Consider the following 51,361-nt stretch of genomic DNA (forward strand, 5'->3'; position numbering starts at 1 on the left):
GTATTTTTAGGGTACTTTAATGAAAATAGCATAAGAGATAAACAAGTATCAATTAGACTAAGTCAGAATCTAGTGTAAAGCATGTGACTTTAACTTTGTAAACTATGTGCCTTAACGAACAGCTGAAAAAAAATTGTGAATGAATGAAAAATACTACAATTGATATAAACGAATCGACTATAAAAAATTACGTGGAATCATTACGTCCAGAAGATCCAGATATTCGTGCGAAACTGGACTTTGGTTACACTTATGATGGAAAAGTTGTTGTGCTTTATGAAATTCGTCCTGTTTGGAACAATCCAAAAGAAATTCAACATATCGAATTCGCAAAAATTAGATTTTATAAATCAAGGCAAGAATGGAATTTATATTGGATGCGTGCAAGTGGAAAATGGCAACTTTATGAACCATTTCCTAAATCAACACATTTAGATAACATTATCGATATTATCAAAAAAGATAAACACGGTTGTTTTTATGGATAATTCAAGACAAAATATAATTAAAGAAATTGCGCAGGAATTAGATTGCGGAAACGACTGTTATTACAATCCTAAAATGAACGAATTAATAACAATTCCTAATTTTGGGGAAATGATGGATGAAGATGAATTTCGTGAATCTTTTGGATCGGAATTGAAAAAAGTAACGAAAAACAAAGCGGAATTTATAAAAATAGAGGTTTTAGAAAGTTTTGAGTCTCTTAAAATTATGAAACGTTTTATTACCCAAATTGCGGACAAACAGTTTCAATCAGAATTGGAAAATATTTTGGAACGGAAAAAACCATTTCAGAACTTTAAAAACAGAATTGACAACTCGGATTATAGACAAAACTGGTTTGACTTTAAGCAAAACGAAGTGGAAAAAATAGTAGAAACACAATTAAACCGATGAAAAGCCAGCGCACAACAATGTGTATAAGCAATGGCTTGTTCTCACCTACTTGGAAATTCCTGCGGAATTTCCAATGGTTCGGTTCATTTTTATTAAGTTAGTTGCTTAAACACGCAACTATCCTTACACAAAACCGTTAGCAGCAAGCTAAAACAAAAATTACGATACAAAATAAATTGTAGATTAAAAATTTAAAATTACATTTGCATTAGAAAATGAAAAGATTGAATAACATATTACGCCTTCCTTATTTCAGCACTTATTATAACAAAATAATATCTGCTCGGAATGTCTATGTATATACTTCAAATAATAACTGATAATTATAAATTATAACATAACTAAAAAGCCCGAGCATTTGCTCGGGCTTTTTTTATTTAAAAAAATATGGAAACAATAAATAGATTAAAAGAAAATGTAGAAATCATTCTTCCTGAAAATGGTTTGGAGGAAAAGCTAGAACAAGCTAAAAAAGAGAATCGAAAGCTCATTATAAAACTTGGTTTTGACCCAACTGCACCAGATTTACACTTAGGACACGCAGTTGTACTAAAAAAACTCAGAAAGTTTCAAGATTTAGGGCATCAAGTTATAATTTTAGTTGGAGATTTTACGGCAAGAATTGGCGACCCTACAGGAAAGAACAAAAGCAGAAAACCATTATCAGTAGAAGCTGTTAAACATAATGCTGAAACATACATCAATCAATTATCTAAAATAATAGACATTGATAAAGTTAAAATAGTTTTTAATTCTGAATGGTTAGACAAATTATCATTTACAGAAGTGATTCAAGTTTTATCAAAAGTGACCGTTGCTCAGCTTATGCATAGAAATGATTTTAATAAACGATTTACTGAAAACACACCAATTGCAATGCACGAAATGGTCTACCCTATTTTACAAGGTTTTGACTCGGTAGAAATTAAAGCAGACATTGAAATGGGAGGCACAGACCAACTTTTTAACTGTACAATGGGGAGAAAACTTCAAGAAACTTTTGAGATGAATCCACAAATTGTAATGTGTATGCCATTATTAAAAGGACTTGATGGAATAGAAAAAATGAGCAAGTCGTTAAACAATACAATAGGTTTAACAGATAAGGCAAAAGATATGTTTGGAAAAACGATGTCTATTCCTGATAATTTGATTGAGGAATTCCTTCATTTAACAACCGATTTCTCTTTAAACGAAAAGCAAGCAATTAAAACCAGATTAAACAATGGAGAAAACCCAATGGAAATTAAAAAAATAATTGCTAAAAATATTATTACTCAATACCATAATAGCAGCCTAGCTAAACAAGCAGAAGAACATTTTAAAAACCAATTTCAGAACAAGAAATTTGAAGAAAAAGAATTTGAACCAGTATTGATTAATAATATCCAACAAGAAAAAAAGACAATTAAATTAATAGATTTATGTGTTCAACTAAAAAAAGGGGTATCAAAATCCGCCATCCGGAGATTAATTGAAAGTGGTGCTGTGCAAGTTAATTTGAAAAAAGACAAAGATATAAATACAGAAATAACCATAAAATCAGGTACAAAAATAAAAATAGGAAAAAGAGATTTTTACGAATTAATAGAATAAAGCCGGCTGCTAACACTGTGTCCTATGAAAAGCACTAATCCCGTTCTTCAAATATAATATTCAATTTCTAATTAACTCATAATGATTATTTTGGGGTGTTGGAATGTTGATAATTCCGAAGGATTATCAATATTTCAATACCATATAACTTGCTCCGCATCCTATATGTGATCCATCGTCAAGCGCGGTCACCAGCATCTGTATGATTATTAGTTATAATAAACCTGGCCACTTGCTATAAATGTGTGGTCCAACTCTGGAGCGGCCACCTACGGTGTTTTGTGATACAGGCTTTTAATACTTCTTTGTGAGCTTTGTTATCTATTTATTATTCTATGACCCCTATTGCATAAGGAGTTTCTGTTTTTATGACTGCCAAGGTCCTGCTCAATAATTTACGAGCGACCTTGATGATAATTGACTTGACGTTTTTTCCTAAATGCTTGCGGTAATAGGTTTGCATTATAGGGTCTGTCCTAATGGCCTGCCACGATGCTTCTATAAAGTAACTTCGCATTAATCTATGGGCGCGCATCGTGATTCCCGTGCTCTTCTGATTGCCCCCACTTTGGTGAATGCCCGGTGCCAGACCAACATAGCCCGCCAGATGTTTTATGCTGTTAAAGCGTCGCAGGTCGCCAAGCTCGCAGATGATACCGCAGGCCACGATCCCGCCTATTCCCGGAATACTTTTTAAAAGATAATAATCCTTCTTGTAATGCTTGCGGCAATAGGCGCGCATCTTTGTGGAGACATCGCGCAGTTCCTGATCTATGAACCTGAAGCTTCGCATTCTGCTATCCAGTGTCTCACGTGCCGAAGGATATGCAAAAGTTATCTCGTCAACCCAATAGCGGAACTTGTGGCTCCAGTGGTCGTTGTCAAATTCTTCGGGAACAGCAATGCCAAAATACAACAGCTGCATTTTTATAAAACTCTTTACGCGCCTGTAATCCTTAACCAGGTCGTTTCTCCTTCTGAAAAGACTGCGCAATTGCTCCCGCTCCACATCTGGAACGTGGATGCCCTCAAGCCTGCCATCTTTAAGCTCTCTGCTTATCAGCTGGGCATCTATTTTATCTGTCTTGGTAAAACGTTCCTTTCCCTTGCGATGGATGTCTGCAGGGTTTACCACTAGGGAAGTCCAGCCGTATTGCTCAAAACTGCGATGGGCGTAATAGCCGCAACAGCCAGCTTCATAGGCAGTAAAAACCTCGTGTTCTGGGAAATGTTTGGCTACATATTGTTGCAGCACTTCAGGTATTGGGGGCATCGCGAAAGACTTTCCTCCAAACAGATCGGTGGCGCAATGAACTTTCCAGCTCCGCTTGTGAATGTCGATGCCAATGTATAACTTTGGTTGGGCAGTGGGTTCTAATTTCATATCTTATTGTTTTGGTGAACTTTAAAGATACGAGACTCGCTGCTTTTTCATAGATGCTATAATTTATTGCTAGCCCTCGCCTACTCACGAATCCCGAAGCGTCGGTACTCACGGATTCTCTATTCGGTTTTTATTTGCTAAATTAGATGCATAACCACGCAACGATTTCATACCCAAATTCATTAGCGGTAATTATACACCAACACTCCCCGACTGACTGAAAAAATAAAATTTGTAATAACTTGATAACTAATTTTAAATAAAATGGCAAAACAAGTATTTATCAATTTAGCGGTAAAAGACCTGCAAAAATCAATGAGCTTTTATACAGCATTGGGGTTTACAAATAATCCGCAATTTTCTGACGACATCTCGAAATGTATGGTTTGGAGTGAGAACATTTTTGTGATGTTAATGACACACGAAAAGTTTACAACTTTTGCCACTAAACCTCTTGCTGATACAAAATCAAAATTAGCAGGACTTTTTTCTTTAACAGTAAACAATGTTGATGAAGTTAACAGAATTTTAAAAAATGGACTAAATGCAGGTGGAACTGAACCCAACGAAATGAAGGACTATGGCTTTATGCAACAGCGAACTATTGAAGATTTTGATGGTCACACTTGGGAGATTTTCTATATGGACATTTCGAAGTTTCCAACTGAGCAAACAAACGAATAAGGTGAATCAATTTTAAGAACTTGACACTATCATATAATGGCACAAATAAATCCTTACATTATTAGAAATGATTGAGGTTGGTGGATTTGTTGATATGTACGAAATGAACAGAGCTTTATATCTGGACTACAAACTGAAAGCAGAATAAATAGTAAAAGCATAGTTTTGAAAAGTAAACCTATAATTATGGAATTAACTACCGATTTTTTGAACAGCGAAAAAACCTTATACTTTTTCGCAGGGATAATCGGTGTTGTTTCGGTAGTAGTTGGTTTGCTTTTTTTATTATTTTCCAATCACAAGAGTTTTGCCACAACTATGATTGTAATTGGCATTTTAGAAATGGCAGTAATGCTTCCTACATATCTAAAATACCAGCAGAAAATTGATAGCAAGATTTCGGTTTATGAGAACAATAAAACGGATTTCGCAAAAACAGAGACTATAGCTGCCGAAAAGGCAATGAAGTCATTCTTTTGGCTCAAGTTGACTTATGGAATTTTGATTGTTGCTCTTATTCTGGCAATGTCGTTTTTAAGCCCCAAGTCTATACTTTTCGGAATATTTACAGCACTTATTTTACATTTCGCCTTTGCTATTACGATTGACAATTTTGGAGAAAAATACACCAAAAAATATCTGACCGAATTAGCAATAATGACAAAAAATGTGGCATAATACTACTTGTTTTTAGTAGATTGACTCTAAACTATTTTCGAACCCCGAAGCGTCGGGGCTCTCAAATCTTCTATTTGGCATATATTTGTAAATTACGTACTTAAACCACGCAACAAGCCATATATAAACAGGTTAGGCAACATTATGAAAAAAAATTATCTGCTTTATAGCCTACTATTTACGTTACTTATCAATACTTCCTGTAGCGTCTTGCAATGGCGGAAAACTGACGAAGAAATTCAAGAGAAATTTAAGAGTTCAAAAATTAATAGTGAAATTTACTATTTTGAAGTTGATAGCCTTGATTTAAACATTCGTATTCAAGAAATTAAGTCTGATAGTAAAAATATCAATTTGGTTTTCTTTCACGGAGCACCAAGTTCACTTTCTACTTGGGAAGGATATCTAACAGATAAAACTCTTTTAGCAACTGCAAATATGTATGCTATAGACAGGCCTGGTTATGGGTATACAAATTTTGGAAATGAGATAGCATCAATTGATGAACAAGCAAGAATATTTAGTTCCATTTTAACTAAAAAAGGATTGGACAACATCATTGCAGTTGGTTCATCTTATGGGGGTCCAATTGCAGCAAGAGTTGCAGTCTTAAATCCAAATGTCAAAGTTGTTATAATGATTTCACCCGCAATAGACCCAAATATTGAAAAAGATTTTTGGGCATCTCGATTTACCCAATGGAAATTAACGAGATGGATAGTACCAACTGCATATCGTGTAGCAGGAGATGAAAAAAAAATCCACGCTAAAGAACTTTCATTGATTGAAAACGATTGGAAAAAACTTACTATTCCAATAATTCATATACACGGAGAAAATGACAATATCGTTCCCTACGACAATATTTATTTCAGTAAAAAGAATTTTCAGAATGTAGAAATAATTTCAATTCCAGAGAAAGGACACGAGATTTCTTATAAAAATACTGATCTTGTCATTCCACATATAATTAAATTCATCAATCAAATTGAAGTGGTAGAATAAAAGCAATAAAAAATATGAAAATTGCAGTAACATCCGTCAATGGACAATTAGGGTCGGCAATTGTCAAGAAATTGATACAAGAAAATGGAAAAGAAAATGTTGTTGGCATAGCACGTACACCTGAAAAAGCAACACATCTCGGAATAGAAATTCGAAAAGGAGATTACAACAATCGCCAAGATTTTGAACAAGCACTACAGGGTATCAATACCGTTCTTTTGGTTTCGGGTATGGACGAACCTCAAAAGAGAATTCAACAACATAGAAACGTGATTGACGCAGCCAAGGAAAATGGTGTATCGAAAATAGTGTACACCAGCATAGTTGGAGACGAAAATAATTCGGCTTTCAGTCCTGTAGTTCAAAGTAATCGGAAAACTGAAAAAGATATTCAAGATTCTGGTTTGAAATGGGTCATCGGGAGAAATGGAATATATGTTGAGCCAGACCTTGAATATATTGACAACTATATAAAAGAAGGTGAGATAAGAAATTGCGCAGCTAATGGAAAATGTGCATATACAAGTAGATCTGAATTGGCAAATGCGTACCAAAAAATGATACTTGAAGACTCACATAACACCAAAATGTACAATTTGGTGGGAGAACCAATATCTCAAAAAAAATTAGCCGAACTTATTAATCAAGTTTATGATACACAACTTGATTTTAATGCTATATCTGTCCAAGAGTACACCAAAGAAAGGAAAAAGGAATTAGGAGAATTTATTGGTGGCGTTATTTCTGGGATTTATGAAGGAATTAGAAATGGGGTATATAATATCTCTTCAGATTACGAAAAAGCAGCAGGAAGGCCTCACAAATTAGCAGTAGAATTATTACAGGAATATAAAAATGGTGGGAAATAACGCTGCCTAAAAAGAATAAATCCTGACAACGCCTTCTTCCAAAATTTTGGAGGAGGGCGTTTTTCATATTTTAATAATAAATTCATATTAAACGCAACCTTTTTAAAATCGACAGACTATAGGGAAACAACTTAATCATAAATCTCATGAAAATATTATGCTACAGCCTGCTACTTTTAGTACCGTTTCTATTTTCTTGTGAAGATGAACCCATTAGCAAAGCAGATCCTTCAAAAGTTATTCAGGTGAATTCTGAACTTTATGAGCTTATTGAAAAAGCCGCAGGAAACGATTTTGAAAACGAACTAACCTGTATTGATTTCAACTACTCCTTCACATTAGTGATTTACGATGAAAACATGGATATTTTTGGATACCAAGTTATAAATAGTGATATTGAATTCAGCGAGTTTTTAGCCACCTTGGAAGAAGGAAAATCCATCAGTTTAAGTTACCCCATAACCAGCATTTTAGATAACGGAGAGCCATACGTAATAAATAATAATGAAGAATTAAAAGAAGCTATTGATATGTGTTTGGAAGCAGACACAATTACTACTTGCAATAATATTCTCACCGAGTTCACATGCATTTGGAGGATAAACCATTTGGACGGACCAAATAGTGATTACGACGGAGCTTATTTTGAAGTGAGCAATACCGGAAATGTAGGTTTGTATTTTAAAGACAATTCATACGGTGGAACTTGGGTCACCTATTTTATTGAAGACGATTTACATTTAAACATATTTATAATTGGCGATGAAAACGTAAGTGATCATTGGAATTTTGATTGGAAAGTGGTCAGTTTTGACGAAACCCAAATGGAAATCACCAATGGTAATGACCGTTTTTTACTCACCAAAGAATGCCTCGCCCCTTGCAAAAAATTTCTATTTGAAGAATGTGAAACACGGCCAGGTTCCCGAAGAGCCGTGTTTGATTTAGAAAGTTATTTTGAATGCTTTTTCCCACTTACTGGAATTTCTAATCCCGCAACCGTAGCAACAAGCTATTATGAAAACTACGAAGATATGATGGCGGGCACCAACCCTATTGAAAATTTACTTTACGAAAACTCCATAAACCCTCAAGTTATTTATATTAGATTTGACAATGTGAATACAGGAGAGATGGTTGCATTTTTACCAATAATTTTAAAAGCTATTAACTGTTAACACCTACAATTATGAAAATCAATTTCTTTAGTATTTTAATGATTTCGACACTATTATTTTTCTCCTGTTCAAACGATGATGATAGTTCTCCGAATGAAGAAATTCTTCAAAATTCTTGCGAATTGAATCACGGGAATTCAAAATTTACAGAATGTTGCCTGGAAGGACCAATAAAAGTTAAACCGGGAAATACATTTTATGCATCCTTCACTTCAACCTATATAAATCCAGAATTTAGTTGGGAGGTCCTAGGCGGTTCACTTGAAATTATTGAAGGAGGAAGTTCTGCAAGAGCAAAATTTAAGGCAAAGCCAGATTTTGTACGTGATACTCTTCTTGGCATTTCACAGCTTAATACGCCAAATGGAATCATGATATGTTCCGATTTGATAGTTATAACCTCTGAATAATCAATAGATAATTTGACCACTTTTACCTAATATTGGTGTATTTGAAAACCGAAGAATTAATAAAACTGTGCATTAAAAACGACCGGATGGCTCAAAACGAACTATTCCGGAAGTATAAGGATACCCTTTTCTTTATTTCGCTGAAATACTGTAGAAACGAGGTTGATGCCGAAGACAATTTACACGATGCTTTTATAGCCATTTTTCAAAAGATAAAAACATATAAAAACAAAGGTTCTTTTGAAGGTTGGATGAAGCGGATTACCATTTATAAAGCAATTGATAAATACAAATTCAAAAAGCCTGTAAATATTGAAATAAACAACGACTTACTTGAGGAAACGGTTGAAACTGAGGAAGATTTAGATATTTCATTAAACGAAATTTTAAAACTTATTCAAGCCCTGCCCGACCAATACAGGCTTGTCTTTAACCTGTATCAAATGGATGGTTTTTCGCATAAAGAAATTGCTTCATTATTGAATATTTCCGAAGGCACATCAAAATCGAACTACCACCGCGCAAAGATGCTATTACGCGATAAAATTACCGACTATAATAAATCTCTTAATCCAATAGCTCATTAAAGATGAAACATAAGAAAGACATAGGAACGCTTTTTGAAAATAAGCTGAAGGAAGGAGAAAAAGTACCAAACGACAGCCTTTGGGAAAAAATAAACACTTCCTTAGACGAGGAAAATCGCAAAAGAAAAAAAGCCATTTTCTATTGGCTCTTGAGCGGTGGAATATACGCTCTTTTAGGATTTTTGCTAATAATTAGCAATGGAATGCTGTCAACCACAGCAACGACGATTGATGAAAACGACACTAATTTAAGCGCAAAACCAAGCACTATTCTCAACAAAGAAAGTAATACATCTACTTTTGAAGTTTCAAAAGTAGATTCAATTTCAAATAAAAATGACGAACAGCTTTCCAGACTTAATACAACAAAAGAAGATTCTATAAAGCAGTCGAAAATAATTTCAGCAGAAAACGCTAAAAGCAATACTAATAGTACTTCTTCAAAAAATAAAATTACAGATAATACAGTTCGCGTTTCAGAGAAATATTACTATTACAATAGCCGCGACGGAAAACAAATCGTTACCGAAGACAAAGCGGTAATAGATAGTTTAATTTCAGAAACAAATAAAACATTAGATTCCACAACTATTAAAAAGAACGACAGTTTGAAATAATAAATATGTATTCTTGTAGGATAAAACAGTACGGTTTTAAAAAATTTAAATCTTTTGTAACCTTTTCCGTATTTGTTACGTATAACCTTATACACAAGTTTAAAACTTAATCTACAGGACATACCTTAAATGAGACAACTTAAAATTACAAAGCAGGTTACTAATAGGGAAACTGCTTCATTAGACAAGTATCTTCAAGAAATTGGTAAAGTTGACTTAATCACCGCAGACGAGGAAGTAGAATTGGCACAGCGCATTAAAGCGGGTGACCATCTTGCTTTGGAAAAATTAACCAAAGCAAACTTACGTTTCGTAGTGTCGGTGGCAAAGCAATACCAAAACCAAGGCCTAACCCTTCCAGATCTTATAAACGAAGGAAACCTTGGCCTTATTAAAGCCGCGCAACGTTTTGATGAAACTCGTGGTTTTAAATTTATATCGTACGCAGTTTGGTGGATTCGTCAATCTATTTTGCAAGCTTTGGCAGAACAGTCTCGTATTGTTCGTTTGCCATTGAACAAGATTGGTAGCATCAACAAAATTAATAAAATGTACGCGTATCTTGAGCAATCTAACGAGCGCCCTCCTTCTGCTGAAGAAATTGCAAAGGAACTAGATATGACCATCAACGATGTAAAAGAGTCGATGAAAAACTCTGGCCGTCATGTATCCATGGATGCGCCACTTGTTGAAGGAGAAGACAGTAACTTATACGACGTTTTACGTAGTGGCGAAAGTCCGAATCCAGATCGCGCTTTGTTGCACGAATCACTTAGAACTGAAATTGAACGCGCGTTGGAAACCCTAACTCCACGTGAAGCAGATGTTATTCGTTTGTACTTTGGTTTAGGCGATCAGCACCCAATGACTTTGGAAGAAATAGGTGAAACTTTCGATCTTACTCGCGAACGCGTTCGTCAGATTAAAGAAAAAGCTATTAGAAGATTGAAGCACACTTCACGCAGTAAAATATTAATGACATATTTGGGATAGCTTGAGCTACCTAAAACGCTAACGACAGTATAAAATTCCCTCGGGAATAAAATCTGTTCGTTTTTTGATTGATGAATGAACCCTGGGCTGATTACCTAGGGTTTTTCATTTTATTTACCTGCATTCCACCTTAATAATTCATATTTTTGCAAAAACATTTAAAAAATGAGCCACACAATTATAGCCCCATCAATCCTCGCCGCAGATTTCGCTAACCTTCAGCGCGATATTGAAATGATAAACAATAGTGAAGCAGATTGGTTTCACCTCGATGTAATGGATGGTGTTTTTGTACCGAATATTTCTTTTGGAATGCCCGTAATAAAAAGCATTGCAGCGCACGCCAAGAAAACTTTGGACATACACTTAATGATTATTGATCCGGACAGGTATATAAAAACATTTGCAGATTTGGGAGCGAATATACTTTCAGTTCATTTTGAAGCTTGCCCACATCTTCACCGTACGCTTCAAGGCATAAAAGCTGAAGGCATGCAAGCTGGCGTAGCCATAAACCCACATACAAATGTTTCGCTCTTAGAAGACACTATTAACGATATTGATTTAGTGTGTATCATGAGCGTGAACCCAGGTTTTGGCGGACAAAGTTTTATTGAAAACACTTACAAGAAAGTAAAGCAACTTCGAAAAATTATTGAAGCCAATGGTGCTTCCACTAAAATTGAAATAGATGGAGGTGTAACCAATAAAAACGCAAAACAACTTGTTGACGCGGGTGCCGATGTTTTGGTAGCTGGTAGTTATGTCTTTAGCGCGAACAATCCTACCCAAACAATTTCAGATTTAAAAAAACTTCTAAAATAATTCTTGAATGTCAATTGACAAAAAGCTCAAAGACGTTCTAATTATAGGCGCAGGACCCATTGGCATTGCGTGTGCGTTAGAATGCAAAAAGAATGGATTGGATTATGTAGTTATTGAAAAAGGTGCACTTACCAATTCCATCTACAACTATCCATTAAATATGACCTTTTTCTCTACTTCGGAAAAATTAGAGATTGACGATATTCCCTTTATAAGTAACAATCCCAAACCTACTCGCAACGAAGCGCTGGAATACTATCGAAGGGTTGCTACTTCAAATAAACTTCAAATTAATTTATACGAAGAAATTTTCTCGGTTGTAAACACTGAGAATGGTTTCGTAATTACTTCAGATAAAAACACCTATTCAGCAAAAAATATAATTGTAAGCACTGGGTTTTACGACATTCCAAAACTGCTAAATGTTCCGGGGGAAGATTTACCGAAGGTTATGCATTACTACAAAGAAGCACATCCTTTTGTTATGCAAAAAGTAGTAGTTGTTGGCGCAAGCAATTCGTCTGTAGATGCAGCTTTAGAAATATGGCGAAAAGGTGGCGAAGTAACGATGGTAGTTCGAGGTTCAGAACTAGGCGATCGCGTAAAATATTGGGTAAAACCTGATATTGAAAACCGAATTAAAGAAGGAAGTATTAAAGCTTTTTTTAATTCTGAAATAACCGAAATAACTGATAAATCTATAGTTATTAAAACTCCCGAAGGCACGAAAACTCTTGAAAACGATTTTGTAGTTGCACTTACTGGTTACAAACCAAATTTTGAGTTTTTAAAACAACTAGGAGTTACGCTTAGTAACGATAAAAATCAATTGCCTACATACAATCCCGAAACGATGCAAAGCAACGTAAAAGGGCTCTATTTGGCAGGGGTTATCTGTGGAGGTATGGAAACTCACAAATGGTTTATAGAAAACTCAAGAGTACACGCAAAGATTATAGTTGAAAATATTAAAAAGTAGCAGTATTCAGTTGCAGTTTGCAGTGAAATTCTTTTGAAAGTATTCTTCCAATATATAATACCTAATTAACAAATTCGATTTAAAAATCTGCAAAATTGAAATTCAGCAACTTTTTTGTGTGGTTATAAATAACAGGGAAATTGCTTTTAAAGTCTTAGGGAGATTCAAAGAAATATTCAGCCAATACAGCCATAAATTCATATTGATTGGTGAATGCGTAGGCACGAAAAAATTCTGTTCTATGCAACTTCTCTTGCACTTCTTTAAGCGACAATTGCTTTAAAATATTTTTGAACTGTTTCGAGAATCGCACTGAATCTAAATCTCGCCCTCTTCTGGCTTCAAGCTGCATTGCGTGCATAAATTCATGGATTCCCACATTCAGATTGTCGTTACTTATTCTAAAACCTTCTTCAAAATCCTTCCACGACAGCACTAAGGCTTTTTCCTTTGGATTAAATTCACCTTTGTGGTAGTTTTTATTTATGGTGCTGAAAAACTCCTCAGGATATATAAGTATAAAATTAATTAGTGAGTACGAGTAATTTTTTCTTCCGAAACTGAGCATACATCCTATAGCAGCAATCAACACGATCATTTGTTCGGTAACAACTAGATTTTCTCTGTCTATAAATTCCTTTTCAGAAATAAAATGGGCAACTCTGTGTTCAAATTGTTTTTTATGTTTTTCTGAAAGCTTTTTATAAAAACCGAATTCATTTTTAAGTATCACTAATTGCGAATCCGAAAGCTTTTTATAAGTAAAGTAATGTCTAAATGGAGGTTTGCTATAAATTGAAGCATACCAATATTCCAAAAGGGTTAAAAAGAAGTATACAAACCCAATCAAAACTATTGCAGTTACATAGGGAGCAAGCCAAGGAGCATAGGCTTCAGAAAGGAAAAAAAACAGCATAGGTTCAGGGTATTTCGTAAATATAACGTTTTTATAGTTTCAATATTTTCTGGAATTAAAGCAAAAAAAATCCCCGGCTAAAAGCCGAGGATTCTTATATAATTGAAATTGCTTTGTTAGCTATTTCTTAAAAATCGAATGTATAAAACTTATCCCAAAACAACTGAGTTTCGGCAGCGTCACCACCAATAGCGGCTGAAGCAGCATCGTAATTTGCACGATTCAAAGTTTGCTCTCCAACAGGATATAAATAACGAACTGGGAAACCAGAATCAGCACCAGTTGGCTCATCCAAAATTGGATAATCCAAACGACGTATAGAAAGGTAGTTAGCAAAAGTTCTGTTGTAAAGACCTAAGTAAGCTTGTGTACCAATAACTTGTTTCCAAGCTGGAGTAGATGTACTTGCAGCTAATGCGCTAGTATAATCTACTGCTGGATTTGCAAGGTAACCTGCTACATCATCCGCATTCCAAAAGTCGAAAGAAGCAGTAATAGCAGCTGTATAATGCGTTGCAGCGTCACCGCCAACAGCGAATCCTCTTGCAGCACCTTCAGCCAATAAAAATCTAACTTCAACATATGAAAGAAGAACACCAGGCTCAGATGGATCTACTAAACGATCAGCAACGTGAGAGAAGTTTGGGTAAGCAGAAATCTCACCTATTTGACCACCAATATACTCACCATCAACATCTGTAAAATAAGAAGGTCTTCTTGGATCTTCCAAACCATTCATTATATCGATAATAGTAACCGCAGCAACATAGTCATTACGACCACTTAAAACCAAGTTATTATTCATTGGGTTGTTGTTTGGTGCAGATGGAGAATACATATAACTTCCGTTATCTGCATTGCTTGTAAATACACCACCTGTAACAGCAGATGCTACAGTTGAAGCAGCTAAACCACTATCAACATCAGAAAGCATAATACCCATTCTTAATTTTAAAGAATTAGCAAATTTTTTCCAATGTGCAACATCACCACTGTACATAAGATCTTCACCACCACTAAAGCTAGCAACACCAGTATTCATTCCACCGATGGCTGCACTTAAACGAGCAATTAAATCTTTGTAAACAGTTAGACCGTCATCATAAACTGGCAAAAGATTATCAATATCTAAAGCTTCGCTATAAGGAACATCTCCGTAAGTTTCTACCAAGTTACTGTAAGCATAAACCGTAAGAACTTCAATAATAGCAAGTTTGTTAGGTTTAAGTGCATTAGTAAGATCGTTGTCAGTCTCAGAAATAATTCTAGCAGATTCGTCTAAATCTTTTAGAACGTCTCTGTACATTTCTCTCCAGTGAATATCAGGAATACCACGGGTAATTTGATCGTATCGACTTTCATCTGTATACGTCGTTTCCTGCAGTTGTTGCGTCCACAATCTTAAGTTGTTATTGTTTACGTTGGGAGTCACAATTTGATCAGCCAACTGCTTTTGAGCAGCGGCAAATAAACTTTCACCACTAACCGCAGTAGGATCCTTTATATTTTGGTTCAGGTCCTCAAGACTGTCTGAACACGACACGGCCATAACTGCCGCAGTTAAAATTAAAAATATTTTTTTCATTTGTCTATATATTAAAATTGTGCTTTAATGTTAAACCCGTAATCTTGGGTAGTTGGCAATGAACCAGTAACATATCCTTGAAGGTTACCAGAGCTCAAACCTGCTTCTGGATCAGCATATGGCAAGTTTTTGTCGATTATCCAAAGGTTAGAACCTGAAACGCTAAAAGACAAACCAGTCATAAATGTGTTATCAAGATATTTTGATGGCATAGTGTAAGTAAGTGATACTTGACGAAGTTTTATGTAACTCGCATCGTATACAAACTCTGCAGCTGGTAAAGCAGCATATCCAAAACCACTAAATCCGTTAGCATCAGTTCTAGTTGTATTTGTAGAACCATCAGGGTTAACACCTGCGTTGATGTAACCACCACCATTCTCTAAAGTATTTCTAACAGGATTTCCTAAATCATTAGTAAATGCTGTGTTTGCATAAATACCAGTCGCTTGACCGTAATACTGGTCAAGAGAGAAAAGGCTTCCGCCTTCTTGAATATCGATAAGGAAACTAAAAGAAAGGTCTTTGTAAGTAAAGGTGTTTGTAATACCTGCTAACCATTCTGGGTTAGTATCTCCAAGAATGTTGTTTGAAGCAGGAGTTTTAAGGTAACGTCCACTTTCTGGATCAACAACTCTTTGACCATCTAAGTATACATAATCTTGACCGTAAATAACACCGTAAGGCTGACCTAACTCTGCGTTAATAGAAACACCACCTTGGAAACTACCTAATTGTAGGTTTGTAATTCCATCAGGCAAAGCAATTACTTCACTCTTGTTTTCAGTCCAGTTTGCATTGATCGACCAAGAAAAATTATCATTTTTAATTGGCATAGCATTTAAGGAAACCTCAATACCTTTGTTTTGAATTTCTCCTGCGTTAAGCAATTTACCAGTATAACCAGTAGATGCAGAAATTGGCACAGTAACAATTTGGTTAATAGAGTTAGATTTGTAGTAAGATACATCAAAACCTAATCTGTTATTTGCAAATCTCATTTCTAAACCTGCTTCGTAACTTTTAGTACGCTCTGGCTCTAGATTAGCATTATTTGCTGTGTTAGGAATAGAATTTCCTACATCACCATTAATTACATAAGTATCTTTCAATCTATCAAAAGGAGCTCCGTTACCTACTTCAGCGTAGTTTACACGAAGTTTACCAAAACTAATAGCATTAACATCTAACAATTTACTGAATACAAAACTTGTTGAAACAGATGGATAGTAGAATGAACTATTTTCCTTAGGTAAAGTAGAGAAACGGTCTCTTCTTATTGTACCATCTAAATATACAACGTTAGCGAATCCGAAAGATGCACTAGCGTAAACACCATCAACTCCAATTTGTTCAGCTTGTTCAGCTGGGTTTGGAAGTGCTGAAGCACTATTCTGTAATGAATAAAGTCCTGGAATCACCAATCCACCAGCGGTAGATGTTGTTAAAGAATTGAATTCAGTTCTTCTAATGTTTGATCCTAAAATACCTGCAAAACTTAAGTTTTCAGTAATGTCTGTATTGAAGTTAAACATTAAATCGTAGTTTGTTTCAGTAGCTGTAATGTCTCTTCTTAAGTAACCAGAATCAACGTTTCCACGAGCAACACCAAATGTAGTTGCAACAGAACCAACAGCTCTACGCTCTTCTTGACTTTCGTTATATGTATCAGTAGAAACTCTACCAGTAATATTAACCCAATCAGCTAGTTCGTAGTTAAGTTCGAAGTTACCAATAAAACGACTTCTATTGTCATTCTGGTAGTTTTCGTAACGTGTCCAGTATGGGTTATCCCAATAAATTGGAGCAGCACCTGGCTCAGAACTTCCTGGGTTCCAGCTTACGTTTCTACGTGTAGCGAAATAAATATCTTTTTGAGCTTGTAAATCTGTACTAACTGCCCACCATTGTTTCATGTTACCTACTACGTTATCATTATAACCAGTAGAGTTACGACCCAATGCATCAGTCTTAATATAGTTAACAAAACCGCTTGCTTTTAGTTTTTCACTAACATCATACGTTCCACTAAAGATAAAGTTATGTCTATCTAAAGTACTATTAGGCATTAAACCTGATTGGTCAATTTTAGTATAAGACATACGGTAAGAACCATTCTCCATACCATTTGAAATGGAAATAGAGTTAGTAAGTGTAACCGGAGTTTCAAAGAAAGTTAATGGACCATTCTCTGCAGCAGTGTATGCCGTTTTCTTCAAGTAGTTAGGTGAAGAAGGATCAAATGAATCCCATTGGTAAATAAACAAGTTTGGATCAAAAGCAGGACCGTAAGATGCATCATCAACATAGTTTTCTACTTGATCGTCTGTACCGTCACCGTTGATATCTTCAAAAGTAAAGTAATCGCCGTAACCAGGACCGTATTGGTTTTGGTATTCAGCAAAAGTACTTTTGTCGATAAAACCAACAGTAGCATTTGAGTTAATAGTAACTCCCATGCCTTTAGATTTAGTACCTTTTTTAGTTGTAATGATAATTACACCGTTAGCAGCACGTGAACCATAAAGAGCAGAAGCCGCCGCACCTTTAAGTACGTTAATAGACTCAATGTCGTCTGGGTTAATGTCCGCCGCAGCGTTACCATAATCATAATAGTTACCAGAAGCCTGAGTCTGACCAGCAGAGTTGGTGTTTCTGTTACTAATTGGCACTCCATCAATTACAAACAACGCTTGGTTATCACCAGTTAAAGAAGCATTACCTCTAATAACTACGTTGGTAGAACCACCAAAGTTGTTGTTTCTTCTAATTTGAAGACCAGATACTTTTCCAGAAAGGGCGTTTGTAAAGTTGTTCCCTTTAACTGCAGCGATATCTTCTCCTTCAACTTGTTGCGTTGAATACCCCAATGATTGTTTCTCACGAGATACACCAAGCGCAGTTACTACAACCTCGTCCAACATAGAACCAGCTTGCATAGTAACGTTCATTTTATTTGAAGCCCCAATAGCAATCTCTTGGGTTTCAAAACCTACATAGCTATAAACAAGCGTCTGTCCAGCGGCAGCATCAATGGTATAGTTACCATCAAAATCAGACTGCGTTCCGGTACTAGTACCCTGTATAATTATGTTAACTCCTGGAAGTGGTAAACCTGTGTCATCGGTAACCGTTCCGGAAATTGTTTTTTCCTGTGCAAATGATAGCTGCACAATCAACACTACTAATAGTGTTAAAATTCCACTAAACTTTGTTTTCATTTTTTTGTTTGTTTGAATTAGCCCACCAAAAGTGCCAATAAAATCTTACAATTCCAACTTTTATGCAAAGTAGATTATGAAAATTTTATCAAAAAGTTATTTTAAAAAACTCGTATTTCTCCAAAATCTATCCCAAATTTTCGCAAAGGCTTGGTTTTCTTGCATCTGTGAACGAATTCAAAAATTAACAAATACAAACAACTACCCCAAAAATAATTTAAATTATTTACTAACACTGTACTCAAAATTGCCTCAACAACGCATACCATGGTGTTTTGGAGCATTTTAACATATTTCAAGAACCTCTTTAAAAACTGTTAATTATCTTCAGATTATTCAATAAAATCCTGTTTTAAAAAGCAAGTTAATTCAGAATATAAAGAATAATTCTACTTGCTAGAACCCTCCCCTTTAAACTGCTGCGAAACACTTTTAAAAAGCACATTAAACGTTGTTAAACTACCATAACACCTAGTTATATATTGCTGAAGATCTATCTTGTCCTGATCGTCCATTTCTTTACTCGCGTTAATTTTTTGCTCCATTACACGAAGCCGATCGCGAAGCATAACTATTTTGTGGAAAAAAGTATCAATCGGAATTTCTTTTGAACTCAAATTTGAATCGGCTGGTTTCAGAATAATTGTTCCACCCTTCCACTTGTCGGCTATCGGAACTATTTCGCTGAAACCATTCCACTTTTTAAGAATGTCGCGAAGGCTTTTTTCAACATCGTAAAAACTTACGGTGTCTACTTCATCTTCGGCTGCTTCAATAATTTCAAAATCATCGTCTGTTGCAATTGTTTCTAAACCATCAGCTATAAAAGTTACCCAATACATTTTTGAAGTAACATTGGTAACAACTCCCTTTCCATATTTGGGATGATCTATTCGAGAACCTATTCCTAATATTTGTTTCATTTATTTTGATTTGTAATTTGTGAAGTAAAAATATGAAATAGGGTTGAAACCACACATTAATTTTAGAAGTTGCCACCATGAAAAAACCATCCGTCTTTCGAGGGATGGTTTCTTATGGTTTGCAAATAAACCAATCGCAGACTACTTCTTCTTAGGAGCAGTTGGCGAAGCCTTTTTGTTATCCTGTTTAGCTGGTGTAGCTTTCGCAGGTTGCGGCTTTTTGTTACCTTGTTGTTGTGACATAACAGTTACTTTTTTTAATTAACAATATAAAGGTAAAAAGAGGCGCTGTTAAATTATTCTCTCCTTGGCTAAAGTTTAACAATAGCTTTTTGTTGAAGAAAAACTAATCATTTTTATGATCGTCAATCACTTGCTGATCGCGATACTTACAACAAGGATCTATTTGATTATACACCTCATCTTTGGCTTTAATTTCTTGAGTGTCGTGGCCGCTATCGGCTATGCTTTGCTGAATTGTAGCTAAATCGGTTTTTCCCTCATTATATATAAGGTTTAGCTCGTGCGTGTCTACATTCCAAACTGCAGACTTTACGCCTTTCGCCTGTATGGACGCTTTCTCAATTCTGTCTTTACACATATTACACACGCCATCTACCTCAATAGTGGCTTTGGCATTTTTGTCTTGGGCAAAACCTGTTGCACCAATAAACATTAAACTGAAAATTAAAATTGCTTTTTTCATATTCAAAATATTAGTTGTTGTTATTACTGATTATCGATTACTTTATTATTGATGTATTTGAGATGAATTTCATTATTTCAGAAATCTAGCATATTAATTAATTCTATAGCGAATCCCCGCATAATACGAACTTCCAAAAACTGGACCATAAACGTACGTGGTGTCAAAAGTTGATCCAAATGGATTATCGCTTCCTGCTATTGGATTATTCTGTTTTACATTCGTTATGTTTTCCCCGCCCACATAGACTTCAAAATTAGGCGAAAAAACTTTAGTTACCTGTGCATTCACGGTGGATACACTTGGCGAAAATTCGGACAGCCCAATGGTGTTTAAATAAGTTTCGTTTGAAGCAAATCGCTGCTCACCCAAATAGTTGAAAGTTGCATCAAACTTCCAGTTTGACCCATTAGTTTTTTGATGTGTTTGAAACGAAGCATTTGCAAAAAACCGATGGTTTGGCGTTAATGGGTTTTGCTTCTTCCCGCTTAAATAAGTGGTCTCCACATCGTAATATTTATAAGCCAATCGCATATCGAAATGTTTAAACGGATTATAATTAAACTCCACTTGATAGTTGTTTGAATAACTGTCTCCTTCCAGATTATAAAAATTTATCTCTGTAGGATTTTCCCAATCCACAACTATTTGGTTTACAAAATCTGTTCTGTAAAAATCGAAAGTGATATCGCCTTGTTGTCCAAAAAGGTTAAAACCCTGCATAAAGGAAACTCCATAATTCCAAGCAATTTCAGGATCCAAACCGTAAATAGCTCCACCATTGCCCAAAATATTTAAGCTTCGCGAAGTAGCAAAAAGGTTTTGATTTTCGGTAAAAATATTAGCACTACGCTTTCCTCTTCCCGCAGAAACTCTAAAAGCCGACTTTTCCCAAGGCGTGTAACGCAAGTGAAAACGAGGTGTTAAGAATGCTCCCAATCTATTGTGAACATCGGCACGTATTCCGGCAGTAAAGTTTAAATCGCCCAAATTGTCAAAATTGTACTCAAAAAACGCACCAACAGAATTTTCAATTCTATTATAATTTTCAGTTAAAACTAATTCGTCGTAACCATCGTAAGTTGCGCTAACGCCTGTTTTTATTTTATGTCGCGAATCGCTTATTATAGAATTGTACAGAAAATTAGCGTACAAACTATTGTGCTGAATATTGTAATCGTTTAATCCAAAATAAGACTCTTGATTGTGATGGCTATACGCAAGTTGCAAACCACCAGTTTGCCACGGAATATCTGGATTTACGAAACCAAATTTACCCGAAAGATCAATGCGTTCTGTTTTAATCTCACTTCCCCAAGCGTTTGTGGTACCGCGATCTGTTTCTTCATCATAAAGAATTTGTCCCGTCTGTTTTTCATCATTCAAATAACGAATATTAAAAAAGCCCACATAACCATTTTCTTGATCTACGTATTGCCAACGGTTCATTACATTAACTTGACGCATCAATGGAGCGTCGAGAAAGGAATCGTCATTGCCATCAAATTCGGTATCTCGCATATTTCCGTGAATATATAAACCAGTGCTCCATCGCTCGCTCACTTTTGTATTAAGGTGCGTATTCAACTCAAAACGCCCGTTTCCTGCGCCATAAGCATTAACAAAAAGTTTATCGTCTGTGGAAGGTTTTTGTAATTCGGCATTAATTTGTCCCGCAATACTTTCGTAGCCGTTCGTAACACTTCCGGCACCTTTGGTAATTTGAATACTTTCCACCCAAGTGCCAGGAATAAAACTTAAACCGTAAGCTTGTGAAGCTCCACGAATACTCGGTACATTTTCAGTAGTAATTAAAATGTATGGGCTTGTTAAACCCAGCATTTTAATTTGTCGTGTTCCCGAAATAGCGTCGGCAAAATTTACATCAATAGACGGATTTGTTTCGAAACTTTCAGCCAGATTACAACACGCTGCTTTTAAAAGTTCTGCACTACTTACATTCAAAACATTTGCAGATTGAATAAAAGAACGCGCAGTTGCTTTCTGCCTAGCCGTAACCGTAACCTCATCAAGATTGGCCGTAGAAACTAAAGAATGTGAAATCTTTTTTCGTGAATTTACCGATATAGTATCTGTTTTATAACCCACATAACTAATGACGAGTTTTTTGTATTCAGGTTTATACGAAATTTCAAAATTACCGTCAAAATCAGTAACCGATCCCACCGATGTATTTAACCAGTAAACATTTGCACCACCAAGCGGAACTTCTTCGTTGTTTACATTTTCAGTAATGGATCCCGTTATTTTTTCCTGTGAAAAAACAAAAAGTGGGAGTATAAATAGTATGTATAGTATATTTTTCATTTAATCAATTTTTGCTGTGCGCAAACGAAGCGCATTAGTAATTACAGAAACCGAGCTGAAACTCATTGCCAGCGCGGCAATCATTGGTGATAATAATATTCCGAAAACTGGAAAGAGCACTCCCGCGGCAATTGGCACCCCGATTGTGTTATAGATTAAAGCAAAAAATAAGTTTTGCTTGATATTGCCCATTACTTTTTCACTTAAATGAAAAGCTTTTACAATCCCGTGCAAATCACCTTTTACTAAGGTAATTCCGGCACTTTCAATGGCTACATCAGTTCCGGTTCCCATCGCAATTCCCACATCGCTTTTTGCCAAAGCTGGAGCATCGTTTATTCCGTCGCCAGCCATTGCCACTTTTTTGCCTTCGGCTTGCAATTTTTCAACAACTTCCATTTTGTTCTGCGGAAGCATTTCAGCTTTAAAATCTGTGAGATTTAATTCGGAAGCCACTGCTTTTGCGGTATCGTGATTATCGCCAGTTAGCATTATAACCTGAATTCCTTTTTCCTGAAGTTCGGCGATTGCTTTTTTACTGGTTTCTTTAATTTTATCAGCGATTACAACATAACCCACTACTTTTCCGTCAATAGAAAGCATCGGCACAGTTTTACCTTTTTGCTGCTCTTCTGTAATTTTCTTTTGAAGCTCTTCGGAAATAGCTGCGCCAGCTTCTTCCATCATTTTATCGTTCCCGAGCGCTACTTTTTTTCCGTTGATAATTCCTGTAACACCTTTTCCCGTTACCGAATCGAAATCTGTAGTTTTTAAAACTTCGGAATTTTTTTCCTTTCCGTATTTTACAGTAGCATCAGCCAATGGGTGCTCACTATTTTGATTCAGCGAAACAATATATTTAAGCACTTCTTCTTCTGAAATATCTCCAGAAGTCCCCACTTTTTCAACTGACGGTTTTCCCTCTGTAATTGTTCCGGTTTTGTCAATAATCAAAACGTCAATTTTGTTAAGTATTTCGAGCGCTTCGGCATTCTTTATAAGCACACCGTTTTGGGCGCCCTTCCCTACTCCAACCATAACAGACATTGGTGTTGCTAGACCTAGCGCGCACGGACAAGCGATTATCAAAACCGCAATTGCGTTAACTAGGGCATAAACATAAGCTGGCTCAGGCCCGTAAATAGCCCAAACAACAAAAGTGATAACCGAAATTAAAACCACTATTGGCACAAAATAGCCCGAAATTTTATCTGCCAACTTCTGAATTGGCGCACGGCTTCGGCTGGCTTTATTTACCATTTCAATGATTTGTGAAAGCAAAGTGTCGCTTCCTACTTTTTCGGCTTTCATTACAAAAGTCTGTTTACCATTAATGGTTCCCGAACTCACTTTATCGCCCACACCTTTAGAAACTGGAACTGGCTCACCGGTAATCATTGCCTCGTCAATGGAGCTTTCGCCTTCGAGAATGCTTCCATCCACTGGGATTTTTTCGCCTGGTTTTACACGAAGTTTATCGCCGACCACAATTTTATCGATCGCAATTGTTTCTTCTTTTCCATCAACAATTCTAACTGCTTTATTTGGTGCTAATTTCAACAACTCTTTCACTGCCGAATTAGTGCGATTGTGTGCACGAGCCTCCAAAACTTGTCCCATTAAAACTAGGGTAAGAATCACCGTCGCTGCTTCAAAATAAACGTGCACGGTGCCCATTTCTGTTTTAAATTGTGCGGGAAAAAAGTCTGGAAATAGCATCCCGAAAACACTAAAAATCCAAGCAACACCTGCACCAATCCCGATGAGGGTAAACATATTCAAATTCCAAGTTTTTATGGAGCGATACGCACGTTCAAAAAACATCCACGTGGCATAAAAAACCACTGGAATTGAAAGTCCGAATTGTAACCAATTCCAATTACCCATTGGCATCAAATCGTACAATGGATTGTTTGGAATCATTTCAGACATTGCTATCAAAAAGATAGGAACCGTGAAAGCTACCGCGATCCAAAACTTTCTCAATAAGGTTTTATACGATTTGTTTTCGGCAGATTCGTCCACTTCTTTTGGCACTAAATCCATCCCACAAATTGGGCACGAACCCGGTTCGTCGCGAACTATCTCGGGATGCATTGGGCACGTATATTCTGTTGCCGTATTTGCTGTAATTTTTACTTCTTCTACTAAATCCATTCCGCAAACAGGGCAGTCGCCAGGCTTGTTGTATGTTTTTTCGCCTTCGCAGTGCATTGGGCAGTAGAAAGTTCCGGAGCTACTTTGCTTGTCTTTTTTTTCTTCCTTTTTATCTTGATGCTTTTGCAATGCTTCTGCATCATCGGGAAGAGAAATACTATAGCTTCCGCCATCGTCTTCCAAAGCTTTTTCAAAAACTTGTAATGGAATATGCTTTTCCATTTCAATGACGGCTTCGGCTTTTTCGAGGTTAACCGATGCTTTGGAAACGCCTTCAATTTTGTTCAGCGTTTCTTCCACATGACCTCGGCAGCCATTGCAAGTCATTCCGTGTATTTTATATGTATGTTTCATTTTTATTTTTATTTAAAAGCGAATTGATAATCCTCCACCCGCACCAAAGCGGTTGTCATAGCTAGCCATCAAAGAAAAATTCTTCGATAGAAAATATTCAAGACCTGCGTTCCAGGTTAATTCGTCACCGTAATCAATACCCATTGGAAAATCATCAACAAGTCCAAAATCTGCTTGATATTCAATCATTCCAAAGGCAGCTGTTCGGGGAAAGATCATTATTTCTCGTTGCAGCCCAATTTGAGGACGAAGTTTATTGTCTATGCGCACATCCAAATTAAACAAATAGGGAGTTAAATAACGTATACCAAGAATGGCAGTGGTTTCAATTTCGTCCAGGCTATCTTCCGTTCCATTTTCCACATTTACCCCTCCAAAAACACGCAAATAATCGTGCAGATACCGCTCATAAGTAACCTCAGCTTCAATATTCTCGTTCCAGCCATATTCTGCCATTACATTGAATTGATTTCTCAAATTTGAGGCGGTCAGGTTCAATTCAGCCATATGCGAAGCCACATCTGCGGTACTCCAAGTATAAAAATGGTTGGCCTCGTTTATAATTTTGGAAACAGGAAACTCTTGCAAACGTTCATCCCGTGGAGTTTCGTAACTAAAAACGCGCGCCATTCCTCCCATCATGTGGTAAAGCACGTGACAATGGAAAAACCAATCGCCATAAGTATCACCGTAAAATTCAATTGTAATTTGCTCCATTGGAGGCACGTTTACAGTGTGTTTTAAGGGAGAATATTCGCCATTTTCATTAATAACTCTAAAAAAATGTCCGTGCAAATGCATTGGGTGATGCATCATTGTGAGATTATTCAAAGTAATTCGCGTTACCTCATTGCCTTTAATTTTAATATTATCCGTTTCAGAAAGCGGCACACCATTCATACTCCAAATATAGCGGCTCATATTTCCGGTAAGATTCAAGAGAATTTCTGTAACGGGAACGTCTGCAGAATAATTAGTCTTTTCAGGAGATTTCAGATAATCATAATTGTAATCTGAATTCATATCCATCCCCTCCATTTTCATTGGCTCTTCATCCATTTTCATTTTGGAATGGTCTTCTTTTTCTGATTCTTTCGGCATTTCCATCTTAGAATGATCCATTTTAGAATGATCAACTTTTGTTGAATCTTTCGGCATTTTCATCTTAGAATGATCCATTTTAGAATGGTCCATATCCATATCTTTCATGTCATCCATTACCATTCGGTATTCTTCTTTCATTTCAAAACGCTCATCTTTTTTGGGTTGAAATTTAATTGCGTGGGCGCCCATTTTCATCTTCATTTTAGCCATTTCCTGCATCATTGCAATCTTATCTGGCTTTGCTACTATCGGGGCTGAAACAATTTCACCTTTTCCAAAATACGCGAAAGCTGTACCAGAACCATCTTGTGCCATTGCCCTAAACTCAAGCTTTCCATTTGCTGGAATTGTTACAATAAAGTCGTAGGTTTCAGCTATTGCGATAAAGGTTTTGTTTCTTTTTACAGGCACAACATCAAGCCCATCGGCAGCAACCAACAAGGGGGTTTCTCCACCAAAAGTCATCCAGAATTGTGAAGAAGCAGATCCATCTATAATTCGTAATCTAACTTTTTCGCCCGGCTCAAATTCAGGATATTCTGCTATCTGTTTTCCATTAATCAAAAAAGCGGGATAGTAAATATCGGCAATGTCTGCGCCTTCCATCCGTTGTCGCCAAAAATCGATTTGAGCACCCAATGCACCGCGTCCAATTACTTGATTTAAAGGGGTAGATGTGCCTTTTTTCATTCCATACCATTCATTGCCACGTTTTAAATTACGCATTACGTTGTGAGGATTTTCATTGGTCCAGTCGGAAAGCATAAGCACCAATTCTTTATTATAATCCAAGGTCTTTTCTTTGGGCTGAATAACAATAGAACCAAACACGCCGCTCTGCTCTTGAAGCATTGTATGCGAATGATACCAATACGTACCAGATTGTTCTATAGGAAATTTATAGGTAAATGTTGTGCCCGGAAGTATGGGAGGTGTAGTTAAATAGGGTACTCCATCTTGGAAATTTGGCAGAATTATTCCGTGCCAATGGACTGAAGTTTCCACGTCCATTTTATTTATAACGTGAATTACGGCTTGTTCGCCTTCTGTAAATTCAAGGGTGGGCCCAGGAATACTGCCGTTAACCGTCATTCCCACAACTTCTTTTCCTGTGAAGTTTACAGTTTCTTTTTCAATGGTCAATGTGTATTCTCTGATAGGCCCTTCCTCCTTTTCCTGCGAATAGGAAAATTGAAGAAAAACCAGATTCAAGAATAAGGCTAATATAATTTTATGTTTCATCTTTTTAGATTTGATTTATATGAAAACTTGCTCCATAGAAGAATGGAGTTTTAATCATTAGTTACCTGCAATCGCAGGTATTAATCAAATCAAGAAGGTCTCGTACAGAATATTTAAGTTCTGTTCGAGCGGTGGCGGACTGTAATCCGCGAAGAAGGTTTTTTCAATGGAAGCTATTTCAACTTCCTGTAATATAAATACAGAGACAAAAGTTGCGACAAAGGATTTACTGAATTTTAAATCAAAAGAAGCTTTTGCAAAATTGTCGTCGGTGTGTATTTTGGTTACGTGATTTTTGCAACAATCGTGAGCATCGGCTAACGCAGTTTGGGACCCACAATCTGAATTTGGGCCGTCTGATTCCATGCCACAAGAAAGATGTTTTTCGCCCAAAGTAATTTCAGCCATCATTTCCATCCCACTGCAGAAATGCTGGGCATACGCAATCCCCGAACTGCTGGCTAGCATCAGTATAGAAAGGAATATGGAAATGGATTTTTTCATTATAATACAAAAGTACAAAAAAAAGCCCTCCTTAAAATCGGAAGGCTTTGTTAAAATTATTTTAGTTCAGCATCTACTCTACCACATTTCAGCATTTTATCGCCAAAATAAGGATTTAAAATATCTCTACTGCTGCTTATCCAATATGCGCCTTTGTTATTAAAAGCCATTGGGCAGTATTGCTTGTAAAGTGTTCCAGATTTCAGTGAACCTTTCAACATAGTTTCAACACCACTGCTTAAAGCCTCAAAGTTTTGACGCTGCACTTTTATATCTTCAGAACTTGCCATTGCGGAAACTGCTGTTTGGGTAGCTTCTTCGGCATTCATTTCTTTTAGCAGTATTTCAAGTTTTGTAGATTCCGAAGCTGTTTTAGCAGCATCCGTATTTACTAAAGCCGCTTCCACGTTCAAGTATTGTTCAAAAATAGCTTCAACCTTTGGGTCGTTGAATTCTGCTTCTGTTTCTGCTATTTCGTAAGCTTCAATTTCAGTGTTATCTACAGTTACTACTTCGGGCTCGCTTTGTTTTGCGTTGTCCTTGCAGGAAACTATTGTTAATGAAATAACAGCAAAGAGTATAAGTGATATATTTTTCATTTTTCTTAAAATTTAGATTACAAAGGTATTAAAATATCAAAGTGATTTGTACTTCTGAAAATAAAAAGCAGGTAATAAAATAAGTAAAAACAACGGCTGAATTAAGAACCGCCGAACATAGAATAATACGAAGTGCCCGCTGGTATCTTCCGATGTGAAAATGATAAAACTGAAAACTAAAAAAAGCAGCGCAAAGAGCAGACCGTAAAGAATAAGGGATAGTTTTATAATTTCCATATCCTTAAAAATTAACCAAATAATTAATAATGAAATAATTGTATTCATCAAAAAACGTAGTGCGAGTCCAGTTTGAAGTGCAAAAATGTCCATTTCTGGTAATGGCAAACTTTTGTAGTCCGTTTCAAAGAAATGTAAAAGTGGATCGTAAAATAACACGTCTTCATATCCACGAATAAACACCAGCAAACCAGCGAGTCCTATAACGCCCAATATTTTTAAAATCTTGCTCATGTTGTGGTATTTGGTTTCAACATCCGCACCCAAACCATCCATAAAATAAAAACCATTCCATAGATAATCCCTGGAAAAACAACGGAATGCAGCATATTTTCGAACTGTGGGAATTTGTACAACGCAACAATTAAAATAACAATACGCAGCAAGTTAACGATGTAAATTAGAACAGCTCCCGCAAAAAGAAATAGAAAGGTTTTTTTAAAATTCTCTGCAAAGGCGATAATAAAGGATATAAACAAAATGATAACACTTATAGAATTACAACCTTCCACAATGCTTACTGTGTAATCATTATTTATGGTCAATAACATTCCTTGCTGCAGAATACTTGGTGATAAATTAGAAACATAACCAAAAGCTGCCAGCACCGACTTACACTGTTGGGCAACGAGATTTGTAATATAATCTGGGAAAAAAGCGCCGTCGGCAGATGCTTTTAAATAGAAGGAATACAAAATACTGAACAGCAAATATGCGCCCATAAAAAGTAGGATGAAACGAACTACAACCCAGTATTTTTTAAAAAGTTCTTTCAAAAACTTGATTCTTTTTTATAATGCTTCAAACATGCTCAGCAAATATTTAAAGTATAAATATGAAACTGTCATATTTAACAAAAATACAGTATTTGTATTTGGCGTTTGTAACCGTTTTGAAATACTTTTGCCAACTTAATTTAGATTTATAAACCTATGTCTTTTTCAAATTTAAAACCACAACTTAACACGATTTTATCCAACAATAGCGAAAGTGCCGAACAACGCTTAACAGCTGTCTGCGAGCTTTTGCAAAGTTCCATTGCCTATTACGATTGGGTTGGGTTCTACTTTGCAAATGAAGCTGAAAAAACACTTCACTTAAAAGCGTTTGCAGGCGAACCAACAGACCACATAGTAATTCCTTTCGGAAAAGGGATTTGCGGTCAAGTAGCGGTAAGCAACAAAAATTTTGTTGTGGCAGATGTGGCTGCGCAAGACAACTACATTGCGTGTAGTATTACAGTGAAATCTGAAATTGTAATTCCGCTTTTTAAAGACGGAAAAAACATTGGGCAAATAGATATTGACTCGCACGTTGCAGATCCATTTTCTGAAGAAGATGAGCGCTTTTTGGAATGGGTAAACGAAGAAGTTGCGAAAATTCTGAATTAAGAATTCTGAATTCAGAATTCTTAATTATTTTACATTCCCGTTCTAATTGCCTCCACCGGATCTAATTTTGAAGCTGAAATGGCTGGTATAATTCCAGCGATTAAACCAATTGCTGCAGAAATTGCGGTCCCAATAAACATATTCCACGGAGAAAGTACAAACTCGAAATCGCCCGTGAATTGGGAGGCTATAATTGAAACGATAAACACTAAAAACAAGCCGATTAAACCGCCAATTATTGCAAGAATTACAGCTTCAAACAAGAATTGAAAAAGAATAAATTTATTCTTCGCACCCAACGATTTTTGAATCCCAATTAAATTGGTTCGTTCTTTTACGCTCACAAACATAATGTTTGCAATTCCGAAACCGCCCACAAGCAGTGAAAAGCCGCTTATTACGAGTCCGATAATATTCATTGTACCTGTTATTTTATCAATAACATCTGCAAAACCTTGTAATTGATTCACAAAAAAGGTGTCAATATCGTCTGGTTTCATTCCACGTGAAATACGCATTTTTTGTTTTAAGGTCGCAATAAATTCGGCCTCGTCTATTCCTTTTTCGGGTTTTATAATGATAAAGGGAAATGTATTTTTGTTTGAATCGCCAAAAACTCTTCGTGCTAAATTAACTGGAAGATAAACTGAAGTATCTTTACTATTTCCGCCAAAAATATTGCTTCCCTCCTTTTTCAGCACTCCAATTACAGTAAATTTTCTGCCGTATAATCGCAACTTTTTACCAATTGCTACTTGCGGTGAGCCATAAAGCGTATTCGCAATTTCATCGCCCAAAACAATTACTGGCGAACCACTGATAGATTCAGATTCATTAAAAAACCTGCCTTCAGCTATTTTAAGCGCTTCAATTTCGTAATATTCGTCGGTAACTGCGCCAATTGCAACATTTTCAACAGATTTGTCATCACTCTTAATATTTTCGCTACCAACGTTTAATGTGTAAGACGCCGCCAATAAGTTAGGCACCGATTTTTTTAGATATTGGTATTCATCGTAAGTTACGTCGGGAAACTGCTCACGTTTCCAAGAAGGAATATCGGTTGGGCCAAAAGAATATTTCCCCAAAAATATTGTGCTATTATCTAAACCGCTAATACTTCCCTGAATTTCGCGTTTTAAAGAATCTACTGCTGCAAGTACCGCTATAATAGAAAAGATTCCAATAGTAACTCCAACTAACGACAAAAATGTTCGAAGCTTATTATTTTTAAGCGCGTTGAGCGCAAAATTGAAACTTTCCTTTAATACGCGGAGGTATATTAGCATCTATGATTTTAGATTTACGATTGTAGAATTACGATTTTTGATTATGTACTCCTCAAAATACCCTTCTGCTTCAATTTCAATTACACTTTCAAAAGAGGGTTGATAAATTTATTAAAAGTAAGACGTTTTCTCTTGGCTTATGTTACAAATTTACTACGCAATTATGTACTTTTGCACCTTAATTTTCAAGAATGAACAATTCCAAAAAAATCTCATCCGCTTTAATTTCCGTTTTTAGCAAAGAAGGCCTTGCCCCAATCGTTAAAAAACTACACGAACAAAATGTAAAAATATACTCCACAGGAGGCACTGAAAAATTCATAAACGATCTTGGAATCGACGTGATTGCAGTGGAAGATGTAACAGATTATCCTTCAATTTTAGGTGGTCGCGTAAAAACACTTCACCCAAAAGTTTTTGGCGGTATTTTAAATCGTCAAGATCACGAAGGCGATGTTGCCGAAATGGCACAATACAACATTCCGCAGTTAGACGCTGTGATTGTAGATTTGTATCCTTTTGAAAAAACAGTTGCTTCGGGTGCTTCGGAAGATGATATTATTGAAAAAATTGACATCGGCGGAATTTCATTGATTCGCGCTGCGGCAAAGAATTTTAAAGACACCATTTGCGTTTCTTCGGTTGATGATTATGCGGAATTTTTAGAATTGATTTCAGCAAATAACGGTGAAGTTTCTTTGAAAGATCGCAAGCGATTTGCAGCAAAATCATTCAACGTATCTTCAAATTACGACACGGCGATTTTTAATTATTTCAACAAGGAAGAAAAATTGCCAGTTTTCAAAATAAGTGAAACCAACGGACAGGAACTTCGCTACGGCGAAAACCCACACCAAAAAGGATTTTTCTTTGGAAATTTTGACGAAATGTTTACCAAACTTCACGGTAAAGAATTGAGCTACAACAACCTTTTAGATGTTGACGCAGCCGTAAATTTGATGAACGAATTTAAAGGGGAAGCACCAACTTTCGCAATATTAAAACACAACAACGCCTGCGGAATTGCACAACGCGACACCGTGCAACAAGCATATTTAGCTGCATTAGCTGGTGATTCTGTTTCAGCATTTGGCGGAATTTTAATTAGCAATGTAGAGATTGACGAAGCTACCGCAAACGAAATTCACGATCTTTTCTGCGAAGTGGTTATTGCCCCTTCTTTCTCATCGAAAGCAGAAGAAATTTTAAAAGGAAAGAAAAACCGAATTTTATTAATTCAAAAAGAATCTGAATTACCTTCAAATACTGTAAGAACTTGTTTGAATGGCGTTTTGGTTCAACAAAAAGATAGCATTACCGATACTGTTTCAATTTTAAGCAATGCAACAAACAATAAACCCAATTCGCAAGAGTTAGAAGATTTGTTATTTGCGTCTAAAATTTGCAAACACACAAAATCAAACACAATTGTTTTGGCAAAAGGAAAACAACTTTGTGCCAGCGGTACCGGCCAAACCAGCCGCGTTGACGCATTGCGACAAGCAATAGATAAAGCTAAAGCCTTTAATTTTAATCTTGAAGGTGCCGTAATGGCAAGTGATGCTTTTTTCCCGTTTCCAGATTGTGTGGAAATTGCAGATAATGCTGGAATAACCGCTGTAATTCAGCCTGGAGGTTCTATAAAAGATCAATTGAGCATCGATTATTGCAATGCAAATAAAATGGCAATGGTATTTACTGGAACCCGCCATTTTAAGCATTAAATTTTATTACATTTGTTAAAACCAAACATATCACGTTAACCTTCAACTTCAACGATATAAAATATGGGATTTTTTGATTTCCTGACTGAAGAAATAGCTATTGACTTGGGTACCGCAAATACCCTTATAATCCACAATGATAAAGTTGTTGTGGACGCTCCGTCTATTGTTGCGCGAGATCGCACTACCGGTAAAATAATTGCCGTGGGGCGAGAAGCTGCAATGATGCAAGGTAAAACCCACGAAAACATTAAAACAATTAGACCGTTGAAAGATGGAGTAATTGCAGATTTTGACGCGAGTGAAAAAATGATAAACATGTTTATCAGCGATATTCCTGCATTAAAAAAGAGATGGCTTAAACCTTCGTTAAGAATGGTTATTTGTATTCCAAGTGGAATTACTGAAGTTGAAATGCGCGCGGTAAAAGAAAGTGCAGAACGCGTTAATGGTAAGGAAGTTTACCTTATCCACGAACCAATGGCAGCCGCTATCGGGATTGGTGTTGATATTATGCAACCAAAAGGAAATATGGTTGTGGACATAGGAGGTGGAACTACTGAAATAGCAGTAATTGCACTTGGTGGCATTGTTTGCGATAAATCGATAAAAATTGCCGGTGACGTTTTTACAAACGACATTGTATATTATATGCGTACCCAACATAACCTTTATGTGGGCGAGCGCACTGCTGAAAAAATTAAAATTCAAATTGGTGCAGCTACCGAAGATCTTGAACTTCCTCCAGATGAAATGGACGTACAAGGGCGTGATTTGCTTACCGGTAAACCAAAGCAAGTACAAACTTCGTACAGAGAAATAGCAAAAGCACTCGATAAATCTATTCTTCGAATTGAAGATGCCGTGATGGAAACACTTTCACAAACACCGCCAGAACTTGCCGCAGATATTTACAACACCGGAATTTATCTTGCCGGTGGTGGTTCAATGCTTCGCGGATTAGATAAAAGGCTTTCGCAAAAAACCGATCTTCCAGTGTATATTGCTGAAGATCCGTTACGCGCAGTTGTTCGCGGTACAGGTATTTGTCTAAAAAACTTAAACAAATATAAAAGTGTGTTGATTAAATAATTTTTCGATAGAAGTAATTTTATTGAAAAATTATAATAAGAATAATTGTCCATTTATGGCGTTGCTCCCATCAGAAAACAGAATATTTTAACCCCACAAAGCAATGCAGCAGATTATATTTTTCTTCATTCGGAATAAAAATTTCCTGTTGTTTGCTGTGCTCTTTATTATTTCTGTAGCACTAACAATTCAGACTCATAACTACCACAACAATAAATTTGTTAGCTCTGCTAATTTTATTTCTGGCGGCGTTTATACCTTCAGAAATAATATTACCGATTATTTTAATCTTGCAGAAGAAAACGAACAATTGCTGTACGAAAATTTAAAACTTCGGAAAAAGATTGACCAATATAAAGACGTCGTTGTATTCGAAAAGCTTGACAGTACGGTTCTTCCCAGTAAATATAAATATTTTACTTCGCGAGTAATCAACAATAATTATACTAAAAGTAAAAACCAACTCACTTTAGATAAAGGCCGTAGGGATAGTATAAAAATTGATTTGGGGGTTATTTCTTCCAAAGGAATTGTGGGTATTGTGAGCGATGTTTCCGAAAATTACGCAACCGTGCAATCTATTTTGAATACTAAAAGTAGAATTAATGCCAAGCATAAAAACTCGGGGCATTTCGGTTCGCTAAAATGGAACACCGAAGACCCCAACGTTGTTCAGTTAATTGATATTCCAAGACTTGCACCTCTTAAAAAAGGTGATACGATTATTACCGGCGGGCGTTCTACTATTTTTCCCGAAGGAATATTAATTGGCACTGTAAAAGATTTTCGCTTAGATAATGACGATAATTATTATTACGTAAACGTTGACCTCTTTAACGATATGACGAGTCTTGAAAACGTGTACCTAATAGAAAATACCGAAGCCAAAGAAATTATAGAATTAGAAAAAGGAGTGGAAGATGTCGAACAGTGATATACTAATAAATATTGTTCGTTTTATAGCGCTGGTGTTTCTGCAGGTGCTTTTGCTTAACAATGTTAATCTTGGCGGATATATTAATCCGTATTTATATATACTATTTATAGTGCTTTTCCCGCTAGACGGAAATAAGGGGCTACTAATTTTTTTAAGTTTCCTATTAGGACTTTCAATCGATATTTTTGAAGATTCAGGCGGAGTACACGCTGCGGCTTGTGCATTTATAGCATATATTAGGCCTGTTGTGCTAAAATATTCTTTTGGCGTAAGTTATGAATACAATAGCATAAAAATTAGAAAAGCAGATCCAATGGAACGGCTTACTTACATTGCTTCCTTGGTTTTTATGCATCATTTAATAATGTTTTCGCTGGAAATTTTTAGTTTCAAACACACTGTATTACTATTGAAATCTACCTTGTTCTCTGGGCTATTTACAATTATTGTGATTGTTGGTACAATGATCCTTTTTAATAGAAAAACCACATGAGAAAAATCGTACTTATCGTATTGGTTTTGTTAACCGGTGTGCTTTTTACCGCTCGGCTTTTCTATTTGCAGGTTTATGATGCATCATCAGATTCATTAACGCAAAACAGCGCTATTAAAGTAATGTACGATTATCCACAGCGCGGGTACATGTTCGATCGTAATATGAAACTTTTAGTTTCAAACCAACCATCCTATGATGTTATGGTTGTTCCCAAAGATGTAAAATCTTTGGATACTTTAGAGTTCTGTGGGTTGATGAAAATATCTAAGGAGGAGTTTAAAGAAATATTGCGCAAAGCGCGAGTGTATTCACCACGACTTCCTTCGGTGGTGCTTCCCCAATTGAACAAAGCAGATTACGCTTCCCTTTCGGAAAAAATGTATAAATATGAAGGTTTCTACATTCAGCGGCGCTCGCTTCGCGAATATCAAGTAGACCATTCTGCAAACGTAATGGGCTACATTGCGGAAGTTAATAACGCCATCATCGATAAAAACCCGTATTACCAAATGGGTGAACTTATTGGTACAGCGGGTGTAGAAAAAGAATACGAAGAAGTTTTACGCGGAGTGAAAGGGGTAAAATATATTCAGAAAGACCGTTTTAATAGAGATATTGGTCCTTACAAAGAAGGAATTTTCGATACATTACCAGAACGAGGCCTCGATGTGCAACTCACAATTGATGCAACACTTCAGAAATATGGTGAAGAATTAATGATCCATAAACGCGGTGGAATTGTAGCTATAGAGCCCGATTCGGGTGAAATACTTGCACTGATTACCGCACCAAGTTATGATCCTTCGCTATTGGTAGGCCGAGACCGTTCTAAAAACTTTACAAAATTGTGGTATGACACTATAGGAAAACCACTCTACGACCGCGTTTTAATGGGCGAATATCCTCCAGGATCGCCATTTAAAACTTTAACTGCATTAGTTGGGCTTCAGGAAAATGCAATAAGCATGGACGATGTTATTGGTTGTTCTGGGGGGTATCATTTTGGCAGAAGAGTTCTTAGGTGTCATCATAGCGGACCAGTTTCATTGGTTTCCGGTATTGCCAAATCCTGCAACACCTATTTCTGTACTGTTTACAAAAGAATGATGGATACATATCCAACGCCACAAGACGGTATAGACGCTTGGCGAAAAGACCTTATGAGTTTTGGTCTGGGCGATTTTTTAGGCTACGATCTACCTAGCGGAAAAAGAGGAAACATACCAACATCTGCTTATTATAATAAAATTCATAAATTTCCTGAACATAAGTGGTCTTCGCTCGCAACCATATCTAACGCTATTGGGCAAGGCGAAGTTTTGCTCACACCTATGCAAATGGCTAATTTTACTGCAGCTATCGCCAATCGGGGTTATTATTATACACCCCATATTATGAAAAATATTATTGGGCCAGATACAATTCCGCAGAAATTCAAAGTAAAAAATAATACTACTGTCGATCCTAAACATTTTGAGCCAGTTGTTGAAGGTATGTTTCAGGTTTATGAACGCGGTACTGCTGCTTCAATAAAAGTTCCGGGAATAGAAGTTTGTGGAAAGACTGGAACTGCAGAAAATTTTACGAAAATAGATGGCAAGCGTGTACAGCTAACAGATCACTCCATTTTTGTAGCATTTGCTCCTAAAGATAATCCTAAAATAGCCATCGCTGTATTTGTTGAAAATGGTTATTGGGGCTCACGTTGGGCAGGAAGAATTGCCGGACTTATGATTGAAAAATATCTAAAAGGCGAAATAACTAGAACAGATATGGAGAAATTTGTACTCCAAGGAAGCTTGGAAGCAGAATATGCCAAACAATACAGTGGTCAACCCTTTTCAATAAATCACTAATGGCAGCTACCAAAAGTTACGTGCGTTTTGATTGGTTAATCATTTTTATATATATCGCTTTGGTATCGATGGGCTGGATTAATATCTATTCCGCTTCACTAAGTGATGCAGCCAAAGGCTATTTTGATTTTAACCAAATCTATGGCAAACAGATGATTTGGATAGGTTTGAGTATAATACTTATCATTTTCGTTTTGGCTATTGAATCTAAATTTTACGAAAAATACGCAAGTGTTATTTACATTGCTTCGCTACTTTCGTTGGCAGGCCTATTCCTCTTTGGAAAAACGATCGCCGGAAGTACCGCTTGGTATGACTTTGGAGGTTTTAGTTTTCAACCCAGTGAATTTGCAAAAGCCGCCACGGCACTCGCCCTTGCTAAATACGTAAGCGATATTCAGACGAATATGCAGGATTTAAAAAATCAGATAGGCGCTCTTATTATTCTCACATTACCCGTTTTATTAATTATAATGCAACCAGATCCTGGTAGTGTTTTAATATATGCTGCATTTGTTTTTCCGCTGTATCGCGAAGGTTTGCACGGGGTTTATCTGCTTTTAGCGCTATTTGCAATTGTACTTTTTGTGAGTACGCTTGCATTCGGCACGATCTGGGTAGCCGCAGGAATTGTTCTAATTGCAGGAGTTATATTTTTTAGAAATAGAAAAAAAAGGCCGAATATCCTTAAATATTTATTGGTTATAATTAGCTCCATTGCATTTGCATTTTCCGTGAGTTATATCTTCAACAATGTTTTTAAGCAGCACCACCGCGACCGTTTCAATATTATATTAGGGAAAGAGGTTGATGCCCGCGGAATTGGTTACAACACCAATCAAAGTGAAATTGCAATCAGTAATGGCAGTTGGCTGGGGAAAGGTTGGACGCAAGGCACGCAAACAAAAGGTAATTTTGTACCCGAACAACACACAGACTACATTTTTAGTACAGTAGGTGAAGAATGGGGATTTTTGGGAAGTATGGTTGTTGTTCTGCTATTTATTGCGCTGATAACAAGGATTATCTATCGAGCCGAAAAACAGAAAAATCAATTCGGAAGAGTTTATGGATATAGTGTTGCGGCAATTCTATTTTTTCACTTTTTCGTGAATATTGGGATGGTAACTGGTATATTCCCTACAGTTGGAATCCCACTGCCTTTCTTTAGTTATGGCGGTTCCGCACTTTGGGGATTTACTATTTTACTCTTTATTTTTGTAAAATTAGACGGGGCGAATTATCACTACGCGTAAAGCCCCCTAACCTATGAAGGAGGAATAGTCTCAACTGCAAACAGAAATTGAAACTCACTGAATACTGACCACTATTTCCTTCCCCAAGCTTTTAAATCGACGGTTTTCTCCAATCTATCCTCAATGGAATCTGGTAACTCTGGGAAGAAATCGATGCCTGTTTTAGCCTCTATTTCGTCAATGGAGACGGCGTATTCATAAAATGATTTATTGGAAGGTTTATTCGGAATTAAAAACGCAGCAGCTTTATATTCACCGTTGGAAACATCCACAACAATTTTGTAGAAATCGTTCGGAACCGAAACATTATCATCGCCGATGGTTTTCATATTTCCCTTTAAAACACCTGCAGTTACAACATAAACTCCGTCGTATTTTACTGCCCAAAATCTCACTTTTTGCTCTAAGCGGTTCCAAATTCCAGAGTTAAATTCACGATCATGCGGACTTATATTACTCGTTAAAAAAGTTTCGTTGTATGCTTCAAATGACGCTTTTCTATCGCCAGCAGGACAAAGATGTCCGCGGTCGTAACCAGAATTTTTATAATTGCGCCAATCTGCAGACTTCGTTTTCACCTTTTTGTCTTCAATAAAATAAGGGCGTTCAAAATCGTTTTTAGCAAGATCACTTTTAGCCAATTCATAAGCAACCCACTCCGCTTGTTCATCTTTTTCAGAATAGGAAAGTGTGAAGTAGTTGTGTTTTACAATTGCCCCTGTGGTTGAAGCAGGTAGGAAAGCGTCGCTAAATTCTTCAGAATTGGAAGTGGTTGTATTTGAAATTTTCGAAGCTGAATTATTATCAATATTTAGAAAATCGTCTGCATAATACAATGCTACGGTAACAATGATAATAACTAAGGGGTAAATGTATTTTCGGTTCATTCTTCAAAAATACTATTTATTCGAGTTTTTATATGAATCTTCATAAACTGTAACGATTTCTTGAATTCTAGGATCGTCTGACACAAAACTTCTATTATTGAAATGTGAAATAAAAGAAAATGTTTGGGAATCCAACGCATAAATGTCAAGATAAGTTTTTAACCATTTAAAAGTCCAATCTGCCTTGTTAGAATGCAAAAGTAAAACCATCAATATTTCTTTAAAATATTGCTCTTTTGGAAAGTTTTGTTCTGTAAATATTTCATCGAATAATTTTTGATTCTCTTCGTCTATTCTAGTTTGAACATCCCAATCGGCTTCCCGCTGCGGCACCCTAAACCATTGATCTCTTACTCTAATGTAGCTCAACCAATATAATAATCTTGCATTTTCTTCACTAACTTTTTTTCTTTCGGGAATTTGGAAGTTGCATTTTTTAAACAATTCTATTACGTAATCCAATTCATAATCGAGAATTGGAGACAATGTTGTGCTCCTATCTGGCCGCTCTAATAGCAGGTACTTATGTATTGGTTTCAGCAAATTTTCACAGACACCTGAAGAATCGATTTTGAAAGCTTCGCGAAGATTTTCTTTTACGTGAACGGAATCCTTTGCCATCGCTTTTAAATTTGCCATAAAAGACAAAAACTGGGCTTTGTTTATAACATCATCGACATCAATAGAATTATACTTTTCTAAAGTATCTGAAACGATATAATTGATTGCTTGAGAATCATCCAAAGATATTTGCCAAGGCACATCGATTGTAATTGGTTCTTTTTTACAAGAGAAGAGAAATAAACAACTTGTAAATATTAAATATGAAGTTTTCATTTGAAGTTATATATAATTGAAGAAATACTAAAAATATTTCTCAAGCTCTTTAGGGTCTCTAGAGTTGTTCCAAAAAATTTGAAGGTCTATTCGTTTCTTATTCTCAAAAACTTCATAGAAAACTGTAGTTTGTTTGGAAAGCACGAACATTCTAACCTCTCCCTTTTTAGAAATCTTTCCCATATAAGGATTTGAAGAAAGTGCTTTACTAAATACATCCACCAAATTGATAAATTTTTCAGCCTCTTTAGTGTTCCACTTTTGCAGAATAAAATCAATTTCTTCCTCGAAAGTTATATCAGCCAATGGTGTCCAAAAAACGGTCATCGGTAATTCTCAATTTTTTTTCTAGCCTTATCCATCACAGTTTCGTGAGAAATCACCAAATCTTGACGGCTTTGCTCTTTACTTTTTTCAATTACTTTCTTAACTTGTTCGGGCAAATCGTCCCAAAAATCAGTTGTTTCAATTTCGTGATTAAAAAAATATTCCGCTCTTTCTATTTCTTCAACAGTTGAAATTTCCATACATTTTTCAATCAACTTGTATTTTCTTTCTGTAATGTCCATCTGTGCAAATAGTTAAATATCTATCAAATATACAAATTGTTCGCCGTAATTATTCTACTTCTATTTCCGCACATCCATCGCATCGCGGAGTGCATTTCCTATCAACATAAAAGCTGTTACAAGGCTCATAATAGCCAAACCAGGAATTAGAGCAAGATATGGTTTCCCCAAAATAATGTATGCGTAGTGATCTTTAATGATGCCTCCCCAACTTGGCATTGGTGGCTGTGCTCCGATTCCTAAAAATGAAAGTCCGCTTTCAATAAGAATGGCTCCCGCAAAATTGGCGGCTGAAATAATAATTACCGGTGCCATACTATTCGGCAAAATATGTTTTACAATTATTCTGAAATCGTTAAATCCCAATGCACGGGCAGCGGTTACGTATTGCATCTGTTTTACGCCCATAACTTGCCCGCGAACGACGCGCGCAACTTCCACCCACATTGTAAGCCCAACGGCGATGAAAACCTGCCAGAAACCTTTACCAAGCGCCAAAGTAATAGCGATAACCAAAAGCAAGGTGGGAATGGACCAAGTAACATTGATGAGCCACATTATTGCGGCATCTACTTTTCCGCCAAAATAACCTGCAATGGCTCCCAAAGTAACACCAATTACTAGTGAAATAAACACCGCTACAAACCCAATAGCCAATGAAATCCTGATGCCAATAAGCATTCTACTCAGCAAATCGCGACCGTATTTATCGGTGCCGAGAAGGAATTTTTTCTCTGAAATATATTTATTGGGAATTTCCTTTACTGAAGTCGCATTTGGGAAAAGTGAAAGCGCATATTCCTTTTCAAGCCCATCGGCACCATCTGGAGTATACTCTATAATTTCGATGGAATTTTCCTTTAAAGTGTATTTAGCAACTGGAATTTCGGTATTAGCATTTTTCTTTCCAAAGAAGAAAACTGAGAATGGGTTTTGTGCTTCTAACGCAACAGGAATAGTAAGCATTTGTACTGAAAATCCTGGATTCTTAGAATGAATTGAAAGATGCATCTGATTCGCATTTTGCGAATTATCTGGCGCCAAGGCATAGGCAAAAATGGCAATCAATACACAGAGCGTTAAAAAACCCAAACTAAAAACGCCCCAAAAATTCCTTTGGAACTTTCGGAGCGCTATTCTGGTTAATGAAGTGGTTTTTTTCACACTTCAAATTTAGTAAAAATTAGCGTGTTTTATTCAGAAACAGGCTTGAGGTTTAACCAATATTATTTTTTAATATCTGCTACTTTTCCAGCCTTAATATTATTGAGTTTTAAATCTTCAAGCACATGTACTGCTTCTTCAACATACATATCTTTACTTAAGCTTTTGTGCCATCTTTTACGTTTTTCAGATAAGGTGGTGTCTTGCTTCATTAGTGCTGTTTCGTATGGCAGTGAACTAAAACTAAGTTCGTTATCGTACTCATCAATTGCGTCAAAACGTTTGGTTTCTTTAATTCGCTGTTCAATATCGGCACTATACGCTGTATAATTTAAATTCACTGTTTTTTCATCTCTGCGCTCTTTAATCCACTTGGCATTATCATCTATTAATTGCAAATGAGCATTTTGCGCCATACGGGCTTTACTCTTTTCAATAGTTTCATTATAATCTATATAGCCATCCCAAATATCATATTTAGCTGCATCAATTTTATCATAAGGCAATGGATTGTCATAATCTCTTTCTCCTATATCAATATAGCTATAGCGATCTGGCATTACAACATCACTCTTTACTCCTTCCAATTGTGTGGAGCCACCATTTACACGGTAGAATTTCTGCGACGTAATTTTAAGGGCACCCATATCGCCCAAATCATTCTTGCGAAGCCATTGGTTAAGATCTATTACGTTTTGAACAGTACCTTTTCCATAAGTTTGTGTGCTACCAATAATAATAGCACGTTTGTAATCTTGCATAGCGGCAGCCAAAATCTCAGAGGCCGAAGCAGAGAGTTCATTCACTAAAATTACTAGCGGACCGTCCCAAACAATTTCGCTGTCCTTATCTTCCAAAACTTCTTTTTTTCCGTTGGAAGCAACTTGCACTACAGGGCCTTTTTTAATAAATAGTCCCGCAATATCTACAGCAGTTCTTAGCGACCCACCGCCATTGTCACGAAGATCTAAAACCAGACCTTCCATTCCTTCTTCTTTTAAACGAATAATTTCTTTTTTAACATCAGTAGCAGCGTTGCGCTCTTTGTAGTTCTCCATGTCAAAGTAAAACTGAGGCAGATTAACAAGGCCGAATTTTCGGTCGTCTTTGTCTATTAATGAAGATTTAGCATAGGTTTCTTCTAGCTCAACAACATCTCGAGTTAACACTTTATCTGAAATAGTTCCATCAACATTTTTAATGGTAAGTGTAACTTTCGTGCCTTTTGGGCCTTTTATCAATTTTACAGCATCGTCTATTCGCATCCCAACAATACTTACGGCATCCTCCTCATCTTCCTGCTTCACTTTTAAAATTGCATCGCCAACTTCAATTTTTTCACTTCGCCAAGCTGGACCACCACTTATAACTTCTATAACTGTTATGTAATCGTTCTTTTTTTGAAGTCTAGCGCCAATGCCTTCTAATTTTCCAGACATTCTAAGGTCGAATCTATCCTTATCTGGCGGAGCAAAGTAATTTGTGTGTGGGTCAAACTCTTCAACAATGGTGTTTAGATAGATGGCGAAATAATCTGTGCGCTCTAAATCTTTTGTAAAATCGAAATATTCATCAAGCGAACCTTTAGCTGTTTCGCGTGCTTTCTTTTCTAAATCTACCAAAGACTTAGCTACAAATGGTTCTGCTTTATTAGATTTTGAATTTTTTGAAGCCTCTGCAAAATCTGCATCATCTTCTACTTCGTCACTTTTTTCGGAAGCAGTAATTCCTTTTTCTCGCTTTTTCTGGTCTTCAACCAAATCATAATAGCCAGAAAGTGTAGTAAATTTTAACTGCTGTTTCCAGCGTGCTTTCAATTCTTTTTTTGAAGTAGCATAAGCAAGATGATCGTAATCTACATTTATACTTTCTGTTTCAGTAAAATCAAAAGGAACATCTAAAACTTCAGGATATATTTTTTGTACATCTGCCATTCGTTCTTCAAAACGGCCATAAACCAAATCAAAAAACGACAAATCTTTGTTTTTTATCTGATCGTCAATTTCAAATTTATACTTACTAAATTCTTCTATATCGGTAGCTAAGAAATATCTTTTTAAAGGGTCGAGGCCTTTTATAAAATCGTCATAAACCCCAACAGAAAATTCATCATTAATATCTTTTGGATCGTAATGTCCCTTCTGAATTACGTAAGTTATAAGGTCCAAAAGCAGCTTGTCTTTATCGGGATCGTCGAACTTCTTTGTAGTAAAACTACAGGAAGCCACAGAAACGAAAACCGCCAAAAACAAAACTTTAAAATTCTTTTTCATTATCCGCATAGTTGTGGTATTATTTATAGATGTCTAAATTATATAAAAAACCGTGCCATTAAGGGATTCCAGTACTAATTTTTTGTTAAACAGTTTATTTGCTTTTTAGAATCCAGTATTCTCCTTTCGATCGTTGTATTAGCAGCATTAATACTTGTATTTTTGTTCCTTTAAAATTGTAAAACATGTCCAAAAAAAGACCCCTAATTTTAGTTACAAATGATGATGGTATTAATGCTCCTGGCATTCGTACTTTAATTGAAGTTATGAACACCTTGGGTGATGTAATGGTTGTTGCACCAGATTCGCCCCAAAGCGGAATGGGCCATGCCATAACTATTAACGACACTTTGTATTGCAATAGTATAAAAGTGATAAATGGCGATCCACAAAAAGAATACAGCTGCAGTGGAACGCCCGTTGATTGCGTAAAAATAGCGGTAAACGAAATTTTAAAACGCAAACCAGACCTTTGCGTAAGCGGAATAAACCACGGAAGCAATTCTTCTATAAATGTAATTTACAGCGGCACAATGAGCGCAGCTGTAGAAGCAGGAACTCAAGGTATTCCATCCATCGGATTCTCACTTTTAGATTATTCTATGGAAGCAGATTTTGAACCTTCAAAGAAATTTGTAAAGGATATAGCCATGCAAACCCTTAAAAATGGTTTGCCGAACGGAGTAGTTTTAAATGTGAATATTCCTAAACTAAAAGCTTCAGAAATAAAAGGCATTAAGGTTTGTCGGCAAGCAAATGCGCATTGGGAAGAAAAATTCGACAAGCGTACCAATCCAGTAGGGCGCGATTACTATTGGCTTACGGGGGAATTTGTAAACGACGATAAAGGCGAAGACACAGATGAATGGGCGCTACACAACGGCTATGTTTCAGTAGTACCCGTACAATTTGATCTTACAGCGCACCACGCTATTAAAGAGATTAATACTTGGGAATTATAAGCCTTGTATTCACAAAGTGATATAAAAAATTAAAAAGCACCAAAATAATATGAAACCACACGTAAAGGAGATTTTAATTGGATTCGTAATTGGTTTGCTAGCCAACATGGCGGGCACCTATTTATATATATTCTTTATTTCAGATTATAGTTTAGAAGTTACATTACAAGAAGCTTTAGCAAATGACCTGTTGGGAAGTTTAATCGCTTTAGGAGCTATTTTAAATCTAATTGTGTTCTTTATCTATTTAAAAAAGAACCAATTTTTAAGAGCGCGTGGTGTAGTTTTAGCAACTGTTCTGGCAGCAATCGTTATATTGATTGCGAAATTTTTCTGAAAAGAAAAGAGTTTTGCCAATAACTCATTAACTTAGTCAGGCTTAAGATTCAAAGTTTGATATTTCACGCTAGTATTTTTATCTGAAACAAACCATCAATTCTAAAAATAGAAAAAATGAAACGCGCAGTTTTTCCCGGTACTTTTGACCCAATTACACTTGGACACGTAGATATTATTAATCGTGCGCTACCGCTCTTTGATGAGCTTATAATAGCCATCGGGGTGAATGCCGAGAAAAAGACAATGTTTACATTGGAAGAGCGAATAGAATTTATTGAAAAAACATTCAAAGGGGAAGCCAAAATTAAGGTGAAAAGCTATAAAGGCTTAACCGCTCATTACTGTATTTCGGAAGAGGCGCAATTTATAGTTCGCGGTTTGCGAAACTCAACAGATTTAAACTACGAACAGCCCATCGCACAGACCAATTATAAAATGGCGAAAGTTGAAAGCATTTTCTTAATATGCTCGCCTGAGGTTTCAAATATCTCGTCAACCATCGTTCGCGATGTTATGCGCAATGACGGTCCCTATTTAGAACTTGTGCCATCTGCTGTGAAGAAATAATAATAATTAAAAAACATTCAAACAAAAAAGCCCTTTCAGTTTCCTGAAAGGGCTTTTAAAATTGTAACTAAAAAGAATTATAGCGCAGCTACGTGCTTAGCCATATTCGATTTTAAATTGGAAGCCTTATTCGAGTGAATAATGTTTTTCTTAGCCAATTTGTCAATCATTGAAGCAACACTTGGAAACATAGCTTCTGCCTCTTTCTTATCAGAAAGCTCTTGAAATTTCTTCATGGCGCTACGAGCAGATTTATGCTGGTAACGGTTACGCAAGCGCTTTGCCTCGTTGCTTCTAATTCTCTTTAATGCTGACTTGTGATTTGCCATTTTTGTTTTATTAAATTCTAATTTTGTAGTCCGTAGGGGAATCGAACCCCTGTTACCAGGATGAAAACCTGGCGTCCTAACCCCTAGACGAACGGACCATTGTTTATTTTTAAATGCGGATGCAAAAATACAACATTTTTTGAATGAAGCAAATCTAAAATAACTTTTTTCAAAAAAAATTAATATGCCTTTGCAAAAACTACTCTTCGCTCAGACGGCTTCCCAGTAATAATGCACGCTCCGGGCTCATTGCTACCTTCTATAGGAATACATCTAATTGTTGCTTTTGTTTCGTTTTTAATTCGCTCCTCAGTTTCTATCGTTCCGTCCCAATGAGCCAAAATAAAGCCTCCTTTACCATTCAAAACCGACTTAAATTCTTCATATGTAGCAACTTCCGTTGTATGTTCGGTTCTATATGATGCCGCTTTTTCATAAAGCGAGTCTTGAATCTCTTCCATCAACGAAAGAACCTTTTCTACTACATTTTCGTTAGTAATAAACTCTTTTTCGAGTGTATCTCGTCGCGCTAGCTCAACTGTCCCCTTTTCTACATCTTTCGGCCCAATAGCTATACGCACAGGGACTCCTTTCAACTCGTACTCGTTAAATTTCCATCCTGGCTTGTGCGTATCGCGTTTATCATATTTTACTCGAATTCCATTAGCGCGCAGCTTTTTCATCAAATCTACGGCCACTTCGTCTACTGCTTCAAACTCTTCTTCTTTTCGATAAATTGGCACGATTACTACTTGATCTGGCGCCAAATTAGGAGGCAAAACCAAACCTCTATCGTCACTATGCGTCATAATTAATGCGCCCACCAATCTTGTGGAAACTCCCCAAGATGTCGCCCAAACATAGTCTAATGTACCGTCTTTAGCAGCAAATTTTACGTCAAACGCCTTTGCGAAATTCTGACCTAAAAAGTGCGAAGTTCCAGCCTGCAACGCCTTTCCATCTTGCATTAAAGCTTCAATACAATAAGTTTCCAAAGCACCCGCAAAACGTTCGCTCTCTGTTTTTGTTCCTCTTATAACTGGTATCGCTAAATACTTTTCAGAAAATTCAGCGTAAATATTCATCATTTGTTCCGCCTCTTCTATTGCTTCATTCTTTGTAGCGTGAGCTGTGTGCCCTTCTTGCCAAAGAAATTCAGCTGTACGTAAAAACAGACGTGTACGCATTTCCCATCGTACCACGTTTGCCCATTGGTTAATTAAAAGCGGTAAATCGCGGTAGGATTGTATCCATTTTCTGTAGGTATCCCAAATTATAGTTTCAGAAGTTGGTCGAACGATTAGTTCTTCTTCTAACTTCGCATCTGGATCTACAATAATTCCACTTCCGTCTTCAGCATTTTTTAATCTATAATGTGTTACTACAGCGCATTCCTTAGCAAAACCATCAACGTGACTTGCTTCTTTACTGAAGTACGATTTTGGTATAAACAACGGAAAATAGGCGTTTTGGTGCCCAGTTTCTTTAAACATTCTATCCAATTCTGCTTGCATGCGTTCCCATATAGCATAGCCGTATGGTTTTATAACCATACACCCACGAACACCGGAGTTTTCAGCAAGGTCCGCCTTGATTACTAGCTCGTTATACCATTTGGAATAGTCTTCTGCTCTCGTTGTTAAATTCTTTGCCATAACCTGGTTTTTGGCACAAATGTTGTGTCTATGTTAAATGATTAGTTATTGTCCGCAAAACTACTTATTTTTATGAAGTTCAACAATAAAATTACCATAGATATGTCCACTGAAAATATAAATATTAAACGTTTCATCCCTTTAGCATTCATAGGCGTTTTCGTCCTTTTGCTATCGTCTTGTGGAACGCATAACAATGGTTACAATCAAAATGATGGTATTTATTCTTCTTCTAATAATTCAAGTTCAGAAGAAGATTACGGAAATTCCAACAATCCTGCTGATAAAGCAAATTATTATCAGCAATATTTCCGAAGTAAAACTGACGAATTCTCCGAGCTACCTGAAGAAGGTGCCATTTTTACAGATATCGATGCCTATTCAACTACCGAAAGATTGGATGAAGAAGGAAATATTGTAATTGAAGACAATTATGAATATGAAGAAGACGGTTATGGCGCTTGGGGTAGCAATTCCGAGTCAGTAACAGTTAACATCTACAATTACGGCGGTTATGGTTACGGATTTTACCACAGACCTTATTGGTACGGCGGTTACTGGGGCAATCCATATTATAATTACTACACGCCTTATTGGGGAATGACATACGGTTGGGGTTCATATTACGGTTATGGATATGGATACGGCTATGGTTATGGATATCATCACGGTTATTATAACAACTACTATAATAACTCGTATTACAATAATGTTTCATACAATCGAGGCAGAAGAAATACAGACTATAACAGAACTAGTGCAAGAGGACGCTCTAATGACGTTTCAAAGAGAAATTCATATAGCCGTTCTGAATTAACCCGACGCGTAGATCGCAATGGTGTTCGTGCAAATAGCACCACCCGCGACACGCGTAGCAATGTTCGCAACACGCGTACTAACTCTAATAACACCACAAGAAACACGCGCTCTAATTCAACAATTCGTAATAACAGCAGCTCTCAGCCTACAAGAAATAGTAATTACTCTACACCTACAAGAAGCAATAGTTCCAGCACTATTCGTAGTTCAGGAAACAGTACGCGCTCTAGCGGTAGTAGTGTTCGTTCTAGCGGCGGAAGCAGCAGCGGAAGAAGCAGTAGTAGTGGTAGCAGCAGCAGCAGCGGACGTGGAGGACGCGGTTAAAATCTATTTTCCGAAAATTTTTTAGACGAAGAAATAATTTAATATGCCCAATAAACCATTTCAAAATAATACGAAATGTTTGCGTTGGGCATTATTTATTTAAAACAACAAATTAGATGAAAAGATTACCATTATTACTAATTGCCGTTTTTTCTATAGCCATTTCAGAAGCTCAAAATACTACTGACGGTTTGAGATATAGTATGGGTGAAAATATTGGCACGGCTCGTTTCACCGCTCTTAGCGGGGCAATGGGTGCTTTGGGAGGTGATTTCTCTGCTACCAGTATAAATCCAGCTGGGGGTGCTGTTTTCATAAGTTCTGGACTTACATTCTCTACTTCCTTGTTTGATGTTGAAAATAAAGCAGATTATTTCAACAATAATGAAAGTAGTTTTTCACAAAATGTAGCTTTAAATCAATTAGGCGGTGTTTTTGTAATGGACAATTTTGATGAAGAATCAATATATAAAAAGTTTACGATTGGCTTTAACTATGATATCACCAAAAACTTTGACAACGAACTTTTTATAGCGGGAACTGGGAATACATCTATAGGTGAATTTTTTCTCGCGCAAGCACAGGGTATTCCTTTAAATCTACTTCAAGTGCGACAAAATGAATCTATTTCTTCTTTATACCGATACTTGGGAGAAAATGAAGGAACTGCCGCCCAGAATGCTTTTTTGGGTTATCAGGGATTTCTCTTTGATGCTGTTGACCCGGGAAATCCTTCCAATACAAGTTATACCTCCAATATTGCCAATGGTAGTTTCAACCAACAATACGCTTATCTTTCCGAAGGTTACAATAGTAAATTCACCATTAATCTCGCCGCACAAATAACCGACGATTTGTTTTTTGGCGTAAATGTAAATACACATACACTATATTTTAATCAAAGTTCATTTCTCTTAGAAAGCAACAACAATAGTGGTTCAACAGTGAATAGAGTAGGTTTTGAAAATAATCTTTCAGTAAATGGTGCGGGAGTTTCTGCACAGTTTGGAGCTATCGCAAAAGTAGCAGATAACCTACGTTTAGGCTTGAGTTTTGACACACCTACTTGGTATCAAATTTCAGAAGAAACGACGCAATACCTCGAAACCCAACGCATTTTTGAAGGACGTACAATTACCGAAATTGTAAATCCAAATGTAATTAATGTATACGAAGATTATACTTTGAAAACACCCGCCAAGGTTATGGCAAGTGCGGCATACATTTTTGGACAAAAAGGTTTAATAAGTTTCGATTATTCCTTTAAAGATTACGGCTCAATTGAATACAGCCCCACTAAAGATCCCTTTTTCAGGAATTTGAATAGAAATATTGAAAACACATTAAAAGGCGTTTCTGAATACAGAGCTGGTGGTGAATATCGTCTAAATGAGCTAAGCCTACGTGGTGGTTTTCATTATCAAGAAAGCCCTTATAAAAACACTGAAGTTCTGGGCGAGCTTATCGGTTTCTCTGTTGGTGCAGGTTATAATTTTGGTAGTTTCACCGGCGATCTTGCCTATTCACGCTCTGAGCAAAAAAGAAACCAGCAATTATATTCAATCGGATTGACAGATACTGCTGAAATAAATTCAATTTACAGCAATTTCGTTTTATCGTTAGGTTTTAATTTTTAAGTCTTTTCCTTATAAATTAAGTTGAAATATTTGCTAGTATATTTTACATTTTAGGAATGAATAAATCTTTTGAATCTCGAATATAGACTTCTTTCTTTTGAAATTTGAAACTTGTCACATCATATCTTAAGCATTGAAATATCAATCTGAACTCTGCATACATCTTCATTTGAAAACTTAATGATGTAACTAAATAACTTACGATCATAAATACAAAAACCCCGCTATATAGCGGGGTTTTTGTATTTAATTATATATTTCTATTTATCGTTTTAGGGTAAAATGTCCTTTGAATTCTTTAGGCACGTCGTCTTCGGTGTATTCCACTCTGAACCAGTAATCGCTTGATGGCAGTGGGCTTCCCCCGAAGGTTCCAT

General features: G+C 36.4%; 49 protein-coding genes and 1 tRNA gene. 26 read left to right on the top strand and 24 right to left on the bottom strand.

Annotated features, from left to right (window positions below; genetic code table 11):
- The first annotated feature begins 143 nt into the window (after positions 1 to 143).
- From AC3RVG_RS15445 to tyrS, 3 genes are all read left to right on the top strand, one after another.
- Positions 144 to 488 carry a DUF3024 domain-containing protein gene (locus tag AC3RVG_RS15445; RefSeq protein ID WP_489692379.1) on the top strand — a complete coding sequence of 115 codons (345 nt, stop codon included), beginning with the start codon at positions 144 to 146 and terminating at the stop codon, positions 486 to 488.
- Positions 481 to 900, top strand: coding sequence for a UPF0158 family protein (locus tag AC3RVG_RS15450; RefSeq protein ID WP_489692380.1), 420 nt, complete (start codon positions 481 to 483; stop codon positions 898 to 900). Before AC3RVG_RS15445 ends, AC3RVG_RS15450 begins: the two co-directional genes overlap by 8 nt.
- Positions 901 to 1,287: 387 nt before the next feature.
- Positions 1,288 to 2,496: a tyrosine--tRNA ligase gene (tyrS, locus tag AC3RVG_RS15455; protein ID WP_489692381.1), complete on the top strand. Its 1,209-nt coding sequence runs from the start codon at positions 1,288 to 1,290 to the stop codon at positions 2,494 to 2,496.
- Between the two features lie 328 nt (positions 2,497 to 2,824).
- Here tyrS and AC3RVG_RS15460 read toward each other — a convergent pair whose 3' ends face one another.
- Complete coding sequence (locus AC3RVG_RS15460; RefSeq protein ID WP_489692382.1) at positions 2,825 to 3,880, bottom strand: IS110 family RNA-guided transposase; 1,056 nt, start codon at positions 3,878 to 3,880, stop codon at positions 2,825 to 2,827.
- A 264-nt stretch (positions 3,881 to 4,144) separates the two neighbouring features.
- Between AC3RVG_RS15460 and AC3RVG_RS15465 the strand changes: the two genes are divergently transcribed.
- The 11 genes from AC3RVG_RS15465 (at position 4,145) to AC3RVG_RS15515 (ending at position 12,705) form a co-directional block, all read left to right on the top strand.
- Positions 4,145 to 4,564 (top strand): VOC family protein, encoded by a 420-nt coding sequence (locus AC3RVG_RS15465; RefSeq protein ID WP_489692383.1) that lies wholly within the window; start codon positions 4,145 to 4,147, stop codon positions 4,562 to 4,564.
- Between the two features lie 186 nt (positions 4,565 to 4,750).
- Positions 4,751 to 5,242 carry a hypothetical protein gene (locus AC3RVG_RS15470; RefSeq protein ID WP_489692384.1) on the top strand — a complete coding sequence of 164 codons (492 nt, stop codon included), beginning with the start codon at positions 4,751 to 4,753 and terminating at the stop codon, positions 5,240 to 5,242.
- A gap of 144 nt (positions 5,243 to 5,386) precedes the next feature.
- Positions 5,387 to 6,247 carry an alpha/beta fold hydrolase gene (locus tag AC3RVG_RS15475; RefSeq protein ID WP_489692385.1) on the top strand — a complete coding sequence of 287 codons (861 nt, stop codon included), beginning with the start codon at positions 5,387 to 5,389 and terminating at the stop codon, positions 6,245 to 6,247.
- 14 nt (positions 6,248 to 6,261) lie between these two features.
- The gene (locus AC3RVG_RS15480; RefSeq protein ID WP_489692386.1) at positions 6,262 to 7,116 is read left to right on the top strand and encodes an SDR family oxidoreductase; all 855 of its coding nucleotides are present in this window, start codon (positions 6,262 to 6,264) and stop codon (positions 7,114 to 7,116) included.
- 146 nt (positions 7,117 to 7,262) lie between these two features.
- Positions 7,263 to 8,294, top strand: coding sequence for a hypothetical protein (locus tag AC3RVG_RS15485; RefSeq protein WP_489692387.1), 1,032 nt, complete (start codon positions 7,263 to 7,265; stop codon positions 8,292 to 8,294).
- 11 nt (positions 8,295 to 8,305) lie between these two features.
- The gene (locus AC3RVG_RS15490; RefSeq protein WP_489692388.1) at positions 8,306 to 8,704 is read left to right on the top strand and encodes a hypothetical protein; all 399 of its coding nucleotides are present in this window, start codon (positions 8,306 to 8,308) and stop codon (positions 8,702 to 8,704) included.
- A 41-nt stretch (positions 8,705 to 8,745) separates the two neighbouring features.
- Positions 8,746 to 9,291, top strand: a complete 546-nt coding sequence (locus tag AC3RVG_RS15495) for an RNA polymerase sigma factor (RefSeq protein WP_489692389.1) — start codon at positions 8,746 to 8,748, stop codon at positions 9,289 to 9,291.
- Between the two features lie 2 nt (positions 9,292 to 9,293).
- On the top strand, positions 9,294 to 9,908 hold the full coding sequence (locus tag AC3RVG_RS15500) for a hypothetical protein (RefSeq protein WP_489692390.1): 615 nt from the start codon (positions 9,294 to 9,296) through the stop codon (positions 9,906 to 9,908).
- A 129-nt stretch (positions 9,909 to 10,037) separates the two neighbouring features.
- The gene (locus AC3RVG_RS15505; RefSeq protein WP_489692391.1) at positions 10,038 to 10,901 is read left to right on the top strand and encodes a sigma-70 family RNA polymerase sigma factor; all 864 of its coding nucleotides are present in this window, start codon (positions 10,038 to 10,040) and stop codon (positions 10,899 to 10,901) included.
- 165 nt (positions 10,902 to 11,066) lie between these two features.
- Positions 11,067 to 11,726: a ribulose-phosphate 3-epimerase gene (gene rpe / locus AC3RVG_RS15510; RefSeq protein ID WP_489692392.1), complete on the top strand. Its 660-nt coding sequence runs from the start codon at positions 11,067 to 11,069 to the stop codon at positions 11,724 to 11,726.
- 7 nt (positions 11,727 to 11,733) lie between these two features.
- A complete protein-coding gene (locus AC3RVG_RS15515) occupies positions 11,734 to 12,705 on the top strand; it encodes a YpdA family putative bacillithiol disulfide reductase (protein ID WP_489692393.1) in 972 nt (323 codons plus the stop codon).
- Between the two features lie 154 nt (positions 12,706 to 12,859).
- Here the strand turns inward: AC3RVG_RS15515 and AC3RVG_RS15520 are convergent, their stop codons facing one another.
- From AC3RVG_RS15520 to xrtF, 12 genes are all read right to left on the bottom strand, one after another.
- On the bottom strand, positions 12,860 to 13,621 hold the full coding sequence (locus tag AC3RVG_RS15520; protein ID WP_489692394.1) for a zinc-dependent peptidase: 762 nt from the start codon (positions 13,619 to 13,621) through the stop codon (positions 12,860 to 12,862).
- Between the two features lie 127 nt (positions 13,622 to 13,748).
- Positions 13,749 to 15,206, bottom strand: a complete 1,458-nt coding sequence (locus tag AC3RVG_RS15525) for a SusD/RagB family nutrient-binding outer membrane lipoprotein (RefSeq protein WP_489692395.1) — start codon at positions 15,204 to 15,206, stop codon at positions 13,749 to 13,751.
- A gap of 11 nt (positions 15,207 to 15,217) precedes the next feature.
- Positions 15,218 to 18,427: a SusC/RagA family TonB-linked outer membrane protein gene (locus AC3RVG_RS15530; RefSeq protein WP_489692396.1), complete on the bottom strand. Its 3,210-nt coding sequence runs from the start codon at positions 18,425 to 18,427 to the stop codon at positions 15,218 to 15,220.
- A gap of 389 nt (positions 18,428 to 18,816) precedes the next feature.
- A complete protein-coding gene (locus AC3RVG_RS15535; protein WP_489692397.1) occupies positions 18,817 to 19,350 on the bottom strand; it encodes a DUF8685 domain-containing protein in 534 nt (177 codons plus the stop codon).
- A gap of 346 nt (positions 19,351 to 19,696) precedes the next feature.
- Positions 19,697 to 20,056, bottom strand: a complete 360-nt coding sequence (locus AC3RVG_RS15540; protein WP_489692398.1) for a heavy-metal-associated domain-containing protein — start codon at positions 20,054 to 20,056, stop codon at positions 19,697 to 19,699.
- A gap of 93 nt (positions 20,057 to 20,149) precedes the next feature.
- Entirely contained in the window at positions 20,150 to 22,384 is a 2,235-nt protein-coding gene (locus tag AC3RVG_RS15545) for a TonB-dependent receptor (protein ID WP_489692399.1), read from the bottom strand.
- On the bottom strand, positions 22,385 to 24,895 hold the full coding sequence (locus tag AC3RVG_RS15550) for a heavy metal translocating P-type ATPase (protein WP_489692400.1): 2,511 nt from the start codon (positions 24,893 to 24,895) through the stop codon (positions 22,385 to 22,387). It lies immediately after the preceding gene.
- A gap of 12 nt (positions 24,896 to 24,907) precedes the next feature.
- Positions 24,908 to 27,241: a multicopper oxidase domain-containing protein gene (locus AC3RVG_RS15555; RefSeq protein ID WP_489692401.1), complete on the bottom strand. Its 2,334-nt coding sequence runs from the start codon at positions 27,239 to 27,241 to the stop codon at positions 24,908 to 24,910.
- Between the two features lie 84 nt (positions 27,242 to 27,325).
- Positions 27,326 to 27,745 (bottom strand): HYC_CC_PP family protein, encoded by a 420-nt coding sequence (locus AC3RVG_RS15560; RefSeq protein WP_489692402.1) that lies wholly within the window; start codon positions 27,743 to 27,745, stop codon positions 27,326 to 27,328.
- Between the two features lie 56 nt (positions 27,746 to 27,801).
- The gene (locus AC3RVG_RS15565; protein ID WP_489692403.1) at positions 27,802 to 28,344 is read right to left on the bottom strand and encodes a DUF3347 domain-containing protein; all 543 of its coding nucleotides are present in this window, start codon (positions 28,342 to 28,344) and stop codon (positions 27,802 to 27,804) included.
- Positions 28,345 to 28,380: 36 nt separating this feature from the next.
- A complete protein-coding gene (locus AC3RVG_RS15570; RefSeq protein WP_489692404.1) occupies positions 28,381 to 28,815 on the bottom strand; it encodes an exosortase F system-associated membrane protein in 435 nt (144 codons plus the stop codon).
- Complete coding sequence (gene xrtF / locus AC3RVG_RS15575; protein ID WP_489692405.1) at positions 28,812 to 29,357, bottom strand: exosortase family protein XrtF; 546 nt, start codon at positions 29,355 to 29,357, stop codon at positions 28,812 to 28,814. The genes AC3RVG_RS15570 and xrtF overlap by 4 nt, the downstream gene beginning before the upstream one ends.
- Before the next feature lie 156 nt (positions 29,358 to 29,513).
- On the opposite strand from xrtF, the gene AC3RVG_RS15580 reads away from it, so the two are divergent.
- Complete coding sequence (locus tag AC3RVG_RS15580) at positions 29,514 to 29,972, top strand: GAF domain-containing protein (RefSeq protein WP_489692406.1); 459 nt, start codon at positions 29,514 to 29,516, stop codon at positions 29,970 to 29,972.
- Between the two features lie 29 nt (positions 29,973 to 30,001).
- Here the strand turns inward: AC3RVG_RS15580 and AC3RVG_RS15585 are convergent, their stop codons facing one another.
- A complete protein-coding gene (locus AC3RVG_RS15585; RefSeq protein WP_489692407.1) occupies positions 30,002 to 31,261 on the bottom strand; it encodes an ABC transporter permease in 1,260 nt (419 codons plus the stop codon).
- 191 nt (positions 31,262 to 31,452) lie between these two features.
- Between AC3RVG_RS15585 and purH the strand changes: the two genes are divergently transcribed.
- The 6 genes from purH (at position 31,453) to rodA (ending at position 38,622) form a co-directional block, all read left to right on the top strand.
- A complete protein-coding gene (gene purH / locus AC3RVG_RS15590; protein WP_489692408.1) occupies positions 31,453 to 32,985 on the top strand; it encodes a bifunctional phosphoribosylaminoimidazolecarboxamide formyltransferase/IMP cyclohydrolase in 1,533 nt (510 codons plus the stop codon).
- Between the two features lie 63 nt (positions 32,986 to 33,048).
- Positions 33,049 to 34,077, top strand: coding sequence for a rod shape-determining protein (locus AC3RVG_RS15595; RefSeq protein WP_111844475.1), 1,029 nt, complete (start codon positions 33,049 to 33,051; stop codon positions 34,075 to 34,077).
- A 103-nt stretch (positions 34,078 to 34,180) separates the two neighbouring features.
- Entirely contained in the window at positions 34,181 to 35,011 is an 831-nt protein-coding gene (gene mreC / locus AC3RVG_RS15600; RefSeq protein WP_489692409.1) for a rod shape-determining protein MreC, read from the top strand.
- Positions 34,998 to 35,507: a rod shape-determining protein MreD gene (locus AC3RVG_RS15605; protein ID WP_489692410.1), complete on the top strand. Its 510-nt coding sequence runs from the start codon at positions 34,998 to 35,000 to the stop codon at positions 35,505 to 35,507. The genes mreC and AC3RVG_RS15605 overlap by 14 nt, the downstream gene beginning before the upstream one ends.
- Complete coding sequence (gene mrdA, locus AC3RVG_RS15610) at positions 35,504 to 37,366, top strand: penicillin-binding protein 2 (RefSeq protein WP_489692411.1); 1,863 nt, start codon at positions 35,504 to 35,506, stop codon at positions 37,364 to 37,366. The genes AC3RVG_RS15605 and mrdA overlap by 4 nt, the downstream gene beginning before the upstream one ends.
- Entirely contained in the window at positions 37,366 to 38,622 is a 1,257-nt protein-coding gene (gene rodA / locus AC3RVG_RS15615) for a rod shape-determining protein RodA (RefSeq protein ID WP_489692412.1), read from the top strand. Before mrdA ends, rodA begins: the two co-directional genes overlap by 1 nt.
- Positions 38,623 to 38,693: 71 nt before the next feature.
- On the opposite strand, the gene AC3RVG_RS15620 is transcribed toward rodA, so the two are convergent.
- From AC3RVG_RS15620 to AC3RVG_RS15645, 6 genes are all read right to left on the bottom strand, one after another.
- Positions 38,694 to 39,509 (bottom strand): DNA/RNA non-specific endonuclease, encoded by an 816-nt coding sequence (locus AC3RVG_RS15620; protein ID WP_489692413.1) that lies wholly within the window; start codon positions 39,507 to 39,509, stop codon positions 38,694 to 38,696.
- A 12-nt stretch (positions 39,510 to 39,521) separates the two neighbouring features.
- The gene (locus AC3RVG_RS15625; protein WP_489692414.1) at positions 39,522 to 40,346 is read right to left on the bottom strand and encodes a hypothetical protein; all 825 of its coding nucleotides are present in this window, start codon (positions 40,344 to 40,346) and stop codon (positions 39,522 to 39,524) included.
- Positions 40,347 to 40,373: 27 nt separating this feature from the next.
- On the bottom strand, positions 40,374 to 40,673 hold the full coding sequence (locus AC3RVG_RS15630; RefSeq protein ID WP_489692415.1) for a type II toxin-antitoxin system RelE/ParE family toxin: 300 nt from the start codon (positions 40,671 to 40,673) through the stop codon (positions 40,374 to 40,376).
- Positions 40,670 to 40,915 carry a hypothetical protein gene (locus AC3RVG_RS15635; RefSeq protein WP_489692416.1) on the bottom strand — a complete coding sequence of 82 codons (246 nt, stop codon included), beginning with the start codon at positions 40,913 to 40,915 and terminating at the stop codon, positions 40,670 to 40,672. Before AC3RVG_RS15635 ends, AC3RVG_RS15630 begins: the two co-directional genes overlap by 4 nt.
- Positions 40,916 to 40,975: 60 nt before the next feature.
- Complete coding sequence (locus AC3RVG_RS15640; RefSeq protein ID WP_489692417.1) at positions 40,976 to 42,079, bottom strand: ABC transporter permease; 1,104 nt, start codon at positions 42,077 to 42,079, stop codon at positions 40,976 to 40,978.
- A 62-nt stretch (positions 42,080 to 42,141) separates the two neighbouring features.
- Positions 42,142 to 44,352 carry a carboxy terminal-processing peptidase gene (locus AC3RVG_RS15645; RefSeq protein ID WP_489692418.1) on the bottom strand — a complete coding sequence of 737 codons (2,211 nt, stop codon included), beginning with the start codon at positions 44,350 to 44,352 and terminating at the stop codon, positions 42,142 to 42,144.
- A gap of 185 nt (positions 44,353 to 44,537) precedes the next feature.
- Here AC3RVG_RS15645 and surE point away from each other — a divergent pair, with 185 nt between their 5' ends.
- The 3 genes from surE to coaD all read left to right on the top strand — a co-directional run bounded on the left by surE (position 44,538) and on the right by coaD (position 46,220).
- Positions 44,538 to 45,314 carry a 5'/3'-nucleotidase SurE gene (surE, locus tag AC3RVG_RS15650; protein WP_489692419.1) on the top strand — a complete coding sequence of 259 codons (777 nt, stop codon included), beginning with the start codon at positions 44,538 to 44,540 and terminating at the stop codon, positions 45,312 to 45,314.
- Positions 45,315 to 45,363: 49 nt separating this feature from the next.
- A complete protein-coding gene (locus tag AC3RVG_RS15655; protein ID WP_489692420.1) occupies positions 45,364 to 45,651 on the top strand; it encodes a hypothetical protein in 288 nt (95 codons plus the stop codon).
- A gap of 116 nt (positions 45,652 to 45,767) precedes the next feature.
- On the top strand, positions 45,768 to 46,220 hold the full coding sequence (coaD, locus tag AC3RVG_RS15660) for a pantetheine-phosphate adenylyltransferase (RefSeq protein ID WP_489692421.1): 453 nt from the start codon (positions 45,768 to 45,770) through the stop codon (positions 46,218 to 46,220).
- A gap of 77 nt (positions 46,221 to 46,297) precedes the next feature.
- Here coaD and rpsT read toward each other — a convergent pair whose 3' ends face one another.
- The 3 genes from rpsT to proS all read right to left on the bottom strand — a co-directional run bounded on the left by rpsT (position 46,298) and on the right by proS (position 48,204).
- On the bottom strand, positions 46,298 to 46,549 hold the full coding sequence (gene rpsT, locus AC3RVG_RS15665; RefSeq protein WP_489692422.1) for a 30S ribosomal protein S20: 252 nt from the start codon (positions 46,547 to 46,549) through the stop codon (positions 46,298 to 46,300).
- Positions 46,550 to 46,575: 26 nt separating this feature from the next.
- Positions 46,576 to 46,647: transfer RNA gene (locus AC3RVG_RS15670), tRNA-Glu, on the bottom strand.
- An 81-nt stretch (positions 46,648 to 46,728) separates the two neighbouring features.
- Positions 46,729 to 48,204: a proline--tRNA ligase gene (gene proS, locus AC3RVG_RS15675; protein WP_489692423.1), complete on the bottom strand. Its 1,476-nt coding sequence runs from the start codon at positions 48,202 to 48,204 to the stop codon at positions 46,729 to 46,731.
- 72 nt (positions 48,205 to 48,276) lie between these two features.
- Between proS and AC3RVG_RS15680 the strand changes: the two genes are divergently transcribed.
- Together AC3RVG_RS15680 and AC3RVG_RS15685 are read left to right on the top strand one after the other, a co-directional pair.
- Positions 48,277 to 49,347, top strand: a complete 1,071-nt coding sequence (locus AC3RVG_RS15680; RefSeq protein ID WP_489692424.1) for a hypothetical protein — start codon at positions 48,277 to 48,279, stop codon at positions 49,345 to 49,347.
- A gap of 116 nt (positions 49,348 to 49,463) precedes the next feature.
- Positions 49,464 to 50,984, top strand: a complete 1,521-nt coding sequence (locus AC3RVG_RS15685; protein ID WP_489692425.1) for an OmpP1/FadL family transporter — start codon at positions 49,464 to 49,466, stop codon at positions 50,982 to 50,984.
- A 264-nt stretch (positions 50,985 to 51,248) separates the two neighbouring features.
- Here the strand turns inward: AC3RVG_RS15685 and AC3RVG_RS15690 are convergent.
- Positions 51,249 to 51,361, bottom strand: a 113-nt coding sequence (locus AC3RVG_RS15690; RefSeq protein WP_489691595.1) for a T9SS type B sorting domain-containing protein, incomplete at its 5' end; no start/stop codon positions are given.

It is taken from the genome of Aequorivita sp. IT1282 (assembly GCF_058068205.1).

Excerpts from the sequence above, each read along its gene's own strand:
- surE (WP_489692419.1), top strand. The coding sequence starts at position 44,538 with ATGTCCAAAAAAAGACCCCTAATTTTAGTTACAAATGATGATGGTATT.
- AC3RVG_RS15485 (WP_489692387.1), top strand. The coding sequence starts at position 7,263 with ATGAAAATATTATGCTACAGCCTGCTACTTTTAGTACCGTTTCTATTT.
- AC3RVG_RS15625 (WP_489692414.1), bottom strand. The coding sequence starts at position 40,346 with ATGAAAACTTCATATTTAATATTTACAAGTTGTTTATTTCTCTTCTCT.
- AC3RVG_RS15490 (WP_489692388.1), top strand. The coding sequence starts at position 8,306 with ATGAAAATCAATTTCTTTAGTATTTTAATGATTTCGACACTATTATTT.
- AC3RVG_RS15545 (WP_489692399.1), bottom strand. The coding sequence starts at position 22,384 with ATGAAAAATATACTATACATACTATTTATACTCCCACTTTTTGTTTTT.
- purH (WP_489692408.1), top strand. The coding sequence starts at position 31,453 with ATGAACAATTCCAAAAAAATCTCATCCGCTTTAATTTCCGTTTTTAGC.
- AC3RVG_RS15450 (WP_489692380.1), top strand. The coding sequence starts at position 481 with ATGGATAATTCAAGACAAAATATAATTAAAGAAATTGCGCAGGAATTA.
- rpsT (WP_489692422.1), bottom strand. The coding sequence starts at position 46,549 with ATGGCAAATCACAAGTCAGCATTAAAGAGAATTAGAAGCAACGAGGCA.
- rodA (WP_489692412.1), top strand. The coding sequence starts at position 37,366 with ATGGCAGCTACCAAAAGTTACGTGCGTTTTGATTGGTTAATCATTTTT.
- AC3RVG_RS15445 (WP_489692379.1), top strand. The coding sequence starts at position 144 with ATGAAAAATACTACAATTGATATAAACGAATCGACTATAAAAAATTAC.
- AC3RVG_RS15645 (WP_489692418.1), bottom strand. The coding sequence starts at position 44,352 with ATGAAAAAGAATTTTAAAGTTTTGTTTTTGGCGGTTTTCGTTTCTGTG.
- AC3RVG_RS15595 (WP_111844475.1), top strand. The coding sequence starts at position 33,049 with ATGGGATTTTTTGATTTCCTGACTGAAGAAATAGCTATTGACTTGGGT.
- AC3RVG_RS15570 (WP_489692404.1), bottom strand. The coding sequence starts at position 28,815 with ATGAGCAAGATTTTAAAAATATTGGGCGTTATAGGACTCGCTGGTTTG.
- AC3RVG_RS15655 (WP_489692420.1), top strand. The coding sequence starts at position 45,364 with ATGAAACCACACGTAAAGGAGATTTTAATTGGATTCGTAATTGGTTTG.
- AC3RVG_RS15515 (WP_489692393.1), top strand. The coding sequence starts at position 11,734 with ATGTCAATTGACAAAAAGCTCAAAGACGTTCTAATTATAGGCGCAGGA.
- AC3RVG_RS15560 (WP_489692402.1), bottom strand. The coding sequence starts at position 27,745 with ATGAAAAAATCCATTTCCATATTCCTTTCTATACTGATGCTAGCCAGC.
- AC3RVG_RS15680 (WP_489692424.1), top strand. The coding sequence starts at position 48,277 with ATGAAGTTCAACAATAAAATTACCATAGATATGTCCACTGAAAATATA.
- AC3RVG_RS15480 (WP_489692386.1), top strand. The coding sequence starts at position 6,262 with ATGAAAATTGCAGTAACATCCGTCAATGGACAATTAGGGTCGGCAATT.
- AC3RVG_RS15605 (WP_489692410.1), top strand. The coding sequence starts at position 34,998 with ATGTCGAACAGTGATATACTAATAAATATTGTTCGTTTTATAGCGCTG.
- AC3RVG_RS15465 (WP_489692383.1), top strand. The coding sequence starts at position 4,145 with ATGGCAAAACAAGTATTTATCAATTTAGCGGTAAAAGACCTGCAAAAA.
- AC3RVG_RS15580 (WP_489692406.1), top strand. The coding sequence starts at position 29,514 with ATGTCTTTTTCAAATTTAAAACCACAACTTAACACGATTTTATCCAAC.
- coaD (WP_489692421.1), top strand. The coding sequence starts at position 45,768 with ATGAAACGCGCAGTTTTTCCCGGTACTTTTGACCCAATTACACTTGGA.
- proS (WP_489692423.1), bottom strand. The coding sequence starts at position 48,204 with ATGGCAAAGAATTTAACAACGAGAGCAGAAGACTATTCCAAATGGTAT.
- mrdA (WP_489692411.1), top strand. The coding sequence starts at position 35,504 with ATGAGAAAAATCGTACTTATCGTATTGGTTTTGTTAACCGGTGTGCTT.
- AC3RVG_RS15620 (WP_489692413.1), bottom strand. The coding sequence starts at position 39,509 with ATGAACCGAAAATACATTTACCCCTTAGTTATTATCATTGTTACCGTA.
- AC3RVG_RS15525 (WP_489692395.1), bottom strand. The coding sequence starts at position 15,206 with ATGAAAAAAATATTTTTAATTTTAACTGCGGCAGTTATGGCCGTGTCG.
- AC3RVG_RS15530 (WP_489692396.1), bottom strand. The coding sequence starts at position 18,427 with ATGAAAACAAAGTTTAGTGGAATTTTAACACTATTAGTAGTGTTGATT.
- AC3RVG_RS15505 (WP_489692391.1), top strand. The coding sequence starts at position 10,038 with ATGAGACAACTTAAAATTACAAAGCAGGTTACTAATAGGGAAACTGCT.
- AC3RVG_RS15565 (WP_489692403.1), bottom strand. The coding sequence starts at position 28,344 with ATGAAAAATATATCACTTATACTCTTTGCTGTTATTTCATTAACAATA.
- AC3RVG_RS15550 (WP_489692400.1), bottom strand. The coding sequence starts at position 24,895 with ATGAAACATACATATAAAATACACGGAATGACTTGCAATGGCTGCCGA.
- AC3RVG_RS15555 (WP_489692401.1), bottom strand. The coding sequence starts at position 27,241 with ATGAAACATAAAATTATATTAGCCTTATTCTTGAATCTGGTTTTTCTT.
- AC3RVG_RS15475 (WP_489692385.1), top strand. The coding sequence starts at position 5,387 with ATGAAAAAAAATTATCTGCTTTATAGCCTACTATTTACGTTACTTATC.
- AC3RVG_RS15635 (WP_489692416.1), bottom strand. The coding sequence starts at position 40,915 with ATGGACATTACAGAAAGAAAATACAAGTTGATTGAAAAATGTATGGAA.
- AC3RVG_RS15500 (WP_489692390.1), top strand. The coding sequence starts at position 9,294 with ATGAAACATAAGAAAGACATAGGAACGCTTTTTGAAAATAAGCTGAAG.
- AC3RVG_RS15630 (WP_489692415.1), bottom strand. The coding sequence starts at position 40,673 with ATGACCGTTTTTTGGACACCATTGGCTGATATAACTTTCGAGGAAGAA.
- tyrS (WP_489692381.1), top strand. The coding sequence starts at position 1,288 with ATGGAAACAATAAATAGATTAAAAGAAAATGTAGAAATCATTCTTCCT.
- AC3RVG_RS15685 (WP_489692425.1), top strand. The coding sequence starts at position 49,464 with ATGAAAAGATTACCATTATTACTAATTGCCGTTTTTTCTATAGCCATT.
- mreC (WP_489692409.1), top strand. The coding sequence starts at position 34,181 with ATGCAGCAGATTATATTTTTCTTCATTCGGAATAAAAATTTCCTGTTG.
- AC3RVG_RS15470 (WP_489692384.1), top strand. The coding sequence starts at position 4,751 with ATGGAATTAACTACCGATTTTTTGAACAGCGAAAAAACCTTATACTTT.
- rpe (WP_489692392.1), top strand. The coding sequence starts at position 11,067 with ATGAGCCACACAATTATAGCCCCATCAATCCTCGCCGCAGATTTCGCT.
- AC3RVG_RS15585 (WP_489692407.1), bottom strand. The coding sequence starts at position 31,261 with ATGCTAATATACCTCCGCGTATTAAAGGAAAGTTTCAATTTTGCGCTC.
- AC3RVG_RS15540 (WP_489692398.1), bottom strand. The coding sequence starts at position 20,056 with ATGAAAAAAGCAATTTTAATTTTCAGTTTAATGTTTATTGGTGCAACA.
- AC3RVG_RS15460 (WP_489692382.1), bottom strand. The coding sequence starts at position 3,880 with ATGAAATTAGAACCCACTGCCCAACCAAAGTTATACATTGGCATCGAC.
- AC3RVG_RS15535 (WP_489692397.1), bottom strand. The coding sequence starts at position 19,350 with ATGAAACAAATATTAGGAATAGGTTCTCGAATAGATCATCCCAAATAT.
- AC3RVG_RS15520 (WP_489692394.1), bottom strand. The coding sequence starts at position 13,621 with ATGCTGTTTTTTTTCCTTTCTGAAGCCTATGCTCCTTGGCTTGCTCCC.